This is a genomic window from Sphingobacterium sp. GQ94, from assembly GCF_059758715.1.
In genome coordinates this window covers 115,344-173,014 of record NZ_JCAXEC010000003.1, presented here as the reverse complement: position 1 = coordinate 173,014, position 57,671 = coordinate 115,344, and the positions used below count along the sequence as shown (strand labels likewise).

At 37.3% G+C, this 57,671-nt stretch carries 37 protein-coding genes and 5 tRNA genes (2 of these 42 cut by a window edge); 17 read left to right on the top strand and 25 right to left on the bottom strand.

Annotated features, from left to right (window positions below):
• Together AC6CHH_RS04190 and AC6CHH_RS04185 are read left to right on the top strand one after the other, a co-directional pair.
• Positions 1–1,239 carry the 3' portion of a family 20 glycosylhydrolase gene (locus AC6CHH_RS04190; RefSeq protein WP_498280044.1) on the top strand. It extends 720 nt beyond the left edge of the window, so the window shows 1,239 of its 1,959 coding nt (coding positions 721–1,959); the start codon falls outside the window, past its left edge; the stop codon is at positions 1,237–1,239.
• 25 nt (positions 1,240–1,264) lie between these two features.
• On the top strand, positions 1,265–2,428 hold the full coding sequence (locus tag AC6CHH_RS04185; RefSeq protein WP_498280042.1) for a sialidase family protein: 1,164 nt from the start codon (positions 1,265–1,267) through the stop codon (positions 2,426–2,428).
• Positions 2,429–2,478: 50 nt separating this feature from the next.
• Here AC6CHH_RS04185 and AC6CHH_RS04180 read toward each other — a convergent pair whose 3' ends face one another.
• The 3 genes from AC6CHH_RS04180 to AC6CHH_RS04170 are packed head-to-tail and all read right to left on the bottom strand — an operon-like array spanning position 2,479 to position 5,948.
• Positions 2,479–3,918, bottom strand: coding sequence for an MFS transporter (locus AC6CHH_RS04180; RefSeq protein ID WP_498280040.1), 1,440 nt, complete (start codon positions 3,916–3,918; stop codon positions 2,479–2,481).
• Positions 3,919–3,953: 35 nt separating this feature from the next.
• Positions 3,954–5,114 (bottom strand): mannonate dehydratase, encoded by a 1,161-nt coding sequence (gene uxuA, locus AC6CHH_RS04175; protein ID WP_498280038.1) that lies wholly within the window; start codon positions 5,112–5,114, stop codon positions 3,954–3,956.
• Between the two features lie 12 nt (positions 5,115–5,126).
• Positions 5,127–5,948, bottom strand: coding sequence for an SDR family oxidoreductase (locus AC6CHH_RS04170; RefSeq protein ID WP_498280036.1), 822 nt, complete (start codon positions 5,946–5,948; stop codon positions 5,127–5,129).
• Between the two features lie 136 nt (positions 5,949–6,084).
• Between AC6CHH_RS04170 and AC6CHH_RS04165 the strand changes: the two genes are divergently transcribed.
• Positions 6,085–7,077 (top strand): PfkB family carbohydrate kinase, encoded by a 993-nt coding sequence (locus tag AC6CHH_RS04165; protein WP_498280034.1) that lies wholly within the window; start codon positions 6,085–6,087, stop codon positions 7,075–7,077.
• Between the two features lie 2 nt (positions 7,078–7,079).
• On the top strand, positions 7,080–7,724 hold the full coding sequence (locus AC6CHH_RS04160) for a beta/alpha barrel domain-containing protein (protein ID WP_498280032.1): 645 nt from the start codon (positions 7,080–7,082) through the stop codon (positions 7,722–7,724).
• A 9-nt stretch (positions 7,725–7,733) separates the two neighbouring features.
• Here AC6CHH_RS04160 and AC6CHH_RS04155 read toward each other — a convergent pair whose 3' ends face one another.
• The 18 genes from AC6CHH_RS04155 to AC6CHH_RS04070 all read right to left on the bottom strand — a co-directional run bounded on the left by AC6CHH_RS04155 (position 7,734) and on the right by AC6CHH_RS04070 (position 25,608).
• Positions 7,734–8,396, bottom strand: coding sequence for an MgtC/SapB family protein (locus tag AC6CHH_RS04155; protein ID WP_498280030.1), 663 nt, complete (start codon positions 8,394–8,396; stop codon positions 7,734–7,736).
• Positions 8,397–8,521: 125 nt separating this feature from the next.
• Entirely contained in the window at positions 8,522–12,799 is a 4,278-nt protein-coding gene (rpoC, locus tag AC6CHH_RS04150; protein ID WP_498280028.1) for a DNA-directed RNA polymerase subunit beta', read from the bottom strand.
• Positions 12,800–12,874: 75 nt separating this feature from the next.
• Positions 12,875–16,684, bottom strand: a complete 3,810-nt coding sequence (gene rpoB / locus AC6CHH_RS04145; protein WP_498280026.1) for a DNA-directed RNA polymerase subunit beta — start codon at positions 16,682–16,684, stop codon at positions 12,875–12,877.
• A gap of 163 nt (positions 16,685–16,847) precedes the next feature.
• A complete protein-coding gene (gene rplL / locus AC6CHH_RS04140) occupies positions 16,848–17,225 on the bottom strand; it encodes a 50S ribosomal protein L7/L12 (protein WP_498280024.1) in 378 nt (125 codons plus the stop codon).
• Positions 17,226–17,303: 78 nt separating this feature from the next.
• Positions 17,304–17,822: a 50S ribosomal protein L10 gene (gene rplJ, locus AC6CHH_RS04135; protein WP_498280022.1), complete on the bottom strand. Its 519-nt coding sequence runs from the start codon at positions 17,820–17,822 to the stop codon at positions 17,304–17,306.
• A 2-nt stretch (positions 17,823–17,824) separates the two neighbouring features.
• On the bottom strand, positions 17,825–18,523 hold the full coding sequence (rplA, locus tag AC6CHH_RS04130; RefSeq protein WP_498280020.1) for a 50S ribosomal protein L1: 699 nt from the start codon (positions 18,521–18,523) through the stop codon (positions 17,825–17,827).
• Positions 18,524–18,545: 22 nt separating this feature from the next.
• The gene (gene rplK, locus AC6CHH_RS04125) at positions 18,546–18,989 is read right to left on the bottom strand and encodes a 50S ribosomal protein L11 (RefSeq protein ID WP_498280018.1); all 444 of its coding nucleotides are present in this window, start codon (positions 18,987–18,989) and stop codon (positions 18,546–18,548) included.
• A 186-nt stretch (positions 18,990–19,175) separates the two neighbouring features.
• Complete coding sequence (locus AC6CHH_RS04120) at positions 19,176–20,408, bottom strand: FG-GAP repeat domain-containing protein (RefSeq protein WP_498280016.1); 1,233 nt, start codon at positions 20,406–20,408, stop codon at positions 19,176–19,178.
• Between the two features lie 62 nt (positions 20,409–20,470).
• Complete coding sequence (locus AC6CHH_RS04115; protein ID WP_498280014.1) at positions 20,471–21,448, bottom strand: glycoside hydrolase family 18 protein; 978 nt, start codon at positions 21,446–21,448, stop codon at positions 20,471–20,473.
• A gap of 48 nt (positions 21,449–21,496) precedes the next feature.
• Positions 21,497–22,627: a DUF5009 domain-containing protein gene (locus AC6CHH_RS04110; RefSeq protein ID WP_498280012.1), complete on the bottom strand. Its 1,131-nt coding sequence runs from the start codon at positions 22,625–22,627 to the stop codon at positions 21,497–21,499.
• Between the two features lie 233 nt (positions 22,628–22,860).
• Complete coding sequence (gene nusG, locus AC6CHH_RS04105; RefSeq protein ID WP_498280010.1) at positions 22,861–23,406, bottom strand: transcription termination/antitermination protein NusG; 546 nt, start codon at positions 23,404–23,406, stop codon at positions 22,861–22,863.
• Between the two features lie 22 nt (positions 23,407–23,428).
• Positions 23,429–23,623: a preprotein translocase subunit SecE gene (gene secE / locus AC6CHH_RS04100; protein ID WP_498280008.1), complete on the bottom strand. Its 195-nt coding sequence runs from the start codon at positions 23,621–23,623 to the stop codon at positions 23,429–23,431.
• A gap of 23 nt (positions 23,624–23,646) precedes the next feature.
• Positions 23,647–23,717: transfer RNA gene (locus AC6CHH_RS04095), tRNA-Trp, on the bottom strand.
• A gap of 160 nt (positions 23,718–23,877) precedes the next feature.
• Entirely contained in the window at positions 23,878–25,065 is a 1,188-nt protein-coding gene (gene tuf, locus AC6CHH_RS04090; protein WP_498280006.1) for an elongation factor Tu, read from the bottom strand.
• A 72-nt stretch (positions 25,066–25,137) separates the two neighbouring features.
• Positions 25,138–25,209, bottom strand: a tRNA-Thr gene (locus tag AC6CHH_RS04085).
• An 88-nt stretch (positions 25,210–25,297) separates the two neighbouring features.
• Positions 25,298–25,370, bottom strand: a tRNA-Gly gene (locus tag AC6CHH_RS04080).
• A 57-nt stretch (positions 25,371–25,427) separates the two neighbouring features.
• Positions 25,428–25,511: transfer RNA gene (locus AC6CHH_RS04075), tRNA-Tyr, on the bottom strand.
• 24 nt (positions 25,512–25,535) lie between these two features.
• Positions 25,536–25,608 (bottom strand) — tRNA-Thr (locus AC6CHH_RS04070).
• Between the two features lie 289 nt (positions 25,609–25,897).
• Between AC6CHH_RS04070 and AC6CHH_RS04065 the strand changes: the two genes are divergently transcribed.
• Positions 25,898–27,067 carry a BamA/TamA family outer membrane protein gene (locus AC6CHH_RS04065; protein WP_498280004.1) on the top strand — a complete coding sequence of 390 codons (1,170 nt, stop codon included), beginning with the start codon at positions 25,898–25,900 and terminating at the stop codon, positions 27,065–27,067.
• Positions 27,068–27,338: 271 nt separating this feature from the next.
• On the opposite strand, the gene AC6CHH_RS04060 is transcribed toward AC6CHH_RS04065, so the two are convergent.
• The 4 genes from AC6CHH_RS04060 to AC6CHH_RS04045 all read right to left on the bottom strand — a co-directional run bounded on the left by AC6CHH_RS04060 (position 27,339) and on the right by AC6CHH_RS04045 (position 31,878).
• Positions 27,339–27,812, bottom strand: coding sequence for a hypothetical protein (locus AC6CHH_RS04060; RefSeq protein WP_498280002.1), 474 nt, complete (start codon positions 27,810–27,812; stop codon positions 27,339–27,341).
• 64 nt (positions 27,813–27,876) lie between these two features.
• Entirely contained in the window at positions 27,877–29,196 is a 1,320-nt protein-coding gene (locus AC6CHH_RS04055; protein ID WP_498280000.1) for a sensor histidine kinase, read from the bottom strand.
• 3 nt (positions 29,197–29,199) lie between these two features.
• Positions 29,200–30,558, bottom strand: a complete 1,359-nt coding sequence (locus tag AC6CHH_RS04050) for a sigma-54-dependent transcriptional regulator (RefSeq protein WP_498279998.1) — start codon at positions 30,556–30,558, stop codon at positions 29,200–29,202.
• A gap of 15 nt (positions 30,559–30,573) precedes the next feature.
• A complete protein-coding gene (locus AC6CHH_RS04045; protein WP_498279996.1) occupies positions 30,574–31,878 on the bottom strand; it encodes a TolC family protein in 1,305 nt (434 codons plus the stop codon).
• 491 nt (positions 31,879–32,369) lie between these two features.
• Here AC6CHH_RS04045 and AC6CHH_RS04040 point away from each other — a divergent pair, with 491 nt between their 5' ends.
• From AC6CHH_RS04040 to AC6CHH_RS03985, 12 genes are all read left to right on the top strand, one after another.
• Positions 32,370–33,623: an efflux RND transporter periplasmic adaptor subunit gene (locus tag AC6CHH_RS04040; protein WP_498279994.1), complete on the top strand. Its 1,254-nt coding sequence runs from the start codon at positions 32,370–32,372 to the stop codon at positions 33,621–33,623.
• A 332-nt stretch (positions 33,624–33,955) separates the two neighbouring features.
• Positions 33,956–34,636, top strand: coding sequence for an ABC transporter ATP-binding protein (locus AC6CHH_RS04035; protein ID WP_498279992.1), 681 nt, complete (start codon positions 33,956–33,958; stop codon positions 34,634–34,636).
• A gap of 79 nt (positions 34,637–34,715) precedes the next feature.
• Positions 34,716–37,100: an ABC transporter permease gene (locus AC6CHH_RS04030; protein ID WP_498279990.1), complete on the top strand. Its 2,385-nt coding sequence runs from the start codon at positions 34,716–34,718 to the stop codon at positions 37,098–37,100.
• A 41-nt stretch (positions 37,101–37,141) separates the two neighbouring features.
• Positions 37,142–39,502, top strand: a complete 2,361-nt coding sequence (locus tag AC6CHH_RS04025; protein WP_498279988.1) for an ABC transporter permease — start codon at positions 37,142–37,144, stop codon at positions 39,500–39,502.
• Positions 39,503–39,566: 64 nt separating this feature from the next.
• Positions 39,567–41,933 carry an ABC transporter permease gene (locus AC6CHH_RS04020; RefSeq protein ID WP_498279986.1) on the top strand — a complete coding sequence of 789 codons (2,367 nt, stop codon included), beginning with the start codon at positions 39,567–39,569 and terminating at the stop codon, positions 41,931–41,933.
• Positions 41,934–41,953: 20 nt separating this feature from the next.
• Entirely contained in the window at positions 41,954–44,359 is a 2,406-nt protein-coding gene (locus AC6CHH_RS04015) for an ABC transporter permease (protein WP_498279984.1), read from the top strand.
• Between the two features lie 251 nt (positions 44,360–44,610).
• A complete protein-coding gene (locus AC6CHH_RS04010; RefSeq protein WP_498279982.1) occupies positions 44,611–47,061 on the top strand; it encodes an ABC transporter permease in 2,451 nt (816 codons plus the stop codon).
• Between the two features lie 78 nt (positions 47,062–47,139).
• The gene (locus AC6CHH_RS04005; RefSeq protein ID WP_498279980.1) at positions 47,140–49,539 is read left to right on the top strand and encodes an ABC transporter permease; all 2,400 of its coding nucleotides are present in this window, start codon (positions 47,140–47,142) and stop codon (positions 49,537–49,539) included.
• Positions 49,540–49,680: 141 nt separating this feature from the next.
• Complete coding sequence (locus AC6CHH_RS04000) at positions 49,681–52,062, top strand: ABC transporter permease (RefSeq protein ID WP_498279978.1); 2,382 nt, start codon at positions 49,681–49,683, stop codon at positions 52,060–52,062.
• 225 nt (positions 52,063–52,287) lie between these two features.
• Positions 52,288–54,678, top strand: coding sequence for an ABC transporter permease (locus tag AC6CHH_RS03995; protein WP_498279976.1), 2,391 nt, complete (start codon positions 52,288–52,290; stop codon positions 54,676–54,678).
• A gap of 88 nt (positions 54,679–54,766) precedes the next feature.
• On the top strand, positions 54,767–57,172 hold the full coding sequence (locus tag AC6CHH_RS03990) for an ABC transporter permease (RefSeq protein WP_498279974.1): 2,406 nt from the start codon (positions 54,767–54,769) through the stop codon (positions 57,170–57,172).
• Between the two features lie 105 nt (positions 57,173–57,277).
• Positions 57,278–57,671, top strand: partial view of an ABC transporter ATP-binding protein gene (locus AC6CHH_RS03985; protein ID WP_498279972.1) — the 5' portion only. Its footprint extends 269 nt past the window's final position; only the first 394 of its 663 coding nucleotides appear in the window; the start codon lies at positions 57,278–57,280; its stop codon lies off the right edge, out of view.

Below are 57,671 nucleotides of genomic sequence, written 5' to 3'. Positions count from 1 at the left end.
GAAATCGATATGCCAGGTCATAGTCAGGCATTTGAACGGTACTTCGGAGTTAATATGCAATCTGAGAAAGGAATAATCTATATCAAAGAATTATTAAAGGAATTCCGAGATACCTATCCTGAATTGAAACATCTTCATATTGGTGGTGATGAAGTAAAAATCAGCAATAAGGATTTTATGCCTGAGATCACCAAATACGTTGAGAACCTTGGTTACAAGACCTATGGTTGGGATCCAGGTAGTAATTTAGATCCTTCAACAGTACGACAGCTTTGGATGGGAGGACCAAAACCAATAGAAGAAAAAGGAAAACTGGTATATATCGATTCAAAGCATCTCTACATTAATCACATGGATCCCTTAGAGAGTGTGATCACATTATTTTTTCGAAGAATCGGTGAAATCGGATATGAAAATAACAATCTAATTGGCGCGACATTATGTTCCTGGCCAGATAGAACAGTAAATAAAGCAGAAGATATGTTCTACCAGAATGCAATATATCCTGATATTATAACCTTTTCAGAGCGAATTTGGAGAGGTGGAGGAGAACTTGGTTGGAAAGCAAATTTGCCCCAAGAAAATTCCACCTCCTTAGCACACTTTAAAGAATTTGAAAATCGATTACTCGTTCATAAGAATAGATTTTTCACAAAAGATCCATTTCCATACCAAAAACAAACAGATATGCATTGGGAAATAATTGGTCCATTTGCTAATGCAGGAAATCTGAAAACAAAATTTGACATCGAACAAAATCCCTATGCAAGTACAATCAAAGTAACAAAGAAAGCAATTGGCGGAACAATAATACTTCGACACTGGTGGGCAGATATTATCCCTGGGCTTATACAGGATCCTCAAGAGAATTCTACTTGGTATGCTAGAACAAAAATTTGGTCTGACCGTGCAGTTGAAAAAGCATTTTGGGTAGGATTCGGAAATCAGTCTCGTTCTTATGCAAGTGATTCCCCCCCGTTAGGAAAATGGGATTATCTTGAGAGTCAAGTGTATGTAAATAACAGCGTAATCTCTCCCCCACAGTGGAAGAGACCAGGTAGAACAGGTGATTTAGAATCACCATTAATCGATGAAGGATATTCGTTTAGAGAACCTACTTTAATTCAATTAAAAAAAGGATGGAATGAAGTTCTAATTAAATTACCTATCGCAAATTTCAAAGGAAAGAATTGGCAAAATCCAGTCAAATGGATGTTCACATTTTTACCCTATCAATAACCGAAAAAAAAATAAAACATTAGATATGAAGAAAAATTTAGCATTACTTTTATTTGCTGTAAGCTGTATAACATGGCTAAAAGCACAAGAAACTATTGTATTTCAATCTGGTCAAGATGGCTATGCCAGTTATCGGATACCTGCAATAATTAAAAACAAAACTGGAGATCTTATCGCATTTGCAGAAGGTAGGGTTGACCATGCTGGTGATTATGGCAATGTTGATATTGTTTACAAAATCAGCCAAGATCAAGGTAAAACCTGGGGTCCAATAAAAATTGCCGCTGACTTTGAAAACCTTCAAGCCGGAAATGCTGCTCCCGTTGTTGACCTGTTGGATCCAGCTTATCCTGATGGACGGATTTTTCTTTTCTACAATACAGGAAACAACCATGAAGGTGAGGTAAGGAAAGGAAAGGGTTTAAGAGAGCTTTGGTATATAAGTTCGACCGATGGTGCTAAGACCTGGTCAGAACCTGTAAATATTACAAGTCAGGCCCACCGCCCCAAGCAAGTTTCTGAAAATCCAGCCTATAATTTCAAAGAGGATTGGAGAACCTATGCAAACACGCCAGGTCATGGTTTTCAGTTCGTTTCGGGGCCAAACAAAGGAAGAATATACATTGCTGCCAATCATAGTGCTGGAGACCCACAACCAAAAGGTAAAGACTGGAACGCACATGCCTATTATTCAGATGACCATGGAAAAAGTTTTGCGCTAAGCCAAAACATTCCTTTTCCAGGAACGAATGAATCAATGGCCGCCCAAATTGATAAAAACACTGTATATATGAGTTCCCGAAACCAGCAAATTACACCAAAACAACGTGTAATTTCAATTTCGAAAGATGGTGGTCAGACCTGGACAACCTCAGCCCCAGATCCAAACCTTCCAGACCCTATTAATCAAGGGGCTGTGCTCTCATGGAAGAAAGGAAAAAAATTCATTCTAGCACACATCAATGCGGCAGATCAGGAAAAACGCGATAACTTGACCCTTAGATTGTCCAAAGACCAAGGCAAAACATGGTATTTCAATAAACTTATTGCAAAAGCGCCCGTTGATTATAAAGGAGCATACTCAGCATATTCGGATATTGTGTTAATTAAACGGAAGCAAATTGGAATTCTTTACGAAAAAGATAATTACAAAGAAATCGTCTTTTTAAAACAGAAAATAAACTATTAGAAGCAACAAAGGACCTTGTAACTGCAAGGTCCTTTGTTTTTGATCAATTATTAGACATGGATTAGTTTCATCTTTGGAACTAATAATCGCATGATTGTCCAAGCTAACAGGTAAGCAACCGAACAAACTGAAAATATAATAAAATAACCTGCATCAATTCCTTTGAAGCCCATGAATACCATCTGAGATTCCTCTGAATAATCAAACAACATTCCTGAAGCTTTATTAATCAAAAAAGACCCCACCCCACCCGCTAGACCACTAATCCCAGTAACTGTTGCGATAGCCTTTTTAGGAAACATATCACCAACAGCAGAAAAAATATTTGCAGACCAAGACTGGTGAGCAGCAGCAGAAATACCTATTAAAATTACTGGGAACCAATAAGAAAAGGATCCCAATGGTTGTGCTAACAAAATTAATAGAGGAAAGAAGGCAAAGATTAACATCGCGCGCATCCTACCCGCGTACACATCCATTCCCTTTTTCTCGACAAAATAAGTCGGCAACCAACCTCCTATTATAGAAATCATTGTAATTGCATAGACGACAAAAATAGCCATTTGACCTTCAAAATCTGAAGATTTAATATCATACACCGAACTCAAATAAGCTGGAAACCAAAACAAAAGAAACCACCATACTCCGTCAGTCAAAAACTTTCCAGCTATCAATGCCCAAGTTTGCTTAAATTTCAAACAGGTTAATATGGAAACTTTTTCTTTTTTTGGATCCTCTAAATTTGTCTCAACCCCATGATCCAAATCTTGTTTTATATAATCGAGTTCAGCCTGGTTAACTTTAGGATTTTCTTCAGGTTTGTGATACATAAACTGCCAAAATCCCATCCAGATAAAACCTAATGCTCCTATTAGAATAAAAGCCATTTCCCAACCATATGTTTCAGCAATGATCGGTATAACTAAAGGAGCTAATAAAGCACCAATCGTTGTACCCGAATTAAAGATACTAGTTGCGAATGCTCTGTCTTTTTTAGGAAAATATTCAACGCAAGCTTTCATTGCCGCTGGAAAATTCCCGCCTTCTCCCAGAGCGAGCACTACCCTGGCTAAAATAAAAATCATCACTGAGATGTTAATTACCTTGGAAACGTCCTGAATGCCGGAAATAATCTCTTTGGATTCTTGAAAGCCAACCAACCATGTTCCAGTAAGGATGCCTGAAGTTACAATCCCACAAAATGCATGAAGGATTGCTCCAATAGACCAAATTGCTATAGCCCATAAATATCCTTTCTTGGTACCAAGCCGATCTATGTATTTACCCGATATGAGCATTGAAATAGCATACACAATTGAAAATATTGCTGCAACATTGCCATAGTCATTATTAGACCAATGAAACTCAGGCGCAATAAAGTCTTTCCAGGTTAATGAAAGTACTTGTCGGTCCAGATAGTTAACTGTCGTGGCAAAAAATATTAAGCCACAAATGGTCCATCTATATTTACTCGATTGGTTAATTTGCATTATTTTTAGGTTTATTTTTGGTTATTTGAATACATCTATGACCTAATTATTCCCAGTTCAAGGCCTCGCAACTCGGCTAATCCCCTCAGTCTACCGATAGCGGAATATCCTGGGTTAGTTATTTTATTTAAATCATCTAACATCTGATGGCCGTGGTCAGGTCTAAATGGGATAGGAATTTCCCGAAGTTGATTTTCCCCTACCAAAGACTTCATAACTTGGTACATATCAACATCACCATCCAAATGGTCAGCCTCATAGAAACTTCCAATTTCATCTCGTTTTACATTGCGCAAATGCACAAAATGAACACGATTTTTTACCTTATCAAAAATTAACGGTAAGTCGTTTTGCGGGCCTGCCCCGAGTGACCCTGTGCAAAAACAAATCCCGTTGAAATCTTTAGGTTGTTTATCAATGATGTAGACCAAATCACTAAGTTTACTGACAATTCTTGGAAGCCCCAAAATCGAATAAGGAGGATCATCAGGGTGGATAACCATTTTGATATTATTCTCCTGGCAAACATCAGCTATCTCACTTAGAAAATACATAAGATTGTCTCTGAGTCCATCCATTCCAATACGCTTGTAGGATTCAATAGATTGAGAAAGTGACGTCAAACTTATATCACCCTCTCCTGGGATTCCCATTAAAATATTGTGTTGTAATTCTTGACACTGATCTTGACTCATCTGATCAAATCTAAGAGTAGCTTCCGCTCTGATTTTTTCAGAATAATCTAAATGAGCATCTTGTCTTTCTAGGATAAACAAGTCAAAAAGTGCTAGATCAATCCAATCAAAATAAAGAGCTTTTGATCCATCAGGCATCATTTTGTCTAATTGAGTTCTTGTCCAATCAAGTACAGGCATAAAATTGTAACAGATAGTTTTAATACCACAAGAAGCTAGATTTTTCAACGACTTTTTATAATTGTCAATGTATTGGTCCACATCCTCTGCCCTTGTTTTTATTGATTCATGAACAGGAACAGATTCCACAACAGACCAACGAAGGCCAGATGCTTCAATTAAATTTTTTCGTTCCAAAATATCCTCTAGTGGCCAAACACTGCCATGCGGAATATGATGTAATGCAGTGACTATCCCTGTTGCTCCGGCTTGTTTCACATCACTAAGGGAAACTGAATCATCCGGACCATACCACCTCCAAGTTTGTTCTAAAAATTGCATATTTATATGTTATTAAACTCCACACCAAGCATTGAATCCACCATCAACAAAGATGGTTTCCCCCGAAATAAATGCAGAAGCATCACTTAATAAAAAAACTAAAGTTCCTTCTAATTCTGATGGGTCACCTAAGCGTTGATAAGGTGTTCCATTAATAAATTTTTGCGCACGTGCTGTATAACCTCCATCTGGATTTGTTAAAAGCGATCGATTTTGTTCTGTAAGAAAAACTCCGGGTGCAATTGCATTTACTCGGACCTTATCACCGTAACGCAAAGCCAATTCGGTGGCCATCCATTTTGTAAAACCGTCAATCCCGTGTTTAGCAACGGTATACCCTAAAACCCTTGTCAAAGGTCTACTGGCAGCTAAAGAAGAGATGTTTATAATCGATCCTGATCCCTTTTGAGCAATAACTTCACCCAAGATCATTGTTGGAATTATAGTCCCATAGAGATTTAGCTCAATAGCCTTAATGGTATCTTGTATTTTATTATCAAAAATAGATTGATTCTCTCCTATAGTTGCCCCGGGAATATTTCCACCTACAGCATTAATCAATCCATCTATAGTACCCCAAGTATGTAATATTTCATTCTTTGCTGCCATTACAGACTCTTCATTCATCACATCAGCCATTACCCCAATGGCCTGTGCTCCATGATCCTTTGCCAATTGAACTCGATCATCAATCTTTTGTTGATCCCTCCCCATAATGCATACCTTTGCTCCGGCTTGTGCTAGGGCTATGACAAAGGATTTCCCCAAAACCCCAGTACCTCCTGTAAGCACTACGATTTTGTTTCTTAGCGAAAATTTCTCAAGAATTCCCATAATTTCTGTTTAGATTTAATTCAATAATAATCATTTTCAATTTAATTTACAGTTTTTGCAACAGTTTAAATACAAAAACGTTTTCGTAGTTTGATAGCTAGAAATAAATCAATTATCTTCGGTTAAGATAATAACCATGCAAAATATTCTAACTTTCGGGGAAATACTCGTCCGTCAACAAAGCCAATACGATTCTTTTTTTGAACCAGGCCAAAATCTATTAAAGATTTACCCAGGAGGTTCAGAAGCGAATGTGGCAGTTTCATTAGCTGAGATGGGCGCAAGAGCTCAATATTTCAGTGCCTTTGCAGAAAACAAACTTTCTGCCGAGATCTTAAACTTACTGCAAAAGCGCGGTGTCGACACTTCTAAATGCATTTTCTCAGGAGATCGAATTGGCAGCTATTTATTACTATCAGCGAATGGGTTAACAAGCGGAGAGGTCATATATGATCGCAAATACTCAAGTTTCAGCCAACTCACTCCAGATTTAATTAACATAGACCATTTATTGGACAAAATAGATTGGTTGCATTGGACGGCTCTAACACCAGCTCTTAATCAAAATATGGCAGATCTGATGGAGTCTATCTTAAAAGGTGCCAAAGAGAGAGGTATATGCATTTCCGTGGATTTAAATTACCGCAGTAAATTGTGGAAGTACGGGAAAGACCCCATTGAAATTATGCCCAAACTGGTTTCATATTGCCAGGTCATCATGGGCAATATATGGGCAGCCAACAAAATGTTGGGAACAGACATTGAGCCAAGCTTTAATCGAGATACACCAAATGACGAATATATCGAATTTGCAAATAACGTAGCAAAAACAATTTTCAAGAACTACCCCACGGCCAGACACATCGCTCAAACATTCCGGTTTATGGACAATCCTAAACACAACCTATTCTTTGGAACATATCATACCCCAGAGCGGAATGAAGTTTCAAGCCTCTATGAAACGTATGACATTGTAGATCGTATTGGAAGTGGCGATGCTTTCATGGCTGGTTTAATCTATGCCCTTCAAAGCACAATAGATCCTAAAGGGATTATTGAAATGGCTACTGCTGCTGGATACCAAAAATTATTTGTTGAGGGTGACTTTGGTCAAGGAAAATTTAAATAAAAATGGAAGAACAACTTATTAATTACATCGAAAAACATCCAGTTATACCTGTGTTTTATCACGACGACCTAGAGATCTGCAAGCTCATTTTGAAAGCTTGTTATGAAGGAGGTATTCGAGTTTTCGAATTTGTAAACCGTGGAAAAATGGCTGAAATAAATTTCCAGGCACTTCTGAGTTATAAAGAAACCCACTTTCCAAATCTAAAACTAGGAATAGGGACAATTTTCACTACCGAGCAAGCAGAAAAATTTATTGCATTAGGTGCTGAATTTCTAGTTAGTCCAGTATTCCTTGAAAGTATTGCAAAAATTGCAAACAAACACAATAAATTATGGATTCCCGGATGCATGACCCCTACCGAAATAATCACGGCAAATGTTGCTGGCTGTAACTTCATAAAATTATTCCCCGGAGACACTTTAGGACCGAATTTCTTAAAAAGTATACAACCCTTATTTCCAGGAATAAAATTCATGCCAACTGGAGGGGTTGATGTTGCACAAGAAAGTCTTAAATCTTGGTTTTCTGCAGGCGTTAGCGCTGTCGGCTTAGGATCGAAACTTTTTAAAAAGACTGATAATCAATACAATTATTCACAAATAACCGAAAATTGCAAAGCGTTATTGAATTGGGCTAGACCATGAAGACCCCAATTATAAACTAACCTCAGTTAATTTACGATTGTCCATTAGCGTTCTTTCAAATTTTCTAATAAAGGCTTTTGTGATTAGCACTTCAAACTCGACGATCAACTCATCCTCGGTAAGTGTTTGTTTTTTAATTTTGACATGCCTTACCAAGGGTTTTATTGTATCGATCAATAAATCTCTTTCATCTAAATCATCTCTGTTCATCGTAACTGTAGCAATTTTCACCACATTAGAGATTACGTATTTGTTCAACAAAGGGCCTGATAAAATAATAACAAAACAAGCAAGCCAAAAAATTGCCGCTGTTACATAAACACCAAAACCAATAGCCATACCAATTGCTGCAGACATCCAAATAATGCTTGCAGTAGTTAACCCATTAACATTGACACCGTCCTTAAAGATCACCCCAGCACCTAGAAAACCGATACCAGACACAACATAAGACGCAATTCGGGTGGAATCCTCAGATTCGCCCACGCCTAACTTTTGAGACAGCAAAGAAAACAACGTGCTTCCCAAACAAATTATGGATATGGTTTTAAAGCCGGCTGCTTTATCTTTCCATTCCCTTTCCAATCCAAGAAACAGCCCCGCCAGCAGAGAAAGTACCGCCTTAAGCAAGTCATTCCAATCCCAATTCAATTGATTCAATATAATATCCATGATATTTCGTTTTCATTAATAAAGGTAAATAATTCATTTATACTTCTTAAATAATCACCATAAAAAACGAGCCTAACTCAAATTGAAGTCAGGCTCGTTTCTTTATAGTTTGATCTGTTTAAAGACTAGTCTTCTTCTTTTGAAGCTAATAATTGATCATACTCTTCGCGAGAACCTACAATGATATTGCTGTAATGGCGCAACCCAGTTCCCGAAGGAATCAAGTGCCCAACAATTACATTCTCTTTCAATCCTAACAAATTATCACGTTTACCAGCAATAGCCGCTTCGTTCAACACCTTAGTTGTTTCCTGGAAGGAAGCAGCTGAGATAAATGATTTCGTACCTAATGAAGCTCTAGTAATACCTTGCAAAATTGGGCTTGAGGTAGCAGGAATTGCGTCGCGAACCTCTACTAATTTCATATCTTGACGTTTTAAGATTGAATTCTCTTCACGAAGTTTACGTAAAGTAACAATCTGTCCCGGACGTAGCGTGTTAGAATCACCCGCTTCAACAATCACCTTCTTATCGTAAAGTGAATCGTTCTCAATCATGAAATCCCATTTATTAACAGCTTCTTTTTCCAAGAAACGAGTATCTCCTGGATCTTCAATATTCACTTTCTGCATCATTTGATGGACGATGGTTTCAAAGTGTTTATCGTTGATCTTAACTCCTTGTAGACGGTATACCTCTTGGATACCATTCACAATATACGATTGTACAGCAGATGGACCTTTGATGTTTAGAATATCTCCAGGAGAAATCTGACCATCCGATAAAGGCATACCCGCTTTAATGAAATCGTTATCCTGAACTAAGATATGTTTAGATAGAGGAACTAGATATTTTTTTACTTGACCATCGCGAGATTCAATAGAAATTTCACGATTACCACGTTTAACTCCTCCCAAAGTAACTACACCGTCGATTTCAGTAACAACAGCAGGATTAGATGGGTTACGAGCCTCGAACAACTCTGTTACACGAGGAAGACCACCCGTAATATCGCGGGTCTTGCCTGTAGAACGAGGAATTTTGACTAAGATCGCACCTTCTTTAACTTTTTGTCCATTAGATACCGAAACGTGAGCACCTACAGGAATGTTATATGAACGAATGATTTCACCTTTAGTATCAATTACCTTAATGGTAGGGTTTTTTGTTTTATCACGAGTTTCAATAATTACCTTCTCTTTGTGACCGGTTTGTTCATCTGACTCTTCGCGGAAGGTAATGCCTTCGATAATCGCGTCAAATTCGATTTTACCCGCAAATTCTGAGATAATTACTGCATTGTATGGATCCCAATCAACTAATTTGGTACCGTTCTCAACCATATCGCCTTCTTTAACGAATAAATTCGATCCATAAGGAATAATTTGTTGATAAAGCACCTTATTCTCCTTGCTCACTACCTTAATCTCACCTGAACGGCCTAATACAACGTTGTAAGGACCAGACTCGCCAATCTTTTCGACTGTACGAATATTCTCAAATTCAATGCGGCCTTCGTATTTAGAAATAATTGATGATTCAGCAGCAATGTTAGAAGCTGTACCACCCACGTGGAATGTACGAAGCGTTAACTGCGTACCAGGTTCACCAATTGATTGAGCAGCGATTACACCAACTGCCTCACCCAATTGAACACGTTTACCGGATGCTAAGTTACGTCCATAACAACAAGCACACACACCGCGTTTAGACTCACATGTAAGGACCGAACGAATCTCGAGACCTTCGATACCAGCCGCTTCAATTGCTTCCGCAATCTCTTCTGTAATATCGTCGTTTGCAGCAACAATTAATTCATTTGTTTCCGGATGGTATACATCGTTAAGTGGTGTACGTCCTAAGATACGATCATATAATGGTTCCACTACATCATCATTATCCTTAAGGGCAGTAGTATAAATACCTCTTAGACCAGTACAATCATGTTCAATAACAATCATATCCTGAGCTACATCATGTAGACGACGAGTTAAATAACCAGCATCGGCAGTTTTCAAAGCCGTATCGGCAAGACCCTTCCGAGCACCGTGGGTAGAAATAAAGTATTCCAATACAGACAAACCTTCTTTAAAGTTTGATAAAATTGGATTTTCAATAATTTCACCACCTGAATTACCAGATTTTTGAGGCTTAGCCATCAAACCACGCATTCCACATAACTGACGAATTTGTTCTTTAGATCCACGAGCACCTGAATCCAACATCATGAAAACAGAGTTGAAACCTTGGTTATCGTTGGAAAGAATATCCATTACATGAGCGGTTAACCTATTGTTAATACGCGTCCAGATATCGATAATTTGATTGTAACGTTCGTTGTTGGTAATGAAACCCATGTTATAGTTGTTCATTACTTCTTCAACCTCGTTTGTCGCTTGACCAATCAATTCAGCTTTAGCTGCCGGAATATTTAAATCTTGTAAGTTAAATGACAGACCACCTTTAAAGGCTGTCTGGAACCCTAACTCTTTCATATCATCTAAGAAAGAAGCAGCACGAGCCATACCCGTGTTCTTAACAATTTCTCCAATGATATTACGTAAAGATTTTTTAGTTAATAATTCATTAACAAAACCAACCTCCTCAGGTACGACCTGATTAAAGATCACACGACCAACAGTTGTATCAATGATTTGCGTAGAAAAACTGCCGTCTTTTGCTTTTACCTGTGTTTTTACTTTAATGAAAGAGTGTAGATCTACTTTTCCTTCGTTTAAAGCAATAATAACTTCTTCAGCAGAATAGAAAGTAGTACCTTCTCCTTGCATCTTGGTAACTCCATCAGACTTACGGCCTTTAGTAATGTAATAAAGACCTAAAACCATATCTTGTGAAGGTACAGTAACTGGAGCCCCATTTGCAGGGTTAAGAATGTTGTGCGAAGCTAACATCAAGATTTGAGCTTCCAAAATTGCAGCATTACCTAAAGGTAAGTGAACCGCCATCTGGTCACCGTCAAAATCGGCGTTGAATGCAGAACACACTAATGGGTGTAATTGAATCGCTTTACCCTCAACTAAGGTCGGTTGGAAAGCTTGAATACCCAAACGGTGTAATGTAGGAGCACGGTTTAATAATACAGGGTGTCCCTTCAAAACATTTTCCAAGATGTCCCATACTAAAGGATCTTTACGATCAACAATCTTTTTGGCAGATTTTACAGTCTTTACAATACCCCTTTCAATCATCTTACGGATAATGAATGGTTTGTAAAGTTCAGCAGCCATATCTTTTGGAAGACCACACTCGTGTAATTTCAAGTTAGGACCAACAACAATAACTGAACGAGCAGAATAGTCAACACGCTTACCTAATAAGTTCTGACGGAAACGACCTTGTTTACCTTTCAAAATATCAGATAAGGATTTTAGTGCACGATTACCTTCAGTCTTAACCGCATTCACCTTACGTGAATTATCAAATAAGGAATCTACTGCCTCTTGAAGCATACGTTTTTCATTACGTAAGATAACCTCAGGAGCTTTGATCTCGATCAAACGTTTTAAACGATTATTACGAATAATAACACGGCGGTATAAATCGTTCAAATCTGAAGTAGCGAAACGACCACCATCCAAAGGAACCAAAGGACGTAATTCAGGTGGAATAATTGGAACAATTTTCACAATCATCCATTCTGGACGGTTTTCAATATGATCATTGGCACTACGGAAAGCTTCAACTACGTGTAAACGTTTCAATGCCTCGTTTTTACGTTGTTGAGAGGTTTCGTTAGCGGCTTGATGACGTAAATTGTAGGAAAGTTGATCCAAGTCAAGACGTTTCAATAAGTCTTCCAGTGCATCAGCTCCCATCTTAGCCACGAACTTCTGTGGGTCCGTATCGTCTAAATATTGGTTTTCTTTTGGAAGAGTATCCAAGATATCCAAGTATTCTTCTTCCGTTAAGAAATCCATGTAGGAAATACCATCATCTTCTTTGATACCGGCTTGAATAACCACATATCTTTCATAGTAGATGATCATATCCAACTTTTTAGTTGGTAGACCTAGTAAATAACCAATTTTATTAGGAAGAGAACGGAAATACCAAATGTGCGCTACAGGAACAACCAAATTGATGTGTCCCATTCGCTCACGACGAACTTTCTTTTCAGTTACTTCAACACCACAACGATCACAAACAATACCTTTATAACGGATACGTTTGTATTTACCACAGTGACATTCATAATCCTTTACTGGACCAAAAATACGCTCACAGAATAATCCGTCACGCTCTGGTTTATAAGTACGGTAATTGATTGTTTCTGGTTTAGTAACCTCACCGCTTGAACGCTCCAAAATAGTTTCTGGAGAAGCTAAGCTAATCGTAATTGATGTGAAATTACTTTTAATTTTATTATCTTTTTTGTAAGACATACTTAGTAAAAAGTTAAAGCTATATATGAAAGTTTAAGAAGGTATGAATACCTCCTTAAACTCAATTTTGCTTGATTAATCCAATGTGATATCTAAACCTAAACCGCGAAGTTCATGTACCAATACGTTAAACGATTCTGGTACTGATGGAGTAGGTAGGTTATTACCTTTAACAATAGCTTCGTAGGTTTTAGCACGACCAACAACATCATCAGATTTCACTGTCAAAATTTCTTGTAGAATATTAGATGCGCCGAATGCCTCTAATGCCCAAACCTCCATCTCTCCAAAACGCTGACCACCGAATTGCGCCTTACCACCTAATGGTTGCTGCGTAATCAATGAGTATGGTCCAATCGAACGAGCGTGCATTTTGTCATCAACCATGTGTCCTAATTTCAACATATAGATCACGCCTACAGTTGTAGGTTGGTCGAAACGATCCCCAGTTAATCCGTTGTATAGGTAAGTACGTCCTGATTTAGGTAACTCAGCTTTTTCTACCCATTCCTCTACTTGGTCCATTTCAGCACCATCAAAGATTGGAGTTGCAAACTTAACACCTAATTTCACACCTGCCCAACCTAAAACAGTTTCATAAATCTGTCCTAAGTTCATACGAGAAGGCACACCTAACGGATTCAATACAATATCAACAGGTGTTCCATCAGATAAGAAAGGCATATCCTCATCACGTACAATACGTGCAACAATACCTTTATTACCGTGACGACCAGCCATCTTATCACCAACTTTCAATTTACGTTTCTTAGCGACGTAAACTTTAGCCATTTGTACGATTCCCGAAGGAAGTTCATCCCCTACCGAGATAGCAAATTTTTCACGTTTGAAACTTCCCAACTCTTCATTGTATTTAATGCCATAGTTGTGAAGCGACCACTTAATCATTTCGTTTTTATCCTCATCTGTAGTCCAACCAGTTGGATTTACATTATTATAGTCTAAATCAGAAAGAATTTTTTGTGTAAACTTAGCCCCTTTTGCAACTAAAAGTTCTTTGTAGACATTGTATACACCTTGTGATGTTTTACCATTAACAATGGTAAACAATTTATCAACTAAGCGATCTTTTAGTTCTTTAGAATTTTTAGTATGTGTAGCATCTAATTTTTCCAACGCTTTGCGTTCGACTTCTTTAGACATCTTCTTAGCACGCGAGAACAGTTTGGTATCAATAACAACACCTTTAATAGAAGGTGGAGTTTTTAAAGACGCATCCTTCACATCGCCAGCCTTATCACCAAAGATTGCTCGTAATAATTTCTCTTCCGGAGAAGGATCTGATTCACCTTTTGGAGTGATTTTACCAATCAAAATATCACCTTCACTAACCTCAGCTCCAATACGGATAATTCCGTTCTCATCAAGGTCTTTCGTTGCTTCTTCAGAAACGTTAGGTATATCTGCTGTTAATTCTTCCTCTCCACGTTTCGTGTCACGTACCTCCAATTCAAATTCTTCAATATGTAATGAAGTAAATAAATCTTGAGAAACCACACGTTCAGAGATCACGATCGCATCCTCAAAGTTATATCCTTGCCAAGGCATGAATGCAACTTTTAAGTTCCTACCCAATGCTAATTCACCATCTTCAGTTGCATAACCTTCACATAACACTTGTCCTTTTAGTACTTTTTGACCTTTTCTTACGATAGGTTTCAAGTTAATACAAGTATTTTGGTTAGTTTTTTTGAATTTAGTCAAGAGATATGTTTTCACATCATCATCAAAAGAAACTAAACGATCGTTATCGTTTCTATCATAACGAATATGAATTTCTTGTGCATCTACATATTCAACCACACCATTTCCTTCAGCATTGATCAATGTTCGTGAATCCTTAGCAACTGTTCCTTCCAGACCAGTTCCTACAACAGGAGCTTGTGGACGCAATAAAGGAACTGCTTGACGTTGCATGTTAGAGCCCATTAAGGCACGGTTAGCATCATCATGTTCCAAGAAAGGAATTAATGAAGCCGCAATGGAAGTAATTTGATTTGGAGCAATGTCCATATAATCCAATTTCTCAGGTTCAATAATTGGGAAGTCACCCTCATATCTTGCTTTCACTTTAGGATCTAAGAAATTACCTTTATCATCGTATAATGCATTTGCTTGCGCAATAGTTTTATCGTCCTCATCTTCAGCGGAAAGATACACAACCGGTTCATTAACGGAAACAATACCGTTTACAACTTTACGGTAAGGCGTTTCTATAAATCCAAGATTGTTTATTTTCGCATGAACTGAAAGAGATGAGATCAAACCGATGTTTGGTCCCTCAGGAGTTTCAATAGTACACAGTCGACCATAATGGGTATAGTGTACGTCACGAACCTCGAAACCTGCACGCTCGCGAGAAAGACCACCAGGTCCTAAAGCTGAAAGACGACGTTTGTGCGTAATCTCAGCAAGTGGATTGGTTTGGTCCATAAACTGTGATAACTGATTCGTTCCGAAGAATGAATTTATCACAGAAGAAAGTGTACGTGCATTGATCAAATCCGTAGGAGTAAAAACCTCGTTGTCGCGAATATTCATACGTTCACGAATAGTACGTGCCATACGAGCAAGACCAACACCAAATTGAGCATATAATTGCTCTCCAACTGTACGAACACGACGGTTCGATAAGTGGTCAATATCATCAACTTCTGCTTTGGAATTGATCAAGTTGATCAAATACTTCACAATAGCAATAATATCTGTACGAGTTAATACTTTCGTGTCTGAATCAGGTCCAAGTTTTAATTTACGGTTGATACGGTATCTACCCACATCCCCTAAATCATAACGTTTATCTGAAAAGAACAAACGATCGATAATACCACGGGCAGTTTCCTCATCAGGTGGTTCGGCGTTACGTAATTGCCTGTAGATATGCTCCACGGCTTCCTTTTCAGAGTTTGAAGTGTCCTTCTGTAAAGTATTGTATATAATCGAATAGTCCGCATTGTTAGATTCATCTTCTTTGGTCAGGATAATTGATTTTACCCCAGCATCGATGATTAAGTCAATGTGATCCTCTTCTAAAACTGTTTCACGTTCAAGTATGATTTCGTTACGGTCAATCGAAACGACTTCACCCGTATCTTCATCTACGAAATCTTCTGTCCATTTATTCAATACCCTAGCCGCTAAACGACGACCAACGTATTTCTTTAAACCAGATTTACTAACCTTAACTTCATCTGCTAAATCGAACAATTCTAAGATATCCTTATCCGAATCGAAACCGATAGCACGTAACAAGGTAGTAACTGGGAATTTTTTCTTACGATCAATATAAGCGTACATCACGTTATTCACGTCCGTAGCAAACTCGATCCAAGAACCTTTAAAAGGAATAACCCTAGCAGAATAAAGTTTAGTACCATTTGTATGTCTACTTTGACCGAAGAACACACCAGGTGAGCGGTGTAATTGAGAAACGATTACGCGTTCTGCTCCGTTGATAACAAAAGTACCTTTTGGAGTCATGTACGGGATCGTCCCTAAATATACGTCTTGTACAATAGTTTCGAAATCTTCGTGTTCTTCATCATTACAAGACAACTTCAATTTAGCCTTTAAAGGTACGCTATAAGTCAATCCACGTTCAATACACTCACGAATATCATAACGAGGAGGATCAATGAAATAATCCAAAAACTCTAGCACAAAGATGTTTCTTGAATCAGAAATAGGGAAGTTTTCTGCGAAAACCTTGTAAAGCCCTTCCTGATGGCGATTATCGGAAGTAGTTTCTAATTGAAAAAACTCCTTGAAAGACTCCAATTGCACATCCAAGAAATCAGGATAATCGATTACCTTCTTACTTGTCGCAAAATTTACTCTTTCTTTTTGAATATTATTGTTTGCCAAGGGAATAAGAATTTAGTTTTAAAAAACTGAGCTAACCTCTGCTGTTAATTGCTTCCGATCATACCTTAGCAGCTGTATGATCCATAATACTATATTTATAAACAGGAATAGACTCTGATAGATTGTACTATCAGAGTCTAAGTTTTTGTCGCTTTATGCGAGATTATTTAATCTCAACAACAGCTCCAGCTTCTTCTAGTTGTTTTTTCAAAGCTTCAGCTTCGTCTTTAGAAACACCAGTTTTAATTTCTTTTGGTGCACCATCAACTAAATCTTTTGCTTCTTTCAATCCTAAACCAGCTAAATCTTTAACCAATTTCACTACAGCTAATTTCTGACCACCAGCTTCTTTCAAGATAACGTCGAAAGAAGTTTTCTCTTCAGCAGCAACAGTTTCACCAGCACCAGGACCAGCAGCAACAGCTACAGCAGCAGCAGCAGGCTCAATGCCGTATTCGTCTTTTAAGATATCAGCTAATTCTTTAACGTCTTTTACTGTTAAGTTAACCAACTGTTCAGCAAGTTGTTTTAAATCTGCCATTTTATTTTGAATTTTTGAATTTCTTTAATAAATATTGTTAATTATAATGCAACGAACATTTTTTTGATAGAGGTATCGTTATCCTCTGTTTTCTAAAGCTTTTACTAAACCTGAAATAGTATTTCCACCCGATTGAAGGGACGAAATAACATTTTTCACTGGTGATTGAAGTAGAGCAATAACGTCTGCAATAAGTTCCTCTTTAGATTTAAGGTTTACTAATGCGTCAAGTTGTGAATCTCCTATAAAAGCAGTTTCTTGAATATACGCTGCCTTTAATAATGGTTTATCACCTTCTCTACGTAATTGTTTGATCAATTTAGCTGGAGCATTGCCATTTTCTGAAAACAACAACGTTGAAGCCCCTTTTAATACACTAAAGATCTCTTCTGAATCAACCCCTGCCTCTACTAAAGCTTTCTTAATCAAAGTGTTTTTTACTACTTTGATTTCGATATCTTGTTCGAAACATTTACGTCTAATGCCATTCACCTTTACAACAGATAAGTCAGCAGTGTCGGCAATGTAGAAATTACCGTAAGATTTAATCTGTTCGGCTAAAGCTTGAACAATTTCTTGTTTTAGTTCTTTTCTCATGATTAAATTCCCGCTACTGATTTAGTCTCCACATGAATACTAGGACTCATGGTTGAAGAAATGTGAATACTTTTGAAGTACGTACCTTTTGCTGCAGATGGTTTCAAACGCCCAATTGTTTGTAAAACTTCTAAGGCATTATCAAAAATTTTGTCTGCATCAAAGGACACTTTACCAACTGAAGTATGGATGATACCTGTCTTATCAACTTTGAAATCGATCTTACCACCTTTTACCTCTGTTACAGCTTTACCAACTTCGGTAGTAACTGTACCAGTTTTAGGGTTTGGCATTAAGTTCCTTGGACCCAAAATACGGCCCAATTTACCTACTTTTGCCATAACGCTAGGCATAGTGATGATGATGTCAACGTCAGTCCAACCACCTTCGATTTTGCTGATGTAGTCGTCAAGACCTACGTATTCCGCACCTGCTGCTTTAGCCTCTTCTTCCTTATCAGGAGTACACAAAACTAAAACACGAACTGTTTTACCAGTTCCATGAGGTAATGTCGCAATACCACGCACCATTTGGTTAGCTTTACGAGGATCCACGCCCAAACGGACGTCGATATCCACTGAAGCATCAAATTTGGTGTTGGTGATTTCTTTTACTAAAGCCGTAGCTTCTTTTAAAGAATACGCTTTACCAGCTTCAATTTTGGATAGTGCCGCTTTTTGATTTTTTGTTAATCTAGCCACTTTCTTAAACTGATTTCGTTAATTAATTTTTCCAAGGAGCATCACCAGAAACTGTGATACCCATACTACGCGCTGTACCAGCTACCATTTTCATAGCAGATTCTACAGTAAATGCGTTCAAATCCGGCATTTTATCTTCCGCAATTGTCTTTACTTGATCCCAAGTAAGAGAAGCTACTTTTTTACGGTTAGGCTCTCCAGATCCACCTTTAAGTTTAGCTGCATCTTTTAATTGAACAGCAACCGGAGGAGTCTTAATGATAAAATCAAAAGATTTGTCGGCATAAACAGTGATAACCACAGGTAAAACTTGACCTGGCTTATCTTGCGTACGAGCGTTAAATTGCTTGCAGAAATCCATAATATTCACACCCTTAGCACCCAAAGCAGGTCCTACTGGTGGAGAAGGATTTGCAGCTCCGCCCTTTACTTGTAATTTTACTAACGCACTGACTTCTTTTGCCATTTTTTTTGTGATTTAATATGTTAAATGTTTGTTAGTAAGTTGGAAGCTATAACGTAACATTTATTTTCGCTAGGGCACAAAACGTAGTTTTGCAACCAAACGAGGTGCAAAGATATATAAAATTTCTGAAAAATAAAAGTTTTTTTTAGTTTTTTATTATTGGAATAAGCAAAGATACACATCATATTATTTCTTTCCAAATAATAACCTAACTTGACCTCCCCAAGCTCCAATAACCACATCCAACACTTGATCACCATTCACATCAGCGATGGCCATTCCCCAGCTGCGCGCAGAAAACTCCTTTGGAATCTCATGATCTTGGATGAAATCAAATTTACCTTGACCATCGTTTTGCAATAGCCGTAATGGCATCGGTTGAAAACCAGGAATTTTAATGGCGCTCAAGATTAGGTCAAGATCTCCATCATGACCAAAATCAATGACATTTGCAGCGTAGGTGGAAAAATCATAATTCGGAATTCGTTCTCGCGTTTGATCCTCAAACTTACCTTCTCCCATATTAATGAAGAGTCTGCCTTGCGGATCATATTCTTTCTGCCCGCCATTGCTAGTCAAATTAGCATAAAATAAGTCCGTTAACCCATCTCCATTTGCATCAAATGCAACTACCTCCCTAGTATGCAGTGGAACAGTTTGCGGTAAACTTCCTTTGATTTCTGAAAAAACTCCACTACCATCATTAAAATACAATCTCGAGGGTGGTCTCTCATTTCCAACAGCAAGGTCCAAATCACCGTCATCATCCAGATCAATCAGTTTAACAGACTGTGTCAAATCTTGGTCTGTAGTAAAGGTTCCAGCCGTAACATTCATTAGTGACCCAGGGTTTATAGAATCATTTAACCAAACAAAATTGGAAGGTGAATCCCCGGTATTACCAATGACAACATCGATTAAACCATCCCCATTAATATCCCCAACATCTAAAGCATTCCCTTCACTTTTTTGCGGTAATTTATCGCTCATATCAACAAATGTTCCGTCGCCGTTACCGAAGTAATATTCATGATTTTGGTCATCTTCTGCAACAAAAACTACGTCAATATACCCGTCGTTATTAAAATCAGCCGCCCGCACATGCTCTGAATCATTGGCGCGATTTGAAAAAGCGGATTTTTCCCAAATAAACTTCCCACTACCATCGTTCACATATAGCCGGTTTGGTTCTTTTTCTAACGCCAACACCATATCCAGCAATCCATCACTATTAACATCCACTAGAACCACATCCAATGCATGTGTATTCGAATCAATGGGTAAATGGCTAGCCGTCACTTCAACAAAATATTCACTTTCAATTGTGAGGGACTGTGCCTGAACATCAACGCTTAAGAAAGAACAAAAAAATAAAAGTCCTGCTATAATGGATAATGATTTCTGATTGGAGGAAGTCATAGATTCACAATAAATAAAATAGAAATTAAGTAACATATAGAACCAAAAATTGTTTTCATAAGCTATTGCAAACCATTAAATAAAAGTTTGCTTAACTCATCATTGCTGTCTCCCGCATACTCCCAATACATGGCACCTAACAAATCAGTACTCATAATATATTCGCATTTAAGTGCTAAAGACTTAGCGTTTTCATACGTTAAGACAACTTTCCCATTCGCATCTACTAAATAAGGAACTTTAGCCTGATCATCCCATTTCTTATAAAAACCTTTCAACTTATCCAAATCCTTGAAAAGAACAAAATCCGCTACAGCGACTTTATCCCCTCTACCATAAAAAGGCAAACCTAAAACCAACTTCTCTTTTGGCATTCCCGCATCCAAATGGGCCTTTACAGCTTCCACGCAAGTCACTCTTCCAGACATTTCAGATCGGAATAGACTAGCGTGATGATATGGAGGTTTTCCGACATCATACATCATGATATTTACAAAATCCACAATCGGCTCAATAGCCTTAAAGTCGATAAACTGAGCATCAGCGATCGAGGCTAATGTTAATAATTTTTCAGAGGTTATTTGAGAACGGATATCTCTCATTAATAAAGTAAAATTATCATAATCATTCTCTGAAGCAGAAATATTTGCCTCCGAACTAGTTGGATATTCCCAATCAATATCAATTCCATCTAAGTCAAATTCATCAACGATACGTTTACAATCTTTAGCAAAACTCACACGAAGATTCTCATCAGAAGCCATTTCACTAAATCGGCCGCTTCCCCATCCTCCAATAGACAATAGTACTTTCAACTCAGGATAGTCTCTTTTTAATGAGGTAATTCTCTTTAACCGTTCTGGGTTTGCAATTGTAACCGAATTAAAACCTTCACTTACCTGACCAAACGCGTAGTTAATATGGGTAATTAAACTTGGATTGGGGATAGGATCAGTTCCAGCAGTCACATAGGAAACAATAATTTTTTTCTTTTGCCCGAAAGATGATGTGCTAAAACTTAAAACGAGCCAAATTAACACAAAACAAAATCTTATTATCCTTTTATACTCCATAATCAATTTTTCTATTTATAATTTCAAACGTACGTGCAATTTACTTAACAAAACGGAAAACCAAAGCATACTAAATGCCCAAATTAAAGAACCTATAATTGCGAGCCACATGGCATCCGTTTGTTTATAAAAAAATAAAGGAACACCAAAGCCCCAAGCAAAAAAATAAATAAAATCAGGAATCAAATAGGTAGTTAACGCGTTTTTGCCGGCATTCTCTAATAAAGTTAATCGTACCCCGAGCTGGCGAACATCAAAAAGATAATAAATCAAAGTAAATAAACCGATGCTGATTCCATTACAAATTAAACCCCAACTTGGGGTGGCATGTATCTTAGAAATAATGAACCAATTTCTCAATAAAAATCCCAACGCTAAAGAGAGCAAACTAGCGCATACTAGGGAACAAATTAATGATATGCTTTTGTTTCTCATCTCTTTTGTTAGCACCCCTACAATCAAACCCGAGAGTACGATCAATGGAACATTTCCTTGTAAAATAACTTCGAAAAAAATGAGGAATGAAGAATTAAAGGCATCAATATAGCTCGTTTGGGAAAGAATATTTAAGCCTAAAAACAGAAACCATATTCCAATTAACACACTTACCCGATTACGAACAAAAAAATAAACTAGTGCCCCTGTCAGGTAGCCCCAACCCAAAAGCCCCAGAATACCCCACCAACTTTTTATCAACCATTGTGGAGAATCAGCAGTTCCTGCTACAAAGACATACCCTAATATGCCCAAACCGATCAACCCCAAAGCAATAAGAAATTTATAAAACAAGGCATATTTCGACCCTTTAGGATAGGCATTCCAAACTAAAAAAATACACACATATAACAATGTGCTCCATTGAAAGCGAGTAAACCCGCTAAGTTCGGCATTAATTCTACTAGAATTTACGATCATTAAACCGATAAAAATAAGACTAATCGAACGAACAAAAATATGATAGAAGATGAGTTTGTTCAATTCTCCTTGTTTTTCTCTTGCATAAAATGCATAAGGAATTGAAATTCCTACCATAAATAAAAATCCGGGAAATACCCAATCGGAAAGCCCCATACCATCCACCTCAGCATGCGTATGCAACATCCACTGAGGAACAACTGATACAAACAGATCATTAACAAATAACATGAGGAATAAGGTTAAACCGCGCATGATATCTATGGATAATATCCTGCTCTTCTGTTTCAAGATAGTTGGGGGCTGTGGATTCATTTGAAAAAAGTGAATTTAAAAAAGCATTAAGGAATTCACATCAAAGGTAAATATACAATTTCTGAATTAGCATATTTTGGCTTGAACGCTATAAAACAAAAAAAGCCTTTCTATTAGGAAAAGCTTTCTTTTATATCTAAAAAGTATGTTTACTCTTTTTCTACTTGCATATAGTTAAGTTCAAGTGGGGTTTTACGTCCAAACACTTTAACCATAACAGTTAATTTTTTCTTGTCTTCATGAACTTCTTCAATTTCACCGGTAAATCCGTTAAACGGCCCGTCATTCACTTTTACTGTCTCACCAACGTAATAAGGAACATTAATTGATTCGCCTTGCTCGGCCATTTCATCAACCTTACCTAAAATACGTTTAACCTCGGCAGCGCGAAGTGGAATTGCATTACCAGCCTTATCTCCTAAGAAACCAATAACGCTATTAACATTTTTGATTGCATGCTCAATCTCACCATCTAATGCAGCTTCTATCAAGACATATCCTGGATAATAATTACGCTCTTTTGCCACTTTTTTCCCATCACGCATTTGGTAGTATTTTTCCATTGGGATTAACACTTGCGTAACTAAATGTTGAAGACCTAAACGGTTGATTTCAGCATCAAGATATTGTTTGACTTTCTTCTCTTTCCCACTTACAGCACGCACTACGTACCATTTTAAACTTTGATCTGCCATAATACTCTGTTGGATTAGAAAATTAAGAAGCTGTACCGTACAACAACTCCATAATATTGCTTGATGCCTTATCCATCACAAAAATCAAAAGCGCGATGATGACAGAAGCGACAAGTACGATCACAGCGTGACTTTGCAATTGCGACCACGTAGGCCAAGTCACCTTCTCAGTGATCTCTGTATAAGAGTCTTTAATAAAATTAAGTACTTTAGCCATTTATAAGTTCTCTAAGTTATTTGCACGGGCACCAGGACTCGAACCCAGATCAAAGGTTTTGGAGACCTCTATTCTACCATTGAACTATGCCCGTGTAGATTATGTTTTGATGTTGCAAATATAGCTTTTCAGGCGCATTACAACAAATTTTATTTCATTTTTATTGCTAAAAAAGCAACCTGTATTGTTAGAAAAAATAAGCTAATCAGCCTGAGCCAATTAGCTTATTTTTTTATTTAAATAATCGATATAGATTACTTAACAATTTCAGTTACCTGACCAGCACCTACTGTACGACCACCCTCACGGATAGCGAAACGTAGACCTTTTTCCATTGCAATAGCGTTAATCAATTTAACAGAGATTGTAACGTTATCACCTGGCATAACCATTTCAGTACCTTCTTCTAACGAGATTTCTCCAGTTACGTCTGTAGTACGGAAATAAAATTGAGGACGGTATTTGTTGAAGAAAGGAGTGTGACGTCCACCTTCAGCTTTTGATAATACGTAAACCTCAGCTTTGAAGTCTGTGTGAGGAGTTACTGAACCTGGTTTACAGATAACCATACCACGACGGATATCAGTTTTCTCAATACCACGTAACAATAAACCTACGTTATCACCCGCTTCACCGTAATCCAAAATTTTACGGAACATCTCAACTCCAGTTACTGTAGATTTTAAGTTCTCAGCACCCATACCTAAGATTTCCACTTGGTCTCCAGAGTTGATTACACCTCTTTCAATACGACCAGTTGCTACTGTACCACGACCAGTGATCGAGAATACATCTTCTACAGGCATTAAGAAAGGTAATTCAGTCAAACGTGGAGGAATTGGAATATTGTTATCAACAGCATCCATTAATTCCATGATAGAATTAACCCATTGCTCTTCTCCATTTAATGCACCTAATGCAGAACCTTTGATTACTGGAATATCGTCACCAGGGAATTCGTAGAATGATAATAATTCACGAACTTCCATTTCAACTAAGTCTAATAATTCAGAGTCGTCAACTAAGTCAACTTTGTTCAAGAAAACTACTAATGCAGGAACACCTACCTGACGAGCCAATAGAATGTGCTCACGAGTTTGAGGCATAGGACCATCAGTAGCCGCAACTACGATAATAGCACCATCCATCTGTGCAGCACCAGTTACCATGTTTTTCACGTAATCGGCGTGACCTGGACAGTCAACGTGTGCATAGTGACGGTTCGCTGTTGAATACTCAACGTGTGAAGTATTAATTGTAATACCACGTTCTTTTTCTTCAGGAGCAGAGTCAATTGAATCAAATGAACGAACTTCTGATAAACCTTTATCAGCTAATACTTTCGTGATAGCAGCTGTTGTAGTGGTTTTACCGTGGTCAACGTGACCGATAGTACCAATGTTTAAGTGGGGTTTACTACGGTCAAATTTCTCTTTTGCCATGTTTATGCGAATTAGTAATTATAAATATTTCTTTTAATTAATCTTACAAAGTTAATAAAACTTATGTATTCGAGCCAAAGATGGGATTTGAACCCACGACCTCTTCCTTACCAAGGAAGTGCTCTACCCCTGAGCTACTTCGGCTTACAAAAAGTTTATTTACAGATATAAGTCCCTACCCTTCAAATAATTTACTAAAGAAGACAGAGACTTAGATTTGTTTTATAAATTGAGCGGAAGACGAGGTTCGAACTCGCGACCTATAGCTTGGAAGGCTATCGCTCTACCAACTGAGCTACTTCCGCTTTTCATGTTTACCACTCGAGACTGTCAAATAAACGACAGAAGGTATACATTTGGTATGGTGGAGGGAGAAGGATTCGAACCTTCGAAGCCGAAGCAACGGATTTACAGTCCGTCCCATTTAACCACTCTGGAACCCCTCCATACCAGCAACTTACGTTGCTTTGAGCCTCCTATCGGAATCGAACCAATGACCTACTGATTACAAGTCAGTTGCTCTACCAGCTGAGCTAAGGAGGCGTGTATAAATTTAATAAAACTTTCTGTTTAAAGAACGTCTATCTTTTAGATAGCGAGTGCAAAAATCTAATATTTATCTGATATTCGCAAGTTTTATTTTTATTTTTTTTTACTTAAAGAACTCTTCAAAACTTTCTTCTTAAATATCCCGTTTTGATGATGCAAAGATAGTGACTAGACGCACATATCAAAAATATTTATCCTTTTTTTTTGATGCTGAAAACCATATCATTGATATGCAAGTAAATAATTTTCATTTTTCAATCCTGAATAAGCTCTATATTTGCGTATGTCGAATTTAAATATCATCAAAAAACATCTTAAAGCTTGCCTGGTTTTGGTTATCCTAGGATTTTCAGGACAACCACTGCGCGCCCAAGAGAATACGAATTTTATAAAAAAGCTTATAAAAAAATTCGTTTCCGCAGAGACTGACTCTTCCCGATCGGCTAGTTTTGTCGTTTTACCGGCAGTAGGTTTTGCTCAAGAAACAGGTCTGGAATATGGGATTGCTGGAACTTATAACTTCTATATTGATAAAGATAATCTTGAAAGCAGAACCTCTAATGTAACATTAATTGGCACCTTAACCACAAAAAAGCAAAAGAATATCAAATTAACTTCTGATGTGTGGACCAAAAACAATAACTACCATATCATGACCGAATTAAGGTATCGTGATTGGCCGTTCAATTTTTATGGAATCGGCAATGAAACATGGAAAAAAGACGAAGATTATCTAGATCAAAAGCTGTATCGCATTAAAATCGACGGCGAGAAAAAAATTGCCCATAATTTATATGCAGGGGTAAATTTGAATTACGACAATTTTGAATTTCATGATAAAGAATCTGGAGGAATTTTTGATACCCCGGAAATTCTTGGGAAATCTGGCGGTCAATATTTAGCCCTGGGTATTTCTACTTTATATGATACCAGGAACAATACCACTTATACAACCAAAGGGTTCTATGCCCGAGCGAAATACGCATACGCTCCCAATTTTTTTACTGAGGAAGATTTTACAGGAAGTCAAATCGAGGTGGATTTAAGAGGATTTTACCCTCTTAGCAAAAAACTAAGTATAGCCGCACAAGGTTTATACAAGGGGAGCTATGGGAAAAATGTTCCGTTTTATGTGCTACGAGATCTAGGAGGTGATATGACAATGCGCGGATATTATCTGGGGAGATATAAAGATAAAAATTACCTCACTGCTCAAGCTGAAATTAGGTATAGGTTTCACCCAAGAGTAGGTATAACAGGTTTTGCCGGAACCGGAAGCACCTTCTCCAAAGAAATCAGCATGCGTTTATTACCTTCCTATGGTGCAGGTTTAAGATATTTCTTTAGCTTAGAACATAATAGCAGTATACGATTTGATTACTCCTTTGGGGAACAACGATCAGGTGAAAAAAAACAATCGGGATTTTATCTGAGCATAAGTGAGGCCTTCTAAATAATTTTATTCAGTAAAAAGTGACATCATAATCACCACTAATCAGGTTTAATGCAAGTAGATATGGAAAAACGAATATTATTTATCCGAATTACCCGAGGGTTGTTGTTCATACCATCAGTTATTGCCATATGGTGGCTAAAAGAGTACAAAGATTACGGGCAATATGGAATGATTATCTTTTGGTGTTTATTTGTGTACTATAATTTTCTTTTGAGAAAAAAAGTGGCACCACCCAAAAAAGCTTAACATCAATTATTATTCAATGGTACTACTTCGTGTACCGCAATAAAAAATCTTGCTTATATTGTCCCTCTCGGTGCAAAACTACTCCGAAATGGAATAGATTGATGGAGACAATCACACGTGGATCGTTGATCATGGATTTCCAGAATTTCCGATGAGCTAATGTATAGGGTTCATGAAGAATAACCAATTGACCTTCTTTTACTGCGCTTAACACCGCTTCAAGATCTACCTCCTGAGCCTCACGAATCCAGCTTGCAACCGAAGGTGTGTGACTTAAACCCTTCTCTAACTTGGTAGCCGATAAATAAATAAGTATTTTATTTAATACAGTTTTATATTTAGGATTAAAACCGACCGGGAAATTAACTGGATCTCTTTTTATATTCTCTCGATTATAAATGGCCTGATCAGCCAGAGCATATACAAAAGGGGAATGCGTGCCATGCCGGCTATTTGCACAAAAAAAATGCTGAATATAAGAAAATATATACCACATGGTTTTGCAAAAATAACAGACTTTACAATAGGAACAGTACAGATGCACAGATTTTTTTTGAATCCTAAAACTGTAGCGTGAATATACTACCCTTTCCCTCCACGCTATCAACAAACAAATTCCCGTTATGCAAAAGCATAATCTGCTTACTTAGGGTTAACCCTACCCCTGTTCCGGTTTTTTTTGTGGTAAAAAAGGGCGTAAAAATCTGTTCTTGAATTTCCTGAGACATCCCAACGCCATTATCCTGTATTTTAATTTGAATATGGTCTTTAGCCTCAATTGCAGATAAACTAATATAGGGTTCTTTTTCTTCTTTGACGGCCTCAATAGCGTTCAACAACAAATTGATAATCACTTGTTCGAGCAGGTTGATATCAGCTTGTAATATTAGCCTCGTGTTTTTAATGATGAGGTCTACATCAATATTTTTTTGTAATAAAGTAGGTTCTAAAAGTTGATAGATGTTCTCAAATAATTGAACGACATGAATATCTCCAAATTCAGGTTGATCAACCTTATTAATCAATCGGTAACTTTTTGCGAACTGCAACAATCCTTCACTCCTGCGTTTAATTGTGAAAATTCCGACTTTCAAATCGTCAACATCTCGTTTTCCATCCCAATGCTCCAATCGGCTATGCAGCGTTTCTGCCAAAGAACTAATAGGCCCAATAGAATTCATTATTTCATGAGTGAGTACACGAAGGAGTTTGTGCCAAGCCCTTGTTTCTGCCTCATCAATAGCCTCGTTTATATTTTGGTATACCACGATTCTAAATTCACCGTCTAGTGTTTCAAAACCAGAGCTCTGCATTAAAAGTTTTATTTTCCCTTTACTAGAATGGGCTGTTTCAATTTGGTGCTTACCGACCTTCAATTGCATAGTCTTTTCATACAAATCGGGATGTCTTTTTTGCATGCCGGCAATATTGCCCAAATGAGGGACTTGGAAAAGTTCCTTAAATGCGTCATTTAACCACATTACCTTGCCTGAATCTGCATTGTAGAATAAAATAGCTGTATCCAGCATGTTAATTACCTTGTTAAGATATTGATGCTGTAAAGCCTGATCTTTACTAAGATGCCTAAAAACTTCATTTATTTGATTGAAAGCGTTAAACAACTGTCCCTCAGCAGATTTCTCTCGCTTTATGACAAAACGTCTGGTAAAATCTCTATATTTAACCGCTTCCGAAAATTCCAGAAGTTGCACAATCAAAATTCGGTGACTTGAATAAAATCTATAGGCAAATACAAGTAGGAATATTAATAGAAGACAGGCATAGGCATAGAACTTACTAAACGCCAAATAAGCAACTGCAACGGCCAAAACCATTAGCCATACCGTCTTAATAAAATCGGTTAAAACTAACCTATTCATGGATTATAAATTATATTTTTCCAATCTCCTATATAATGCCGCTCTGGTTAGCCCCAATTCCTTTGCCGCTTTACTGATGTTTCCATTATAGCGTTCGATAGCCGACTTTATCGTCTTTCGCTCCATTTCTTCTAGGTTATGTGAGTTGGAAAACTCTGATGCGGATGGTAATTCTATGAGTTGTTGTTCAATTGGAGAGAATAAAATATCAGAAGCTCGAATACTTTGATGTTCTGCCATGATGATCGCCCTCTCTATACTATATTGCAATTCACGGACATTACCAGGGAAATGATACGCTTTTAATTTGTTCAATGCATCATTTTCAAAGCCGGAAATATTCTTGTGGTATTTGTTATTATAAAAACTTAAAAAATGAATCGCTAATAGAGGAATGTCCTCCGATCGTTCTCTCAAGGGAGGTACCTGGATCTCCAATGTATTTATTCTGTATACTAAATCCTTTCTAAATCTATTCTCATCAGCTAAGACTTTTAACGGAACATTGGTTGCGCTTATCAACCGGATGTCCACAGGAATAGCTTGGCTAGATCCCAACGGAACGACAGCCCTATTTTGCAATACGCTTAATAGTTTGGCTTGTTGTTGCAAACTGATATTCCCAATCTCGTCGAGAAACAAAGTTCCTCCACTGGCATGCTCAAAACGACCCTTTCTATCTTCCCTTGCATCGGTAAAAGCGCCCTTTTTGTAGCCAAACAACTCGCTTTCAAACAAAGTTTCGGTTAATGAACCTACGTCAACTTTTACGAAAGCTTGATTCACTCTAAGTGAACGTTGGTGAATTGCATTTGCGATCAGATCCTTACCCGTACCGTTCTCTCCAAGAATTAATATGTTTGCCTCTGTCGGGGAAACTTTGTCCAATTTGTATTGTAAATCCTCCATAATACCGGATCGGCCAATAATTCCATGCTGCTCACTAAGCGATGAAGTGATTTTAGGTTTCAGAACTTCCTTGTTTTGAGAACAAATTCCCTCTATTGTATTTAGTACTTGTTCGTTTTGCCAAGGTTTAACAATAAAGTCTGATGCCCCTTGTTTCAACGATCTAACAGCGAGATCTACAGCTCCATAAGCGGTAATCATAACCACGTGAACTGCAGGAAAAAGAGATTTGATTTTTGAAAGCCAGAACAAACCCTCATTACCCGTGTTGATAGTGCTTTTGAAATTCATATCCAGTAAAACAATATCAACAGAATTTTTATCCAGAATATTCATTAATTTTTCCGGATTGTGCTCCACCAGTACCTCTTTGACATTCGGTCTAAGAAGTATGCGAGTAGCGGTTAATAAATCTTGGTCGTCATCTACAATTAAAATTGTCGCTTTCTTCATGCCTTGCTAAGATAGTTATAAATCTAAAGAACCTGCGTAGTAATCGTTGATATATTTTTGCATCAACCATTCATATTGTCTTATAATTAATTGACTTCTTGCATGATCTAATTTGTTTTTTGCGCTCAAATAGAGAACAGAATTTGTACTACCTTGCTCATAAAGTACAGTTGCAATTCGAAATGCCTCTTTATAACTTATTTCCTGATCACGAAGATTCTTCACATGGGCTTGGTTTACTTTCAAATCGAAAACTGCCTGCGCCGTTTCCATGCGTAGTTGGTTGCTTAAGATTTCTTTATTAAAGTTAGCCTCTTGCAAACCAATTTTTGCTAAGCGGGTATTCGTACGAATTTTAAAAGCATTAAAAATTGGAATAGATAGCGTAATCCCCACCCCTTTATTCAAATTATTCTTTAGTTGATTAAAATAATTTCCGTTTGCTTTACTGTAATTGGAACTTAATCCACCTCTGAGGGATAAGGAAGGAAAATAATCTGCCTTAGCGATTTTTATATTTTCTTCCATCTCCTTAATCCTCCATTCCATAGCTTTATACTGAGGGAGTGTGAGCTGAGATTGTTCAAACAGTGCTTCCGCAGAAAGCGTATTTACCTCGCTTGGCATACCCAGCAATTCGATACTCGGTAATTGATGCACATTCATGTTCAAAAGACCTGCCAACATTATCCGGGCATTATTTAAGGCTTGTTTTGTAAGCTCAAGTTCATTAAGTTCACTGCTATACTGACCCCTCAAATCGTAAAGATCTCCAGGGGCAATAGCTCCCTCCTTGTTCATCACTTCGCTTCTGTGCAACTGCTCTTTGGTGACGCTCAACCTGCTTTCAGTCTGCTTCAACATATCCTGAGCGGTAAGAAGTTTCAGATAAGCTTCAATAACATCCAATTTTAATGTATTTCTTAATCCTTCATATTCTAGCTTTCCAGCCTCGCGAGCATTTGACTTCATACGGACATCATGAAGAATAGAAAAACCATTGAATATTGGAACATTTAAGTTCAGGGACCCACTCCCTGAACTATTGTTCTCATCTATATATTGATTGGTTGTCGGATTTATTGATCTACCTTGGGATAAATCATGCGATAAATTACCATTAAGTGTTGGTAAACGATTGTTTTTAGCTTGTTTATATGTCAAATCAGCTCTGCTTACAGAGAGCTCATCTCGCATCAAGGTAGGGTTGTTTTTGATGGCTAGTCGAATACAATCGGATAAGGACAGGATACTATCCTGCCCTCTCACCGTATTAACTAAACAACAAACAAATATTAAAACGAATAGGTAACTTCTCATGAATGAATATTTACTTCTGCTTTTCATAGGCTGTGCCAATTATACAATAACCTGTATTTCAGCTATTTTAGTTATTATAGATTAGCTCATCTGTTCGAAGGTGAACATTAAAGTGTTCGATTGCGAACAGATGGAAGAGTTAATTTGGACAGCCTACAAAAACTGACTGATTTGTGCTTGAGTCAAGCAAATTATACTGCATTATAAGTTTAAAAAGGTTAAAAACACCCATAGTCAGCCCTAGACTACAACATTCAATGTCTTATAAAAAAAGGCCGCAGTGTCAGACATTGGGTACACTAAAAAGTGGGCATGAACACCTATATGGCAATTTCATACATCGGAAGCACATTATGTACGGCATCGCACAATTACTGTTCAGTATCGAACAGTATATTAGCACCTTCATACAATATGCACCTATATATCAGGTGTTTATAAATTTGGCACAACCTTGTATGTACTCATTTCAAAATTGAATAAAAACGTACATGGACAGACCGATTAAACAAAAGAAATGGAATTCAAAGCGTATCCTTACAATAGCCGGTATTTTGGCAATTGTGGCGTTGATTGGCGCCAGCTATTATTACACGAGCGGCAACAGCAAATTGAATGTGGAAGCCGAACGTATTTCTATTTTTGAAGTAAAGGAAGATACATTTCAAGAGTTTATACCCATAAACGGTACAGTCTTACCAATCAGCAGTATTTATTTAGATGCTTCTGTTGGCGGCCGTGTAGAAGAAAAATTCGTCGAAGATGGGGCGCACCTTCACAAAGGAGATCCAATTATGAGATTATCTAATACCGATATGGAACTCGATTTAATCCAGCAGGAAACGCAAGTCCTAAATCTATTAACACAGGCACAAATTGCCCAAACGAGTGCCCAACAGGTGTCTATTAATAACAAGAATCAAATGGCTGATGTGGAACAAGCATATAAAGAAGCTGAACGCATTTATACCCTGAACAAAAAATTATTGCAAGAGAAAGCTATTGGTTCTCAAGAATATCAAAAATCGTTGAATGAATATAATTACCAGAAAGAACGTAAAAATCTAACCAAACAAATTTTAAAACAGGATGAGATATCAACGAATCAAAAACTAGGTCAAGATAGGGAGACCTACAAACGTACCCAAGATGCTTTAGAGCTAATGAGACAAAAAGTCGGTGATTTAATTTTACGTGCTCCTGTAGATGGTCAGTTAACCTCATTCGACGCAGAAATTGGGCAGAGCAAAAATCCGGGAGAAAGACTAGGACAAATAGACGTCCTCACCGGGTTTAAAGTTCGCGCAGATATCGATGAACATTATATCAACCGCATCTTTCCAGATTTAAAAGGACAATTTACTATAGCTAATAAAACATACGATCTGCAAATTAAAAAGGTCTATTCCCAAGTTAAAGATGGTCGATTCCAAGTCGATATGGAGTTTATTGGTGAACGCCCCCAAAGCATCCGACGTGGACAAACCTTAACTATTCGTTTAGCTTTAAGTGAGCAAACCAAAGCAATTTTATTAGCGAAGGGCGGGTTTTATCAACAGACTGCGGGCAATTGGATTTTTAAATTGGATAAAAATGGAAAAACAGCTTATCGTACAGATATACAGCTAGGAAGACAAAATCCTGAATTCTATGAAGTTACATCTGGCCTAAAACCTGGAGATAAGGTAGTTGTGTCAAGCTATGAAACTTATGATAAGATTCAGGAACTAAATATTAAAAATTAGAGTAGAAGTCGATGCCGCTGCTATATTTTATTGAATTCCCTAGTAGCGGTCTTCGGCCATTTTAGAAAAAAAAATGATCTATCAGAACTTCAAATTTGTAATCAGATTCTTAATCGAGGATAAAATCTATAATTTTATTAATTTTTGAATCAATATAATTGGGTTCATATAGGAATTGCTATAACTGCCTTAATTTTCCGATGGTTTGCACAGGGGTATCAATCAATAATGACAATTATTAACAAAAAAATATATACACCGTTAAATCCAACAAAAACACTAAAAAACGAATAAATCTCTCTATAAAAAAGACTACACTTTAAAATTACATCATGATAAAAATAACCAATCTACAAAAATTTTACCGTACTGAAGAAGTAGAAACTGTCGCGTTAAATAATGTGAATATTCATGTCAAAGAGGGGGAATTTGTGGCGGTGATGGGGCCATCCGGTTGTGGGAAATCCACCTTATTAAATATTGTTGGTCTACTTGATGATTTGGATGAAGGGAGCTATCTTTTCAATAGCATTGAAGTAGCCCAGTTCAAAGAAAATAAACGTTCCGACTTGCGTAAACATAATATTGGATTTGTATTTCAGAGCTTCAATTTAATCGATGAACTTACCGTTTTTGAAAATGTGGAACTTCCATTGGTATATACCAATGTTCCAGCCGCAGAACGCAAACGTCGGGTGGAAGAAGTATTAGAAAAAGTACAAATCATGCATAGGAGGAACCACTTCCCTCAACAGTTATCTGGGGGTCAACAGCAACGTGTTGCAGTAGCTCGTGCTGTTGTAAATAACCCAAAACTCATTTTAGCCGATGAGCCGACAGGAAATTTGGACTCTAGCAATGGAAATGAAGTCATGCACCTGCTCACAGAGCTCAATGAAGCCGGCACAACTATCGTCATGGTTACACACTCTGAATACGATGCAAAATTCGCCGACAGGGTAATCAGAATGCTAGATGGTCAAGTAATTATGGAGACCTCAACCGTGATGTAGTATTTGCGACAATTATTCAGGCAAGGGAAATAAAAATTATACTTAAATAACGCACAGTATACCGTTTAATACGCATCATATGTTAAGCAATTTTTTTAAAATAGCATGGAGAAACCTCAAGAAGAATAAAGGGTTTACGGCCATTAATATTATCGGTTTAGCGATTGGAATGGCCACCGCGATGTTGATTATGCTGTGGGTAAAAAGCGAAATGTCTTTTGATCGATTTTTTGAAAAGACAGACCAACTGTATCTTGTCGGAAATAAAGATAAATGGAATAATAAAGTTGAAGTCTGGTTTTCTACGCCCAAACCAATGGCCCAGGCAATTAAAACAGAATTTCCTGAGGTTAAAAACGTAACCAGAGTAAATTCTGCGGATAACATCCTACTCTCAGTAGGAGAAAAGAAAATAAACGGAATTTCTGGAGTATTTGCTGATTCTACCTTCATGGAGATGTTTAAACTCCCATTAGTCGCGGGCAATTCACAACAAGCATTAAGGAACCCTACAGAAATTATTTTGACAGAAACCTTGGCTAAAAACCTTTATGAGGACACTCAGGTTGTCGGAAAAACCATTAAAATTGGCAATACCGATATTTTTACAGTCGGTGCAGTCATAAAAGATATCCCTAGCAACTCCTTTTTAAATAGAACCCAATATATTTTGCCATGGCGTTATATGGAACAAAAGGGAAATTCTGATGAGAATTGGAATAACAATTCGATCTCTACCTACATTGAAGTTGAACCTTCTACCAATATAGAAAATTTACAGAGGAGCTTCAAGGGGCTCACAAAAAGACATATTGAAACCAACGAGGAAAACGTCTTAAAGCCAATATCCGAAACCTGGTTATATAATAACTACGAAGATGGTAAAGTCGTAGGGGGCCGAATAGAAATGGTTCGTGTATTTACGGTTATTGCTGCTTTCATCTTGCTAATCGCTTGTATTAATTTCATGAACCTCAGCACGGCTCAAAGCGAAAAAAGAGCCAAAGAAGTAGGGGTAAGAAAAGTTATTGGCGCTAAAAGATCGTCTTTGATTGGGCAATTTCTCACCGAGTCAGTACTCATTGCCTTTGTTTCAGGGATACTAGCCATAGTGATCGTTCTCATAAGCTTACCCGCATATAGTAATCTTGTTGATCGTACCTTATCCATTGATTTTGGCAATCCATATTTTTGGTTAATCTTTTTGGGCTTTATTCTGCTTACTGGAATATTGGCTGGAAGTTATCCAGCTTTCTTTCTATCCTCCTTTAAACCAATAAAAGTATTAAAGGGAAAATTACAACATCTAAAAACCAACTTTAGTACAAGAAAAGTACTTGTTATAACACAATTCAGCATTGCCGTATTGTTGATTATTAGCACCCTGGTGATGAGACGGCAGATTCAGTTCGCTCAAGACCGAGAAATCGGGTATAACAAAGAAAGATTAATTTACCTAACTGAACAAGGACAGATTGCCTCCAATGCAACCCTTATTAAAAAAGCATTATTGCAGCAAGGAATTGCAAGTTCCGTTACACGAACCATGACTCCTTTAACGAAAAATTGGAGCACAAGCACGGGTTTCGAATGGGAAGGTAAAACAGAAAATAACAGCATTATTTTCAACAGATCGACTGCTGATGATAAATTAGTAGAAACAGCTGGATTAACCCTAGTTTCAGGCAGAGATTTCGATCTTTCCGTTTATCCAACGGACTCCTCAGCAGTAATTTTAAATGAATCTGCCGTAAAAGCCATGGGATTTAAGGATCCGATTGGTAAAATCATCAAAGATATGGGTATTGACTGGCATGTGATAGGAGTTGTCAAAGATTTTATTCAAGAATCACCCTACGATCCGATCAATCCATTGGTTATCGAGGGAGCAACTGGCATTGTAAATTTCTCGAAAATAATACCTTACCATACCATGCATATTAAATTCAACAGTAATTTAAGCACGCGTGAGGCATTAGCTAAAACGGAGAAAATATTCAAAGAATACAACTCGGAATATCCTTTCGATTATAAATTTATAGATGAAGAATATGCGCTAAAATTTGATGAATCTCAAAAAACGAGCAGTTTAGCAACGCTTTTCGCATGCCTTACGATCTTTATTTCCTGCTTAGGTTTATTCGGACTTGCCGCCTTTATGGCTGAGAAAAGAATCAAAGAAATTGGGATTCGGAAAGTCTTGGGTGCATCAGTCTTTAGTTTGGCAAAAATGCTTTCTACCGAATTTCTAATTCTGGTAGCGATATCTTGTTTAATCGCATTTCCTTTAGCTTATTGGGCAATGGACAGTTTCCTTACAAAATACGTCTATAGAATAGTTATCAGCTGGGATATATTCCTGATCGCGGGTTTAAGCGCAATCATAACAACTATTTTGACGGTAAGTTACCAATCAATCAAGGCTGCAATTGCTAAACCTGTGAACAGCTTACGGGATGAATGATTGGGGTCATAACCTGAATAAAAAGAGTAAAAAAACATCAGATGATACGTAATTTTTTTAAAATAGCATGGAGAAACCTCAAGAAGAATAAAGGTTTTACGGCCATTAATATTATCGGATTAGCGATTGGAATGGCTGCAGCAATATTAATCATGCTTTGGGTGAATAGCGAGTTAACCTATGATCGCTTTTTTCAAAAAACAAACCAACTGTATATTGTCGGAAATAAAGACACGTGGAACGACAAGATCGAGGTCTGGTTTTCTACACCCAAACCTATGGCTAGTGCCATAAAAACGGAATTTCCTGAGGTGAAAAATGTATCCAGAGTAACTTCCTCTGATAACTTCTTGTTTACTGTTGGGCAAAAGAGAATAAATTCAGCTTCTGGAATTTTTGTTGATTCTGCCTTTATGAATATGTTCGATTTTCCAATCCTCGCAGGAGATCCTCAGAGCGCGTTGCGTAATCCGACGCAGATTATACTAACTGAGACTTTGGCCAGAAACTTATTTGAATCAACAGATGTCATAGGCAAAACAATTAAAATTGATAGTACGGACGTTTTCACGGTGGGAGCCGTCTTGGCAAATCTGCCAAACAATTCTTTTTTAAATAAAACCCAATATCTCCTTCCCTGGAGATACATGGAAAAAATCGGTTACTCCGACGATAGTTGGGATAACAACTCGGTTTCCACATTTATTGAAGTGGATCCTTCAGCCAATATGGCAACCTTAGAAGATAATTTTAAAGATTTCACCAAAAGACATACAGAAGCTACACGTGAAAACGTCTTGAAACCAGTGGCTCAGATGTGGCTCTATGGGAAATACGAAAATGGGAAAGTTGTTGGTGGACGGATAGAAATGGTGCATGTATTTTCCATTATTGCTGGTTTTATCTTGTTAATTGCCTGCATTAATTTTATGAACCTGAGCACAGCTCAAAGTGAACAAAGAGCAAAAGAAGTAGGAGTAAGAAAAGTTGTAGGTGCGAAAAAATTAGCATTAATAGGGCAATTTCTCACCGAATCACTTTTAATTGCCTTTATTTCAGGAATACTAGCAATAGCAATCGTCTTATTAAGTTTACCAGCTTACAGCAATCTTGTCGATCGTTCCTTATCCATTGAATTCGGCAATCTATATTTTTGGTTACTCTTTTTGGGTTTTATTTTGCTTACTGGAATATTGGCTGGAAGCTATCCGGCTTTCTACTTATCTTCCTTTCAACCCATCAAGGTGTTAAAAGGAAAGCTGCAAAAGTTTTCTAATAATGTAAGTGCTAGAAAGATTCTGGTAGTCACCCAATTTAGCATCGCCGTAATACTGATTATCAGTACACTGGTCATGAGACGGCAAATTCAATACGGACAAGATCGTGAGACAGGGTTTAATAAAGAGAGACTTATCTATATTCTTGATCAGGGACAAATTACCAAAAAATCTTCGTTAATAAAACAAGCTTTACTTCAGCAAAATGTCGCCAGTTCCGTTACCCGAACTATGTCTCCACTAACCCAACGCTGGAGCAATAGCACAGGATTTTATTGGGAAGGAAAAACAGAGGATAACAGCACTATATTTAATAGGACAACAGCGGATGATAAGTTTGTTGAAACGGCTGGGTTAACCCTAGTCCAAGGCCGTGATTTCAATCTTTCTTCCTACCCTACCGATTCTTCTGCCGTCATCATCAATCAAACCGCAGCGAAAGCGATGGGTTTTAAGGATGCCTTAGGAAAAATCATCAAAGATAATGGCCGTGACTGGCATGTGATTGGTGTAATCAAAGACTTTATCCAAGAATCACCTTACGACCCTATAAACCCGTTGGTTATTGAGGGAGCTCATGGATATACCTCTACAACTCATATAAAGTTCAACCCCGACATAAGTACCGGCGAGGCATTGCGTAAAACAGAAAAGATATTCAAGGAATTTAATCCAGACTATCCATTTGAGTTTAGATTTATAGATAAAGAGTACGCACTTAAATTTGATGAATCCCAAAAGATTGGTAGTCTGGCAACCCTGTTTGCAGGTTTGACCATTTTTATCTCCTGCCTTGGACTATTTGGCCTGGCCGCCTACATGGCTGAGAATCGGACTAAGGAGATTGGTATACGTAAAGTTTTAGGCGCCTCGGTGTTTAATCTAACAAAATTGCTGTCAGTAGAATTCTTAATGCTCGTCACTATATCCTGCATAGTTGCATTTCCACTTGCCTTCTGGGCGATGGATAGTTACCTGACAAGATACACCTATAGGATAACTATCGGTTGGGATATATTTCTAATAGCGGGTTTAAGCGCTATAATAATAACCATTTTAACAGTTAGCTATCAATCAATAAAAGCAGCAATTGCCAATCCTGTAAATAGCTTAAGAGATGAATGATTATTGATTCTTAGTAGCACACTAAGAGCTTATGTTTGAAACAATAGTACAAAAACGGTAAAAAATGATCAAAAACTTTTTCAAAATCGCTGGAAGAAACCTCTCAAAAAACAAGGGTTTCACGGCAATCAACATCATTGGTCTAGCCATTGGTATGGCATCAGCGATGCTGATAATGATATGGGTGAATAGCGAGATTAGTTTTGACAGGTTCTATGCGAAAACAGATCGTTTGTATGCTGTAGGTACCCGAGAACCATTGGATAGTGAAATTTCAGTATTCTTTTCCACCCCTAAACCTTTAGCCAAGGCTATAAAAAATGAATTTCCAGAGGTCGAGAATGTTACTCGAACATCAGCAACTGGAGGTTTTCTCTTCACTATTGGAGAAAAAAAAGTCGTCGCTGATGTTGGAATGTTCGTTGATTCAACATTTCTAAAAATGTTTGATTTGCCAATGTTGTCGGGAAACCCAGAGCATATATTAAAAGACCCCAGTCGTATAATATTAACTGAAAATCTGGCCAAAAACCTTTTTGGCACAACGGACGTAATTGGTCAAACGATCCGCGTGGATAGTACCTCAATTCTAACTGTTGAAGCTGTATTAAAGGACATCCCAAGCAACAGTAGATTTACAGAAGCGGGATATTTCCTTCCCTGGACTTTTATGGAAAAGATGGGTTATTCTGATGAAAATTGGAGTAATAGTTCCGTGCAGGCTTTTGTCGAGTTAAATGGAAAAGCAAATTTAACCCAAGTTCAAAAGAAAATTGAAAAAATACTTCAGCGAAATTCTAAAAATTTAAATTCAAAAATTTTTTTACAATCGCTAAATGAAAGATGGTTGTATAGTCGTTTTGAAAATGGTCTTGCCGTAGGAGGACGAATAGATATGGTCAAGATATTTGTGATCATCGCGTGTTTTATTCTTTTGATTGCCTGTATCAATTTCATGAATCTTAGCACTGCACAAAGTGAAAAAAGGGCCAAGGAAGTTGGAATTCGTAAAGTCGTTGGAGCACAGAAATCATCTCTGATTGCTCAATTCCTCTCGGAATCATTTTTACTTGCCTTAATCTCAGGAGTTTTGGCCATCGCAATTATAATATTGTGTTTGCCGGCATTTAATGCACTCGTTAACCGAGAACTAGACATCGGCTTTAATACATGGCAATTTTGGGCTTTGTTTATTGGATTTATCCTAATTACTGGATTACTAGCAGGTAGTTATCCTGCCTTTTTCCTTTCCTCATTCCAGCCTGTTAAAGTCTTGAAAGGTAAAATTCACCAGGTGCAGAAAAACATTAATCCTCGGAAAATCTTAGTGGTGACCCAATTTTGCATTGCAATCGTTCTTATCGTTAGTACCTTGGTAATCCGCCAACAAATTAAGTATGGCCAGGACAGAGAGAGTGGTTATCAAAAAGAAAATTTGATCTACATTCCGGAGAAAGGGGATATTGCTAAAAACGCTCAGCTAATTAAGCAAGCTTTGCTTAGTCAGAACATTGCCACATCAATTTCTCGAACCATGTCGCCCCTGACAGAACGTTGGAGTGGATGGAACGGGTTTAGCTGGCAAGGAAAAGATCCAAACAGCGCCATCGAATTCAACCGTCAATATGCTGATGACAAAATCGTAGAAACAGCAGGTTTTACATTAATAGCCGGAAGAGATTTTGATTTGACCCGATTTCCTACAGATTCCATGGCGGCAATCATCAATGAATCAGCATTAAAAATAATGGGGATAGAAAATCCAATAGGTAGCTACATAATGGATGGAGGCAACACGAAATTTCATATCATCGGTGTTATTAAAGACTTTATTCAAGAGTCACCATTCGATCCGGTAGTCCCCTTGGTAATTGAAGGAGCGATCGGTTGGTTTAGAACCATGCACATTAAATTCAACCCCAATTTAGACACTCGAGAAGCCTTAGAAAAGACTGAAAAAATTTTTAAAGAATTCAACCCAGAGTATCCATTTGAATATAAATTCATTGATGAACAATATGCGAAAAAATTCGATGAATCTTCAAAAACGGCAAAGCTCGCTACCTTATTTGCAGGGTTAACCATTTTTATATCTTGTTTAGGTCTATTTGGTTTGGCGGCCTACATGGCTGAGAATAGAACTAAAGAAATCGGAATACGCAAGGTTCTTGGTGCCTCTGTGTTTTCTGTCACCCGTATGCTTTCCAAAGAATTTATATTACTTGTATCTGTCTCTTGCCTTATAGCCTTTCCTCTAGCCTACTGGGCCATGAATTCTTTTTTAAAGAATTATGACTATCGGATTTCAATAGGCTGGGACATTTTCTTGCTTACAGGACTAGGTGCAATTATAATCACCATTTTAACGGTAAGTTATCAATCGATTAAAGCGGCAATCGCAAATCCTGTAAAGAGTTTGCGCGATGAATAATCACTTTTAATACCTAAGACATGAATAGACTTAAACTAATAATCAGGCAACTATGGCGTAATCGTCTATTTACCTTTTTAAATATTGTAGGATTAGCGATAGGCATAAGTGCTTGTTGGGTGGTCTTCAGGATGGTCAACTACGAATTTAGCTTTGACAAAAACCACCCAGAGAAGGAAAAAATATTCAAGGTTTCCACCGCTTTCAAAGAAGGTAATGAAGAAAAAAAATTTGAAGGCATTGCTGCCCCAGTACCTAGATTTATAAAAGAAAACATTGCCCATGTTGAATTGGTAGTCCCAATTTTTACTCAATATTTTGAAAAAATAACACAGAATTCAGACCCAGAAAAACCCGTAGAAATTGATGAACAACAGCATATTATTGGAACCACTATCGATTACTTCCAAATGGTTCCATACATCTGGATTGCGGGTAACCAGGGACAAGTCTTAAGGAACCCTAATGAGGTCATCCTCTCGGAATCTAGGGCAAAACAATATTTCCCGAAACACCCCCCGAAGGATATCGTTGGCAAAACCTTACGATATGACAGCACTTTATATACCGTTACTGGTGTCGTAAAAGATCTTGATCACCCCAGTAGTTTTGCGGCAAAGGAGTTTATTAAAATACCAGAAAAAGACTGGAATTCTGATAATTGGACGAATACTAATTCCAACAATCAATTATTTCTTAAGTTATCTAATAAACACGCAGAAGCATCATTGCTAACTCAGGCAAATAAAAAGCTTCTCGAGATGACCAATGAAACCTTTAGCAAACATAACGTCAAGGCTAATTTAAGCTTGACTTCCCTCCCCAAGCTTCACTTTACTCCCCATATCCAAAGCAGTAGTAACCTTAAAGTCCTATACGGATTAATCGGGATTGGCGCTTTCCTTTTATTATTGGCTAGCATCAATTACATTAACCTAAGCACCGCTCAGATACCCTATCGGGCAAAGGAAATTGGCATTCGTAAAACTCTTGGAGAACAATCCTCGAAGATCACCCAAACATTTTTATTGGAAACCTTTATTATTGTCATTTTTGCGCTTTTGTTATCTTGGCCGATATGTCAAATGTTAACAACGACCTTAGGGGATCACTTCCCTAAAAACATAGATCAATATTCTGATTCTGGTCCGCTTGCGCTATTCTTAACTATATTAGTTCTGTTTATCACTATAACATCAAGTATTTATCCAACTTTTTTAATCAATAAGGTGCAAATCGCTGAGGTTATTAAAATGAAGAGTTTAGGAAAACTATCTTTGGGGAGTATTTCCTTCAGGAAAGCGTTGATTGTTTTCCAATTCGTAATCGCTCAATTTTTTGTTATTGGAACCTTTATTATTGGCATGCAATTAAGGCATACGATGAACAGCGAATTAGGTTTCAACTATCAGTCTGTGATTAATATTCATCTTCCCTACAAAAAAGCCGACCATGGAGACGTGGACCCTTACCTTTTTAAACAGGCATTGGATAAATATCCAGAGATTCAAGCAGTCAGTTTGGGTCACCTTCCGATGAGTGATGACCATTGGGGTAATTTCGTTAGCAGGAACACCAGTACGGGCGAACTCAAGGTGGATATGCCTTTAAAATATGTGGACGAAGACTATGTTGATGTGTTCGATTTAAAGATATTAGCAGGAAGGGGGATAACACTCGCTGACACAGCTAATGGAATCGTATTGAATGCTATTGCAATCAATGATCTTGGTTTTAAAACCCCAGAAGAGGCCGTCGGAGAGGTGGTTTTTTTCAATGATGAGAAAAGAACTATTGTTGGGGTTTTAGATAAATTTCATGTGAAAAATCTCCACATGAAAATGGAACCCTTGTCCATCTTATCTTCCCCCAGTAGATCTCAATTACAGAAAATAAGTATTCGCTTAAGCAGCAACCTAGATACATGGCCATCGAGTCTAGCAATCCTTGAAAAAGAATGGCAAAATTTTTATCCCAATGTGCCCTTGAGTTACGAATTCTATGACCAAAAGATTAAAAGCTATTACGAAAATGATTATAAGTTGTCCAAGATCATCAATCTTTCAACCGCAATAACCATTCTATTAAGTTGTCTGGGGTTAATGGGCTTGGTAACAATCACCTCAGCGCAACGCACAAAAGAAATTGGTATTAGAAAGGTTTTAGGCAGCACTGTATCGGGTATAGTTGGGTTACTTTCTAAGGATTATGTAAAGCTTGTGCTCATTTCCATCCTAATTGCTTCACCTATTGCCTGGTGGACCATGAACAAATGGTTACAAGATTTCGCCTATAAAATCCAATTAAGTTGGTGGATGTTTGTTATCCCGGCGATAGCAACAGTCATTATTGCATTTCTGACCATGAGTTACCAATCAATTCAGGCTGCAAAGGCAAATCCAGTAGAGAGTTTAAGGGATGAATAGCTTGAACTACTAAGTGGCTAGATAATCACTATGTTTTTTAGAGTTCCATTCATTGAGGTAGACATAGAGGCTTATTACATAGATGTTAGGCATGGAGAAATCCACGCGAAATAACCGTTCATTTATGAACGAAAACTGTTCATTATCGAACAGATATAAACCATAATTTAACAAATAAAAACCTGATAAACAGATCTTTAAAAAAATGGCAGATCTATTGCATTTTTTTTAATTTAAATCAGTTAATGTTTATGCTCAAAAATTACATAAAACTAGCTTGGCGGAACCTAAGAGGTCAAAAGCTTTTTTCCACCATTAAAATTGGAGGATTTGCTTTTAGCATTGCTATTTGTATTATGATCGTTTTATACGTTCAGCATGAATTAAGCTATGATAAATTCTACCCAGAAGAAGATCAAATCTTCAGAATGATAGGCAATTTCAAAAAAGAATCTGATTTGCAGCGTGGCACTTCTTTCCCGGCACCCGCGGGTCCGACGATGAAGGAAGTGTATCCAAGCATTCTGGAATCTGGACGAATTTTGCCCAGCTCACTTTTTGGAGCGGGGAATAATCAGGTAGCCACCAATGAAAATCCTGTAAACCGATCGCTCTCAGGTTTTGTTTATGCAGACCAATCCATTTTGGATATGTTTCCTTTACCTGCTGTTTACGGATCGTTAAAAAATGCATTAGATAAACCAAACACCGTAGTACTTAGCAAAAGTAAGGCTGCATTGCTATTTAAGGGAAACCCCGTAGGTAAGGTCATCTATTTAAACAGCGATAAACAGAAACCTTACGAGATTACCGCGGTTTTGGAGGATATGCCTCAAAACTCACATTTATATGGTTACGATATCTTTTTAACCTTATCAGGAATAAATTTTTATGATGGTGAACAGCAAAATTGGATTGCCAGTAATTATGTCACATATTTTAAAATCAAATCGGGTACCAATATACAGCAACTAGAAAATCAGTTGACAAAAACATACATTGAAGACCATTATATTCCTTCGATCAAAATGGCAGGTAGAACGGTGAACCCGATGGTCAAATCATCTTTTTTGACTCTACAGCCACTAAGTCAAATCCATTTATATTCCAAGGATATTCATACGGACAAGGTCGCTGTACAAAATCGGGGAGATATTCGAATAGTATGGATTTTTGCTGGAATAGCTGTATTTATTCTGCTCATCGCAAGCATCAACTTTATAAACCTTACTACAGCGAATGTAGCTGTTAGAGCGAAAGAAGTTGGCATTCGCAAGACGATAGGATCCAGCCGTAAATCGTTAATTTATCAATTTTTCACAGAATCATTTCTTTACTGTGCTATTTCAGTCGTTTTAGGGCTATTGATCAGCATTACATTGCTACCTGTATTCAACCAAATAGCAGGGAAATCTCTCTCTATTCCTTGGTTCAATTTACAGTTTATTGGTATCATACTGCTGGGAATAATTATTTTGGGAGTTCTATCAGGAATTTATCCCGCCCTTTTCCTATCAAGATTTAAACCTATTTCTATTCTAAAAGGTAAAATTTTGAGCTCTAAAAGTTCAGGTGGATTTAGGAACAGCCTAGTTGTTTTTCAATTTGTCACCTCAATTGTGCTGATAATTGGAACAATTATCATTCATCAACAGATGAATTTTCTTATGAACAAGGACCTGGGATACAATAAAGATCAAGTTTTGATGCTTCATGGGACGCATACACTTGGCAAACAAATTAAACCCTTTAAGGAACAATTAAAGACAATATCTGATGTACGCAGCGTCTCCATCGGAGATTATGTCCCAGTAGATATGACGGGGAGCCGCAGAAATGGCAACTCCTTTTGGCAGGATGGAAAACAATCTGAAGACGATGGAAAACCCGGACAATTTTGGGTGATTGATCAGGATTATATTCCAACCTATGGCTTGAAGTTACTTGCTGGCAGGAATTTAAGTTTTGATATGCCAACGGATTCTGCAGCAACGATTATCAACGAGAAAATGGCCAAAGAGCTTAATCTCAAAAATCCAATCGGCGCTAAGATATTCAATGGTGAAACAAGAACTGTTGTTGGTGTTGTTAAAGACTTTATTTTTGATAATATGCGCAGCGAAGCAGATGCGGTACGGCCAGTTAGTCTTGTTTTAGGCAGTAGTCCCTCATTGATATCCATTAAAGTTAGTTCGTTGGACATGACCAGAACTATTTCTCAGATAACCCATATTTGGGAAGAATTCTCACCAAATCAGAAAATTCAATTTAGTTTCCTAGATGACAATTTTTCTGCCTTATACGCCGATGTAAAACAAACACAAACTATTTTTACATCCTTTGCTTTTGTCGCCATTTTCATCGCATGTCTGGGATTATTTGGACTTGCTGCATTTATCACAGCACAAAGAACAAAAGAAATTGGGGTCCGAAAAGTCTTGGGAGCCACCATCGGCAGAATAATCAAATTACTTTCAATCGATTTTCTAAAACTGGTTTTAGTGGCCATTATTATTGCTGCGCCATTGGCTTGGTGGGCAATGCATTCTTGGCTTGAAGATTTTAATAATAGAGTTGAAATAAAATATTGGGTATTTATATTAGCAGGGACAATAAGCCTTTTTATCGCGGCAGGTACTATTTGTTATCATGCTTTTAAAACGGCCCGAATGAACCCGGTAAATAGCTTAAGAGATGAGTGACGATGCTATTTTGGGAGAGCTGGACGAACTATAAACTATAATGACATTCCTGTCAAGTAAGATGTAAAAACGAATATCATGTTAAAAATAAGCTGGAGAAATATTTTAAAAACAAAGACACTAAGTGTTATCCATGTTGCCGGTTTAGCTATTGCGATTTCTACCGCTACTATTCTGTTTCTTACTGCTATGTTTGAATTTTCCTTTGACGATTTTCACAAGGATAAAGATCAAATAGGTGTTCTATATAAAAAAACTGAATCTCCTACAGCTGGAATTAAGTACGATACGCCAATGGAAATACCGTTGGCCCCACAAATTAAGCAAGACATGCCCGGTATTGAATCCATTAGTCGATATGCACATGGGGATGTTATTTTTCGATACGGAGACAAAGAAATTGGGGTAAAAAACAAATTTGTGGATAAAGAATTCCTATCCATTTTTAGCTTCCCGTTTAAGGAGGGGAACGATAATGCATTAAATGAACTGAATGATATTGTACTCACCCAAAGCATGGCACATAGTCTCTTTGGTAGCACAGATATTATTGGTAAGCAATTAGAGGTAAATAATGGCGGTCAATGGCAAGTTAAAACAGTCTCAGCAATTCTTAAGGATATCCCTTCCAATTCCAGCTTGGAATTTAATAGCTTAATGCGCTTCGAAAACAGACCCGGGTATATTAAAAACCGAGACAATTGGGAAAACCGAGATCATGATGTTATCGTGAAACTAAAGGTTTCAAAAATTGACGAAGAGGCCTTCTCTGAAGCTGCTATCCCTATAGTATCTCAGTATTATAAAGACAACATTAACATCCTCAAGAGAGACGGGGCAAGACCTGATAAGAATGGTGCTTACCTGTCACTAAATATCCTTCCATTAAGTAGTCTTCATCTAAATGACTATGGAATTGGCGAGAGTCAATCAGCTGCATACCCATGGATATTGTTGATTATTGCATTACTAATTCTTTTTATTGCAAGTTCGAACTTTGTTAATCTATCACTGGCCCACTCTATAACAAGAAATAGAGAAATTGGAACCCGAAAAACCTTAGGGGGCACAACTTGGGATATTGTAAAACAACTGTGGTTGGAAGCATCGGTTTTATGTACTCTGGGATTAGGATTAGGTTTGTTGCTTACGTTCATCATCCTTCCCCAATATAATGCAAACATGAATTACCAGCTTGATATTAGCGACCTTTTAAATACGAAGAACTTAGTATATTTCACATTTACTTTTCTACTTATCACGTTAATTGCAGGTGGTTTGCCAGCGTGGAAAATCGCGGAAGGTAATATTATCCTATCATTAAAAGGCAATTCAAAGATTAAATCCTCCGCTATCCGCAACTCCCTTACTGTACTTCAGTTTGTTATCGCTATCACCTTAATTATCGCGACCATTGTGATAAGTATGCAACTAAAATACATGAGTAATAAGCCTCTAGGATTTAACAAATCAGAGGTAATCAGTATACCTATAGGCAAAGGAATAGACGCTGAAAACACGTTAAATCTAATGCGTAATAAACTCCAGCAACAACCTTGGGTAAAATCAGTCAGTGCTTCTGATATAAACATAGGTAGAGGGCGTGATGGTACTTCCTCAAAAAGCATATTTGGCTTTGAATATGAAAACAAAGAAATACGAACTAATTTTATGCGTATTGATTATGATTATCTTAAAACATTAGATATTAAATTAATTGCCGGCAGGGACTTCGACAGATCATTTTCTACCGATAGTAATGCTGTAATAATCAATAAGCAGATGGCAATGCAGTTTGGGGGAACAGATGAAATCCTTGGTAAAAAAATTGCTTTAAATGGGGAGTCAATGGTAATTGGCGTGATTGATGATTTTAATTTTAAAGATCTTAAAAACAAGATTGAGCCTCTTACCTTATCCGTTAATCGGAATATATTTCCAATTGAGTACATTTTTGTGCGTGTTCAATCAAACAATCTTAGTGAGACTCTTAAGGAAGTAGGGTCAATTTGGAAGACAGTTAATCCAGGGGCCAAATTAGAAGCGTCTTATCTTGATGAAAACACGCAAAATCTCTACCAAAGTGAACAAAGATTTTCAAAAATTATCATCCTAGGCACCTCTATAGCCATTTTAATATCCTGTCTAGGTCTGTTCGCTCTCGCACTGATGTCTATAAACCAAAGAATTAAAGAAATTGGTATTCGAAAGATCTTAGGGTCATCTGTTGGCGGAATAATATTTCTGCTTTCTAAAGATTTTATAAAATTAATCTTGTTCGCCTTTCTGATGGCAGCACCTTTAGCCTGGTGGATGATGAATAACTGGCTTAAAGAATATGCTTACCGAATAAATATACAATGGTGGATGTTTGCACTAGCAATAATTGTCACTGTTTTTATCGCTTGGAGCACCATTGCCTGGCAAGCCTTCCGCGCCGCCTCAGCCAACCCAGTCGATAGTCTGAGGGATGAATAAGAATAAGTTTTGTCGATCGCGTAGAAGTATAAGACATCATATTCTAAATAATCTGAATAGAAAAATTGATAAAGAAAATAGTAAAGTAACGGTTTTTTTAATTGGTGCCTAATGGTAACCAAACATTTAATAAGAAATACGATGATAAAAATTGCATTCAGAAACATTCGCAAAAACAAAGGTTTTGCTTTCATAAACATGACTGGACTTGCTCTAGGCATCACTTGTTTTCTATTGCTTGGAGCTTACATTTATCATGAGATGAGTTACGATAAATTCCTTCCAAATTCCCAAAGGACGGGGTATGTAAGCATGGCCTATAAATCTGGGGAAGACGCAGAGTTCTCATACAGTAACGTTACCCCTACCGCCTTTGCACCAAACTTTCAAAAGGAATTCGCCGAGATTGAGCATGCCGTTCGCATGTATCAATACAATGGGGCAGCCTTAATAGAAAAGGGCAATGAATACGTGAAAGAAAATAAATTAAAATTTGTAGATGAAGAATTCCTAAAGGTTATAGACTATCCTGTGCGTGATGGAAACGCAAAAGATCCACTATCTCAACCCAATACAATTGTATTGACAAAAGCACTTGCTGAAAAGTATTTTCCCAAACAACAAGCTGTGGGTCAATCCTTAATCATCGACAACACACCCTGGATGATTACAGCAGTAATTGACAATCAGCCAACCTACACTGAAGTTAAGTTCGATGCACTCTTGTCCAATAAAGGGATAGACCGATATAAGGAAGAAAGTTGGGGCTCAGCAAACGATAACACTTTTCTTTTACTTAGACCCAATACGAATTTTAAGAATCTACAGCAAAAGATAAATGCTTATGTAAAAGAAAAGTTAAAAGAGGTAATTGCGCAAGGATATGCCATTGATATATTTGTTGAGCCTTTGGAAGATGTTCACTTGAATTCTAAAGCGGGTGGATCTGGCAATTTAACCTATCTTTATATTTTTGGTTTCTTAGGAGTAGCCTTATTGATCATTTCTTGTGTAAATTTCACCAACCTTAGTCTGGCACATGCAACCGAGCGTGCCAGCGAAATAGGCGTGAAGAAAGTGTTAGGTGCCGGTAGCGGAATACTGTTTAAACATTATTTATATGAGGGTGGGTTAATGGTCTTCATATCCACGATAACTGGTTTACTATTAGCCGGGCTTCTTTTACCTGCATTTAGCCATTATATGTCAGTTCCTATGCAGTTGAATATATGGAATAACCCTACCTTTTATTTGTCTATACTAGGATTCTTCTTGGTTTTAACCTTCTTAGCGAGCGGTTGGCCAGCCTGGATCATTTCCCGATTTAACCCGCTTTCAGTTCTAAAGGGGAATACAAGCTCTAACAAAAAGAGATTTCCGCTTTCGAAGATATTGATCAGCTTTCAATATTGTATTTCGATATTCCTTGTTATTTGCACACTCTTGGCCTACCGGCAAATGCAATTTATCCAAAATATGAACACCGGATTAAATCGCTCACAAATTGTAGTATTAGATGGTGATATATGGGAAAACACGGATAGAGAAACTTTTAAAAACAAATTACTGGCTTTAAATACGATTAAAGGTGTTTCGGCTTCCTATGATTCACCCGTTAACATCCAAGGTGGTTATACGATCTTTGAAGTCCAAGGAAAACCTGTTAACTTTTCTCTAAGTCTGACTGCTATTCCCATAGAAAAGGATTTTCTTTCTGTATTCGAAATACCGATTCTTGCAGGTGAACCACTTAATGAAACGGACATTATAAAGGCACAAGACACCTCAGTGAACAGATCTGTAGCCATCGTTATTAACAAACTTGCAGCAGCTAGTTTAGGATGGACACCCGAGCAGGCAATCGGGAAAAAAATAAACTTAAATGGTCGAAAAGGACCCATCAAAGCTGTTGTCAGTAATTTCAACTTTGCATCCCTTCGCGAGCAAGTACAACCTATTGCCTTGTTCCCCGAATACAATTATTTTGGAAACATATTTCTTAAAATCGCTCCTGGAGTAAGGATATCCCAGGCTTTAGCGGATATTGAAAGAGTCTACAAAGAAATGAAGCCCAATATCCCCTTTAACTCTCATTTCTTGGATGCAGATTACGCGGCACTCTATAACCAAGAACGACAAACCACCAAAGTAATGCAATTATTTGCCTTGGTCACAGTTTCCATAGCATGTATTGGGCTCTTTGCACTCTCAGCGTATGCTGCTCAACAACGTGTTAAAGAAATTGGAATTCGAAAAGTGCTCGGCGCATCGGTTGGAAAGATTGTGAACTTATTAACGGCAGATTACATTAAACTAGTAGTAATAGCCTTTGCTATATCAATTCCTTTAGGGTGGTGGGCAATGCGCGAATGGTTAGAAAACTTTGTCTACCGAATCAACATAGAATGGTGGATTTTCATTGTTGCTGGACTTATTACACTCGTTGTTTCTTTTTTAACAATTGGTTCTCAAGCCATCAAAGCCGCCGTGGCGAACCCAGTCAAGAGTTTAAGAGACGAGTGAGAAAAGCGACAAAAATATGATTTCTTGGAGTAGCCATGGAAAAATTGGAGTTCTCAGGATTGCCCCTGTTCGATTGTGTACGAAAACTGTTCGATACCGAACAACGCATAAGGCAAACATCATATTAATCTGCTTATTTACAATTCATTAAATTTATGGCAAACAAATTGTAAATCTGTGTAAAGGTTGTTGATTTTCATCATACCAACATAAAAATCTCAATACATGACCCGAAATGATATAAAGATTTCTTGGAGAAACTTATGTAAGAACAAAGGATTTACGTTGTTAAATATATTAGGTTTAACCTTAGGATTCACCGGCTTTATCTTGTCCTATCAATATATCAACAGAGAGACCAGCTATGATAAATGGAATCCTAATTACGAACAAATTTACCAGGTTGGTTTGGAAATTAATGGCGAATATACAGCAGAAACACCTGCGAGTTTTGCTCCGGTTATTTTGGAAAAGATACCTGAGGTTGAGCAGTCGGGAAGACGCATAGCCTATCCGTATGGTGGATACCCTATGTTTGGTGAATCTACCATCTTTCTCAAAAATGCAGTTATACTAGACGCAGCTGCTGCAGAAATATTTCAGATTAAGAGTAAAAATGGGCCATTATTCAAAAGCAAAGAACATCTAGACGCTGCGCTGATTCATAAGGATTATGCAAAACTTTTATTCAAAGATACCGATCTTTCATTCGCCACCGCCATTAAGGTTCCTATGCTATCCAAAAACTCAGGCATGGAGCAAGAGATTACTGGAATTTTGGAAGAACGACAGTTATCGTTAATAAACAATGACTTTGTAGTTATTAGGGAGATTAGCGAAGAGGATCCATTCACTTTCCAAACTTTTATTCAATTAAAAAGAGGAACCAATATTAATACAATTACGAAAAAAATTAATGATCTTTTCCAGCAAGAAATAGCGCATAATACTAATGTAAAAAGCTCAACCTTTGCCAAGGGTTCCATCTATTTAGACCCATTGAGTCATTTGCATCTTCGAGCAAAAGGACAGAGTAATACCCCTTATATAACAATCTGGATATTAGGGATTCTTTCTATTGTTATTTTAATGCTTGCCTCCGTAAATTTTGCTAATTTGATCATGGTTCAGGCTGGTCTAAGATTTAAAGAAATTGGAATAAAAAAAATTCTTGGTAGCTCTAGGGGGCAAATCATGTCTCAAATAATATTCGAAGTGTTTATTGTCACACTAATTGCCGCATTGTTCAGTTTCTTAATACTTTTACTTACTGGAAATATCTTGCAAAAATGGTTTAATGATGAGTTAAAACAGTATATTATTAGTACGCAAACAATTTTTCAATTACTCCTCGCTATATTTTTTACAACACTGCTTTCAGGAATTTATCCTGCTATTGCATTATCAGGTATTAAATCGACCTATTTACTTCAAGGCTCTTTAACGGCTAATTCTAATAAAAATACATTCAGAAATAGCCTGCTAACCATCCAAATAGTATTTGCCGTAACCTTTATCACAGGTATGATCGTGGTTCATCAGCAACTCAATTACATACGACAAACTGACAAAGGTTTTGAGCCTTCTCAAGTAATAAGCTTCAAGGGCATTGGATTATACTACGATTCAAAGCTGAATGGATCCTTTCAAGATTTTAAGCAACGTTTGGAAAATGAGCCATCCATAGAAGTTGTATCCTCAGCAACAAATCTGCCCGGCTCTGATGTAAATCCACCGAAAAAACAATTTACTGCATTAAATAAAACATTCGATATTGATCATATCGGTATAGACGCAGGGTATTTTCAAGCCCTAGATATACGTAAAATAGCTGGAAATAACCAAATTTCTATCAGTCAATTACTGCAAGATAGTACCAAGAACTACGCTGTTATCAATGAAACAGCAGTAAAACATCTGAATCTTTCAGACCCTATTGGTGCCAAAATATCAGGATGTAAAACTAATTTCGAAATTATTTCAGTAGTTCGAGACAGCAAAACCGGTGGCTTTGAAAAGGCTATTCAACCAACGATATATTCGTATAAAGAGGCATGTTTGGACGGAAGATATAAAATCCCATTGATCATAAAAACTGCTCCAGGCAAAGCAAAGGAAGCGATTGCTGTCGTTGAAAAAGAATGGAAAAAAAATCCACACGCCGATGATCTACCTCTTGATTTTGAGTTTATGGATCAGCAATATGCAATGCTTCATGCAAAACAACAAGAGTTGCAGACTGCTTTTAACAGTTTTACCATTATTTCAGTTTTAATAGCAGTGTTCGGACTCTTCAGCATGTCGGCATATCAGGTTTCTATAAGAAGAAAAGAAATCAGTATTCGAAAAATATTGGGAGCTACTGTTTCCACGATTTTTGTACAACTCAATAAACCATTCTTTAAGGTTTTTATATTGGGCATATTGATAGCTATACCAATATCCTATATACTAATAGACAAATGGCTTAGTAACTTTGCTTACCATGTTGAGATCAAATGGTGGTATTTTGGCTTGGCAACCATTAGTATTCTATTAATTTTAATTGGCACTGTAGCTTATCAATCTGTAAAAGCAACACATATTAATCCAGTAGACACCTTACGAGATGAGTAAACAACATACAGGCCCATCACCTTTCCTGAAATTTATCAGGCTTCATCAAAGAATCATTATCAGTCACCTATTTAAACTATAAAATAAAATGTTTAGAAATCACATAAAAATAGCATTTCGATTTATCAGTAAGAAAAAGGGGCAAAATTTAATTAACGTTGTTGGTTTAATTTGTGGAATTACATTTCTGATGATTGTTGCTGCTTATATATGGGACGCGTACCGAGTCAATGCAGAATTAAGGAATAAGGATCAGCAATATCTTTTGCAAAGTTCTTACAAAAAAGAAGGGTTAGGTTTGGAATTAACGACCATTGGTGCATTACCCAAAGCTTTGAAAGAAGAGTATCCAAATCTAGTAGCCAATTATTACCGAATAGATGGTCTTACGAGTATTGTATCAAATGGGAAAGATAATTTTGAAGAAAGCATTACTTTAGGTGATGCATCACTGTTAACCATGTTTGGTTTTTCCTTACATGAAGGTAATCCGAAGACCGCCTTGCTCAAACCATTTTCTGTGGTTCTTTCTGAAGATGCAGCTTTAAAGTATTTCGGAAAATTAAATATTATTGGAGAAGAATTAACAATCAGTAATTTCAGTGGAGAAAAACACGGATTTATGATCACTGGTGTCATCAAGCAGAACGCACAAAATTCCGTAATTGATTTAACACCATCGCTCCACGCCAATATCTTTTTACCTGTGGTCAATCAAGAATTTTTCGCTCGCGATATAGATAACTGGAATAATGTATACATTCCTGGCTTTATCGAATTACAACCAGGTGTCTCCCCTGCTCAGTTACTTGAACCCATCAATACCTTGGTAGGCAAAAACAAGAATAAAGAATTTTCTGAAAATTACAGCCCACAGTTAAAGCCCTTAAAAAGCTATTACTTAGATGATAATAAGGGAGCGGTCAGGAAAATGATTAATATACTGCTATGGATTTCTGGTTTTATATTATTAATGGCAATCATAAATTTTATCAATTTCAGCATCGCTCAAAATATAAATCGATTAAAGGAAATTGGTGTTCGAAAAATAATGGGAGCTTCCTCTAGACAAGTCGCAGTTTTATTACTCACCGAGTATATTGTACTGGTTTTCTTAATTAGCCTATTTTGTATTCCTTTATACAGTATTGTGTGCCCATTATTTGAAACGGTATTCATGCGAAAGCTTCCGACGCTAAGTGAGTTACCTACTTACTTTTTCTTCGCTTTGATTGCCTTATCCATCATAATTGGTTTGTTAGCGGGTTTATACCCTGCTTTGAAATTGTCTAAAAATGGAATCTTAGCATCTGTCAAATATCAGTTAGTGAGGGTTAAAACAAAATATTTTGTCCGGCATTCCCTGTTGTTTCTTCAGTTCACTGTAGCCATTATCATCTTGATCTCAACGGTAGTTATCTCGAAACAAATACAACTGTTTATGGAAGGCAACATCGGTTACAATAAGGATTACTTGATGACGATCCAAGCGCCAAGGGACTGGAGCTCTTCTGGGGTCAAAAAGATGGAAACCATTCGTCAGGAATTACGCCAATTATCGCAAATCGAGTCTATCAGTCTTTCGTATGAGACGCCAAACAATTTAATTACGCAAGCCAAAGTCTTGAAAAATGAAAAATCGGATGAGGACATAAATGCGCAAATGATTATCGCTGACAAGTCCTTCGCCCAAACCTATCAGATCCCTCTCCTTGCTGGTCAATTCTTTGGGAGACCGGAGCTTAACACCAATGCTAACATGGAGGTTGTCATTAATAAAAACGCCTCACAAACAATGGGTTATAGCACTCCCGAGGAAGCAGTAGGACAGCGTATCTCCATCTTTGACGGAAAAGACAAAGCAATTATTACAGGCGTGACTGATGACTTTATTGCCAATTCCATGCACGATCCATCGGTACCTGTTGTTTGGTTAAATGTCGCTGAAGTCACGCAATATCGTTACCTGTCCATTAGATTAAAGCCAGGATCTCTCGCAGCATCTATCGCGCAAGTTGAAAAAAAATGGAAACAACTCTTACCAGACGCCCCTTTCGCGTATCAATTTATGGATGATCGGATTAAAAAAATGTACGAAACGGAGCTACAATTACAGCGGGCATCCCAGAGCGCAACCTTCATTTCCCTTTTAATTATCTCCCTAGGTATTATGGGATTGGTTTCCTTAGCAATAAATGCGAGAGGGAAAGAAGTGGGTATGCGAAAAATATTGGGTGCTTCAATAACGGACCTATTAATCCTATTTTCTAAAGAATTTTATTTCGTATTCTTCCTCGCAATTCTGACGGCAACACCCATCAGTCATTTTATCATGCAACAATGGCTTCAAAACTTCGAGTTCAGAATAGAAATTTCTGCCACAACATATCTCATACCATTCATTATCTTAACAGGGCTACTAAGCTGTGTGGTCCTTTTTGTGCTCCTTCGATCCACTACATTTAATCCAATAGATAAATTAAGAGATGAGTAACCATTCAACAAACGAAAAATTGACCTATAAAAGTAATGCCTACGAATCGAATGACAATCAACAACAGGTTCTTAAAATTCACGCAAAATTATTAAATTACAATTCATGATTAGACTAAAAAATATATTCAAGTGGTACACTGTCGGAGGTACCAAATCATTCATCCTAAAAGACATTAATTTAACAATTGAGGAAGGCGACTTTATTTCCATCATGGGACCATCAGGTTCAGGAAAATCCACTTTATTAAATATCATTGGTATGTTGGATGAACCTAATGAAGGGCAATATTCCTTTTTAGATGAAGATGTATTCGCTATGAAGGCTAAAAAAAGATCGCAACTTTTTCAATCCCATATTGGTTATGTTTTTCAGTCGTATCATTTAATTGACGAATTGACTGTTTATGAAAATATAGAAACTCCTTTGATCTACAAAAATCTCTCCTCATCAGAGCGTAAAAGCATTGTAAGTGATTTATTAGACCGGTTTAACATCG

Coding starts and splice junctions, on each gene's coding strand:
- AC6CHH_RS03990 (WP_498279974.1), top strand. CDS start 54,767: ATGTTTAGAAATCACATAAAAATAGCATTTCGATTTATCAGTAAGAAA.
- tuf (WP_498280006.1), bottom strand. CDS start 25,065: ATGGCAAAAGAGAAATTTGACCGTAGTAAACCCCACTTAAACATTGGT.
- rplL (WP_498280024.1), bottom strand. CDS start 17,225: ATGGCAGATTTAAAACAACTTGCTGAACAGTTGGTTAACTTAACAGTA.
- AC6CHH_RS04050 (WP_498279998.1), bottom strand. CDS start 30,558: ATGAAGAAAGCGACAATTTTAATTGTAGATGACGACCAAGATTTATTA.
- rplJ (WP_498280022.1), bottom strand. CDS start 17,822: ATGAGAAAAGAACTAAAACAAGAAATTGTTCAAGCTTTAGCCGAACAG.
- AC6CHH_RS04165 (WP_498280034.1), top strand. CDS start 6,085: ATGCAAAATATTCTAACTTTCGGGGAAATACTCGTCCGTCAACAAAGC.
- AC6CHH_RS04155 (WP_498280030.1), bottom strand. CDS start 8,396: ATGGATATTATATTGAATCAATTGAATTGGGATTGGAATGACTTGCTT.
- AC6CHH_RS04010 (WP_498279982.1), top strand. CDS start 44,611: ATGCTCAAAAATTACATAAAACTAGCTTGGCGGAACCTAAGAGGTCAA.
- AC6CHH_RS04055 (WP_498280000.1), bottom strand. CDS start 29,196: ATGAATAGGTTAGTTTTAACCGATTTTATTAAGACGGTATGGCTAATG.
- AC6CHH_RS04005 (WP_498279980.1), top strand. CDS start 47,140: ATGTTAAAAATAAGCTGGAGAAATATTTTAAAAACAAAGACACTAAGT.
- AC6CHH_RS04030 (WP_498279990.1), top strand. CDS start 34,716: ATGTTAAGCAATTTTTTTAAAATAGCATGGAGAAACCTCAAGAAGAAT.
- AC6CHH_RS04020 (WP_498279986.1), top strand. CDS start 39,567: ATGATCAAAAACTTTTTCAAAATCGCTGGAAGAAACCTCTCAAAAAAC.
- AC6CHH_RS04000 (WP_498279978.1), top strand. CDS start 49,681: ATGATAAAAATTGCATTCAGAAACATTCGCAAAAACAAAGGTTTTGCT.
- uxuA (WP_498280038.1), bottom strand. CDS start 5,114: ATGCAATTTTTAGAACAAACTTGGAGGTGGTATGGTCCGGATGATTCA.
- nusG (WP_498280010.1), bottom strand. CDS start 23,406: ATGGCAGATCAAAGTTTAAAATGGTACGTAGTGCGTGCTGTAAGTGGG.
- AC6CHH_RS04110 (WP_498280012.1), bottom strand. CDS start 22,627: ATGTTATTTGTTAATGATCTGTTTGTATCAGTTGTTCCTCAGTGGATG.
- AC6CHH_RS04160 (WP_498280032.1), top strand. CDS start 7,080: ATGGAAGAACAACTTATTAATTACATCGAAAAACATCCAGTTATACCT.
- AC6CHH_RS04040 (WP_498279994.1), top strand. CDS start 32,370: ATGGACAGACCGATTAAACAAAAGAAATGGAATTCAAAGCGTATCCTT.
- rpoC (WP_498280028.1), bottom strand. CDS start 12,799: ATGTCTTACAAAAAAGATAATAAAATTAAAAGTAATTTCACATCAATT.
- AC6CHH_RS04060 (WP_498280002.1), bottom strand. CDS start 27,812: ATGTGGTATATATTTTCTTATATTCAGCATTTTTTTTGTGCAAATAGC.
- secE (WP_498280008.1), bottom strand. CDS start 23,623: ATGGCTAAAGTACTTAATTTTATTAAAGACTCTTATACAGAGATCACT.
- AC6CHH_RS04120 (WP_498280016.1), bottom strand. CDS start 20,408: ATGACTTCCTCCAATCAGAAATCATTATCCATTATAGCAGGACTTTTA.
- AC6CHH_RS04025 (WP_498279988.1), top strand. CDS start 37,142: ATGATACGTAATTTTTTTAAAATAGCATGGAGAAACCTCAAGAAGAAT.
- AC6CHH_RS04180 (WP_498280040.1), bottom strand. CDS start 3,918: ATGCAAATTAACCAATCGAGTAAATATAGATGGACCATTTGTGGCTTA.
- AC6CHH_RS04035 (WP_498279992.1), top strand. CDS start 33,956: ATGATAAAAATAACCAATCTACAAAAATTTTACCGTACTGAAGAAGTA.
- rplK (WP_498280018.1), bottom strand. CDS start 18,989: ATGGCAAAAGAAGTCAGTGCGTTAGTAAAATTACAAGTAAAGGGCGGA.
- AC6CHH_RS04185 (WP_498280042.1), top strand. CDS start 1,265: ATGAAGAAAAATTTAGCATTACTTTTATTTGCTGTAAGCTGTATAACA.
- AC6CHH_RS04045 (WP_498279996.1), bottom strand. CDS start 31,878: ATGAGAAGTTACCTATTCGTTTTAATATTTGTTTGTTGTTTAGTTAAT.
- AC6CHH_RS04170 (WP_498280036.1), bottom strand. CDS start 5,948: ATGGGAATTCTTGAGAAATTTTCGCTAAGAAACAAAATCGTAGTGCTT.
- AC6CHH_RS04065 (WP_498280004.1), top strand. CDS start 25,898: ATGTCGAATTTAAATATCATCAAAAAACATCTTAAAGCTTGCCTGGTT.
- AC6CHH_RS04015 (WP_498279984.1), top strand. CDS start 41,954: ATGAATAGACTTAAACTAATAATCAGGCAACTATGGCGTAATCGTCTA.
- AC6CHH_RS03995 (WP_498279976.1), top strand. CDS start 52,288: ATGACCCGAAATGATATAAAGATTTCTTGGAGAAACTTATGTAAGAAC.